Raw genomic sequence first — 56536 nt, forward strand, 5'->3', positions numbered from 1 at the left:
CCTGAACATGTCGCGCACCAGGAAATTGATCCCGTGGCTGTCGGAAATGAGCAGCGCCGCCTCGCCCACCCGGCGGATATCCTCGTCGACCTTGAGCACGAACGCCGTCTCGCCGCGGTCCGTCTTGACCGTCCAGGTGCACGGCGTGGCAAAGCTCGACACGCTGGCGATGTGCTCGATCTCGGGAATGAATTCGCGCCCCTCGAGTTCTTCGGTGACGAGCGCACGGACCTGCTCGGGCGCGCCGGCCAGATCGTCGATCCAGGCGACTTCCTTGCCGCCGTCGCGCACCAGCGAGATGCCGCGCGTCGGCGCCTGGATCGGGAAGGCGCGCACGGGGATGACGCCGGCGACATCGACGCCGTCCTCGCCCGTGAACACCAGTTTGCCAAAGCTGTCGCGGCGCAGTTGGAATGCGTAAGTCATGTCAATCGTCCTTGTCCTCGTCGTCCATGTCCTGGTCCACGTTGCGCGCCTGCGCTTCATAAAGGCGGTGGTAGGCGCCCTCGCGCGCCATCAAGTCGTCGTGGCTGCCCTCTTCGACCACCACGCCGCGGTCGAGCACGATCAGGCGGTCGGCGCGGTGCAAGGTCGACAGGCGGTGCGCGATCGCGATCGTGGTGCGGCCCTGCACCAGGTTGTCGAGCGCCTTCTGGATTTCCTTTTCGGTTTCCGAGTCGACCGAGGAGGTCGCCTCGTCCATGATCAGGATCGGCGGGTCGATCAGCAAGGCGCGCGCGATTGAGATGCGCTGGCGCTCGCCGCCGGACAGGCCCTGGCCGCGTTCGCCGACCATCGAGTCGTAGCCCTGCGGCAAGCGCAGGATGAATTCATGGGCGTGGGCGGCGCGGGCGGCGGCGATGATGTCCTCGCGCGTCGCATCCGGCTTGCCGTAGGCGATGTTCTCGGCGATCGTGCCGAAGAACAGGAAAGGCTCCTGCAGCACGAGGCCGATGTTGCGGCGGTAGTCGGCGACCGCGAACGAGCGGATGTCGACCCCGTCGAGCAGGATCGCGCCTTCGGCGACGTCGTAGAAGCGGCAGATCAGGTTGACCAGGGTGCTTTTGCCGGAGCCGCTGTGGCCGACCAGGCCGACCATCTCGCCGGCCTTGATGTTGAGCGAGATGCCGCGGTTGACGGCGCGGTTACCGTAGCGGAAACCGACTTCGCGCAGCTCGATGTTGCCCTCGACCCGGCCCACCTTCACCGGATTGACCGGGTCCGGCACGCTCGAGACGTGGTCCAGGATGTCGAAGATGCGCTTGGCCGCCGAGGCCGATTTTTGCGTGACCGAGACGATCCGGCTCATCGAATCGAGGCGCACGTAGAAGCGGCCGCTGTAGGCGATGAAGGCCGACAGCGTGCCGACCGTGATGTCGCCGCGCGCGACTTGCCAGATGCCGAAGCACCAGATCACTAGGAGGCCCAGTTCGGTCAGGAAGGACACGGTCGGCGAGAACAGCGACCAGACCTTGTTCAGCTTGTCGTTGACGGCCAGGTTGTGCCTGTTCGCCTCGCGAAAGCGCACCGCTTCGCGCTTTTCCTGGGCAAAGGCCTTCACGACGCGGATGCCGGGAATGGTATCGGCCAGCACGTTGGTGACCTCGCCCCAGACGCGGTCGATCTTCTCGAAGCCGGTACGCAGCTTGTCGCGCACGACGTGGATCATCCAGGCGATGAAGGGCAGCGGCACCAGCGTGATGAAGGCCAGCCACGGGTTGATCGTGAACAGGATCACGCCGGTCATGATGATCATCAGGACGTCGGACAGGAAGTCCAGCAGGTGCAGCGACAGGAACACGCAGATCCGGTCCGAGCCGCTGCCGATGCGGCTCATCAGGTCGCCCGTGCGCTTGCCGCCGAAAAATTCCAGCGACAGCTTGAGCAAGTGCTCGTAGGTCGTCGAGCGCAGGTCGGCGCCCATCCGTTCCGACACCAGCGCCAGCACATAGGTCTTGGCCCAGCCCAGCGCCCAGGCCAGCACGGCGGCGCCCAGCAAGCCGCCCATGTACAGGTAGACCAGGTCGTTGTCGATCTTCTGGCCGTTCTGGTACGGGATCAGGACATTGTCCATCAGCGGCATCGTCAGGTAGGGCGGGATCATGTGCGCCGCCGTACTGCCCAGCATCAGCAGGAAGCCCAGCAGCAGCTGGCCGCGGTAGGGCATGGCGAAGCGCCACAGGCGGAACAGGGTCCAGGTCGAAGGCGGCGTATGCAGCACCTTGGTGCAGATCGGGCACTCTTCCTGGTCCGGCTCCAGGGGCGCCTTGCAGCTCGGGCAAGTGTGCTGCTCCGGCACCCGGACGGGCAGGCCGGTCGCGACGCTTTTTACCTGCTCGGCAAAGGCGTCGGCAACGCGGATCGCATGCAGGTTCTGGCCCAGCGTGAAGCGCCAGGAAGCCAGCAAACCGTGCCGGTCCACCAGTTCCAGGTGGCCGACGCCGGCGTGGTCGTGGTGGCGCAGCGCCAGAGCGCTCTCGAAGGCCCAGTCGCGCCAGGCCGATTCGCCCGGTGCGCGCGAGAGCAGGCGGCGGTCGGTGACCACCAGGATGCCCTTCATGAAACGTAATTTCGCGTCGAGGTCAACCTCCACGCCGGTTAGAACGTTTTCCCCTGATGCAAGCTGTTTCCGGACGTCATTGTCCCACCCGTCAGGCAGGAAGCCGGCGGCGGCTGCCAGCGATGTCGGCGTAGCTAATTGTTGAGTTGTCATTGAGGTGCAGCCTGCGACAGGCATGTTCTGGATAGAGGGTAACGCGGTGACCGGCTCAGCGGTTTACTTAGAGCAGCGGAAATAGTTCGCTACGGGGCAAAACGGGTCGGCCGGGGATGCCGATTTGGCATAAGTCGGTACGGCAATGTAAGCTTCGGTAAAGCAAGTATACAACATGTGCGCTGCCGTACCCCGCATGGGTGCGGTAGCGCACAGGCAGGCAAACATAGGCAACGCCATCATGGTGAACGCGCGACACCGTGGGCAAGACATCATTACATGACAAAGAAGAATGACATCAAGTTTCTCCGAGTAGCTCACCTGCGCGGCCCGAATATCTGGACCTACCGTCCGGTCATCGAGGTCTGGCTCGACATTGGCGAGCTGGAGGACTTTCCTTCTGACAAACTCCCCGGCTTCAACGAACGCCTGACCGGCTGGCTGCCCGGCCTGATCGAGCACCGCTGCGGCGTGGGCGAGCGCGGCGGCTTCCTGGAGCGGCTGGAATGCGGCACCTGGGCCGGCCACATCCTCGAACATGTCGTGCTCGAGCTGCAAAACATGGCCGGCATGAAGACCGGCTTCGGCAAGACCCGCTCGACCGGCCAGCCCGGCGTCTACAAGATGGCCTTTCGCACGCGCGACGCCATCGTCGGCCGCGCCGCGCTCGACGCCGGGCACCGCCTCCTGATGGCCGCCGTCAACGACGCAGCCTTCGACATGCCCGCCACCGTCGCCGCCCTCGCCGAACTGGTCGACCGTTACTGCCTGGGGCCGTCGACGGCGCATATCGTCGACGCCGCCACCGAGCGCCGCATCCCGTCGATCCGCCTGACCGAAGGCAACCTGGTGCAGCTCGGTCACGGCGCCGCCCAGCGCCGCATCTGGACCGCCGAAACCGACCAGACCAGCGCCATCGGCGAAAGCATCGCCAGCGACAAGGACCTGACCAAGACCCTGCTTTCCTCCTGCGGCGTGCCGGTGCCCGAAGGCGCCCTCGTGCGCAGCGCCGACGCCGCCTGGGAAGAAGCCCGGGACATCGGCTTGCCGGTGGTCGTCAAGCCGGTCGACGGCAACCATGGCCGCGGCGTCACGCTCAACCTGATGAGCGAAGCCGAAGTGCGCACCGCGTACGCCATCGCTTGCGCGGCGGGCGGCAGCAGCGCCGTGCTGGTCGAGCGTTTCATTCCCGGCAACGAGCATCGCCTGCTCGTCGTCGGCAAGCAGGTCGTGGCCGTGGCGCGCGGCGAGTCGCTGTGGGTGACGGGCGACGGCCGCTCGAGCGTCGGTGCGCTGGTCGCCAGCCAGATCAATACCGACCCGCGCCGCGGCGAGACCGAAGAACACCCGCTCGGCCGCGTCAACGTGCAGGATGGCGAAATCCTGCTCGACCTGGAGCGCCAGGGTCTCATGCCTGGCTCGGTGCCGCAGGACGGCCAGAAAGTGCTGATCCAGCCGAACGGCAACGTCTCCGACGATGTCACCGACCTGATCCACCCGGAGGTGGCGCACGTGGCGGCCCTGGCCGCGCGCGTGGTCGGCCTCGACATCGCCGGCATCGACCTGGTGTGCGAAGACATCGCCAGGCCGCTGGCCGGACAGCGCGGCGCGATCATCGAAGTCAATTCGAGCCCTGGCCTGCTGGCCCACATCAAGCCGGCCAGCGGCACGCCGCGCAATGTCGGCGCCGCCATCATCGACCACCTGTTCGCGCCGGGCGACTCCGGCCGCATTCCGGTCGTCGGCGTCACCGGCACCCTCGGCACCAGCCTGATCGCGCGCCTGCTCGGCTGCCTGCTGAACGCCGCCGGCAAGCATGCCGGCGTGGCCAACGGCGAGGGCCTGTACCTCGACGGGCGCCAGGTGCACAAAGGCGACTGCACCGGCTTTGCCGCCGGCGAGCGCCTGCTCATCAACCGCAACGTCGAGGCGGCCGTCTTCGAATCGAACGCGCGCAGCATCCTCGCCGGCGGTCTGCCCTACGACCGCTGCTCGGTGGGCGTGGTGACCGACATGGGCCGTGTGGACGAGGTCGCCGAATACCATATCGCCGACGAGCAGGCGCTGGCCAACGTGGTGCGCAGCCAGGTCGACGTGATCCTGTCCGATGGCGCGGCCGTGCTCAACGCCGCCGATCCGGAAGTGGTGAAACTGGCCGGGCTGTCCGACGGCCGCGTGATCTTCTACGCGATGGACGAGCACAATCCGGTGCTGGTCCGGCACCGCGCCGGCGGCGAGCGCGTCGTCTTCGCGCGCGACAACCACATCGTGCTGGCCGATGGCGAACACGAAACCTCGCTGCTCGACCTCGGCAAGATCAAGCCGGCCACCGTCAAGCATCCGGCCAGCGTGCTCGCGGCCACCGCCGCCGCCTGGGCGCTGGGCCTGCAGCACGACCTGATCTGCGGCGGGCTGCGCGCCTTCGACGCGACCAGGAAAACGACTTATTGATTTCAAAGGCGCGGTTCGCCGCAGCCAGGGGACGCGCCGCTCGCGTGGCGGCGGCCCACACTAAAGGAATACAGGTTTATGGAAGTATCTCGCGTACGGGCCCTGCGCGGCCCTAACCTCTGGAGCCACCACACCTCGGTCGAGGCGATCGTCGCCTGCACCCCGGAGGAGGAATCGATCGCCACCTTGCCTGGCTTCGAGTCGCGCCTGCGTTCGCGCTTTCCCCAGCTGGGCCAGCTGCAGCCCTTCGGCCACGAAGAAGATGCGCTCGATCCGGTGCCGATGGCCGAAGTGCTGGAGATCGTGGCGCTGGCCTTGCAGGCCGAAGCCGGCTGCCCGGTCACCTTCAGCCGCACCACCGCCACCGTCGAGACCGGCATCTATCAGGTCGTGGTCGAGTACACGGAAGAAGACATCGGCCGCCTGGCGCTGGTGCTGGCCGAGCAGCTGATCGCCGCCGCGCGCGCCGATGCGCCCTTCGACCTCGGGGCCGCCCTCGTCCAGCTGCGCGAGCTCGACGAAGACGTGCGCCTGGGGCCTTCGACCGGTTCGATCGTGCAGGCCGCGATCGAGCGCAATATCCCGTTCCGGCGCCTGACCGAAGGCAGCCTCGTGATGTTCGGCTGGGGCAGCAGGCAGCGCCGCATCCAGGCCGCCGAGATCGACGCCACCGGGGCCATCGCGGAAACCATCGCCCAGGACAAGGAGCTCACCAAGCGCCTGCTCGACGCCGCCGGCGTGCCGGTGCCGCTCGGGCGCGTGGTGGCCGACCCGGACGACGCCTGGGCCGCCGCCCAGGAGATCGGCCTGCCGGTCGTGGTGAAACCGAAGGACGGCAACCAGGGCAAGGGCGTGACGGTCAACATCACGACCAAGGAACAGATCACGGCCGGCTTCCACTCGGCCGCCGAGTTCCGCGACGACGTCCTCGTCGAGCGCTACCTGCCGGGCCACGATTACCGCCTGCTCGTCATCGGCGACAGGCTCGTCGCCGCCGCGCGCCGCGATCCGCCGATCGTGGTCGGCGACGGCGTGCACACGGTGCGCCAGCTGGTCGACCAGGTCAACCTCGATCCGCGCCGTGGCAACGGACACGCCACGTCGCTGACCAAGATCCGCTTCGACGACATCGCGCTCGGCAGCCTGGCCAAGCAAAACCTGCGGGCCGACTCGGTCCCGGAAAAGGGCCGGCGCGTGGTCCTGCGCAACAACGCCAATCTGTCGACCGGCGGCTCGGCCACCGACGTCACCGACGACGTCCATCCGGAAGTCGCGGCGCGGGCCATTGCCGCCGCCCACATGGTCGGTCTCGACATCTGCGGCGTCGACCTGGTCTGCGACAGCGTCCTGAAACCGATCGAGGAACAGCACGGCGGCATCGTCGAAGTCAATGCCGCCCCGGGCCTGCGCATGCACCTTTCGCCTTCCTTCGGCAAGGGCCGCGACGTCGGCGCGGCGATCATCGAGACGCTGTTCAGGCAAGGCGACGACGGCCGTATTCCGGTCGTCGCCGTTACCGGCACCAACGGCAAGACCACGACCGTGCGCCTGATCGCGCACTTGCTGACAAGCTCCGGCCTGCGCACCGGCATGACCAATACCGACGGCGTCTACATCGAAGGCCGCCGCATCGACAGCGGCGACTGCAGCGGCCCGCGCAGCGCGCGCAACGTGCTGCTGCATCCGGACGTCGACGCGGCCGTGTTCGAAACCGCGCGCGGCGGCCTGCTGCGCGAAGGCCTGGCGTTCGACCGCTGCGAAGTGGCGGTCGTGACCAACATCGGCGCGGGCGACCACCTCGGCCTGAACTACATCACCACGCTGGAAGACCTCGCGGTCCTGAAGCGCGTGATCGTCCAGAACGTGAAGGTCGGCGGCATGGCGGTGCTGAACGCGGCCGACCCGGTCGTCGCCGCCATGGCCGAGAATACGAAAGGCGACGTCACCTTCTTCGCCCAGGATGGCGGCCACCCGCTGATGGCCATGCACCGCGCCCAGGGCCGGCGCGTGGTGTACGTCGACGCCGGCTCCCTGGTCTGCGCCCAGGGCAGGAACGAAACCAGGATCGCGCTGGGCGAAGTGCCGATCACCCGCGGCGGCGTGATCGGCTTCCAGGTCGAGAACGTGATGGCATCCGTCGCCGCGGCCTGGGCCGTGGGCCTGGACTGGGACAAGATCCGCCTCGGCCTCAAGACGTTCGTGGGCGAGAGCGACAACGCGCCAGGCCGCTTCAACGTCTTCGACTACAAGGGCGCGACCCTGATCGCCGACTACGGCCACAACCCGGATGCGATCGCGGCCCTGGTGTCGGCAGTGGAAAACATGCCGGCGAAACGCCGTTCGGTCGTGATCAGCGGCGCCGGCGACCGGCGCGACCAGGACATCACCCAGCAGACCGAGATCCTCGGCGCGGCGTTCGACGACGTGCTGCTGTACCAGGACCAGTGCCAGCGGGGCCGTCCCGACGGCGAAGTCGTCGCCCTGCTGCGCCAGGGCCTCGCCGGCGCCACGCGCACCAGCCATGTCGAGGAAATCAATGGCGAGTTCGTCGCGATCGACCGGGCGCTCGCGCGCCTGGAAGCGGGCGACCTGTGCCTGATCCTGATCGACCAGGTCGACGAGGCGCTGGCGCATATCGGCAGGCGGGTCGCGCAAGCGAAGTAAGCGTCCGGCACGCCTGCGGGACCCGGGGTGGCCGGCGTTGCCGCGCGCCCCGCGTCCTTTTTTCGCTGCATCGCCTCTCGGACCAGAACGACCATGCTCGCACCGGAACAATTTCTAGGTTTCCTGCTCGCCGCCCTCCTCCTCACCGCCTCCCCCGGCCCGGACAACCTGATGGTCCTGGGCCTGGGCATGTCCAGGGGCCGCAAGCAAGGCATGGTATTCGGCCTTGGCTGCGCGCTGGGCTGCCTGAGCCACACCTTGCTTGCCGTGATCGGCGTGAGCGCGGTCATCGCCGCCTCCCCGACCGCCTTCACGGCCTTGCGCATCGGCGGCGGCCTCTACCTGGTATGGCTGGGACTGGGCGCGCTACGCAGCACCGGCGGCCAGTCGGCGGCGGCCGGCGGCGCGCCGGCGCGGTCCCTGAAGCGCCTGTTCGCCGAGGGCTTGCTGGCGAACGCCATCAATCCGAAAGTGGTGCTGTTCTTCCTGTCGCTGCTGCCGCAGTTCGTGATCGCGGCCAACGGCAATGTGCCCGGCCAGATGCTGGCGCTGGGCCTGACCTTCACGCTGCAGGCGGCGATCCTGTTCGGGCTGCTCGGTTATTTCGCCGGGACCGTGGGGGCCTGGCTGGAACGCACGCCCGGGGCCGGCAAGTGGCTCGACCGGCTCGCCGGAACCGTCTTCATTGCGCTCGGCGTGAAACTGATCGTCTCACGCTAGCGGGCGCGACCAGGGCTCAGCGCCTGCGCGCCGCCCGCATCCCCATCAATCCCAGGCCCAGTCCCAGTATCGCCAGCGTACCCGGCTCCGGTATCGGCTCGTAGGCGATATTGAGCGAGGACGAGAAGTATTCGAGCGGATCCGATGTGGAGAAGTCGCGCAGGTAGAGCGTCCACCTGCCGTACGGGTTCATCTCGTCGAACAGCGCCAGCGATTCGGCCGGGCGGAAGCTGCCGGCGCGCACGCGCGGGCCGGCAGCGCGCAAGGCTTCGTCGTCGAAGGTGACGCTGACGCGCCCGGCGCCGCCGTTGCTGCCCGCGCGGTAGGTATTGAACGCCCTGACCAGCGTGACCGGCTGTCCGCCGGGCGCCGTCAGGACCAGGGTGAACTCGTTCTCGAAGGGCGAGCCGCGGCCGATGCAGGCGCTGCCGTTCGGCCCGATCGGCGGATTGTCGCATTTCGAGAACGCCACCGTGATGTTCACGTCGATAATCCGGCCGCGGCCGTCGACGCGCAAGGCGCGCGTTGCCTGACTGCCGTCGATGACGCCGTAGGTGGCGTCATTGCTCACGACCGTGGCGATGACCGTGGCCGAGGCGCTCGCGCAGGTGAAAGCGGTGACGATGGCGGCGGCAAGACGATGGATACGGCGCATGGATTCTCCCAGTATTGATGGACATTGCAGAGCAATTTCCGTTCCACGAATGGAAAGCTGCGCAATATCAATGACTTGGCATGAATTGGCCGGCGCCGGCCCAGGCGTTGGAAAACGCGATGTAAATTGTCTCGACATCCATGCACGGGGTCGCGGAGTGCGGCATGCGGCCGGGGCTGCAAGCGCCCCGGCCCATGCGCGCAAGCCCGGTTCAGCTGCCGAAGTAGCGCAGCTCGAAGTCGAGGGCCCACTGTACCCGCGAGCTCGACAGGGGCGCCTGGACGGTGGCGTCGCACTCCCCCATCCAGGCCTCGTTGGCTGCACCGGGACCGGGCGTGCGGATCCCTACCACGGCGCTTCCCGGGGCGACCGCGCGCAGTTCCTGCACGAAGCTGCGCTCGCTGCCGGGCGGGGCGGCGCCGACACTGGTGAGGATGACGTCGAAGCGAACCGTACCGAGCGCCTTGAGCGCGGCGCGCCGCCCGGCGGCAGTGACGGCGATATGGCCCATGGTCGCGAGCAGGCGGCGGATGTCGGCCTGGTCGCGGGGTGCCGGATGAATCACGAGAATCGTTTTGCGTTGGATAGCCATGCAATAGGGGTTATGCCGATTTCACCAAAATCAAGGCCGATTCGATAGTTTATTTTTATGCCATTCCTCATGGCACCTTCGTCCGCCGGCAACCGGCTGCCCGGCATCCGGATTTGCATGACAAGCGGAAACATTTTGCTGCCCCGGGCCGACATCGTGCATACTTGCCGTTTCCATCTGTCGAACGCGCCGCGCGGACGCGGAATTTGCTCCGGGAGTTGCCTTGTACCGTAAGAAGCATTTCAGTTGGCTGATGTCGACCGTGACCTCCCCTGGCATGGCGGGCGGGCGCGATTCCGGCCAGGACGACGCGCTCGCAGCAGGCGGCGCGGTGCGCAAGGTGCTGGTGGTCGACGACGAAGCCGATCTGGCCGACCTGGCCGAGGCCCTGCTTGCCAGCCGCGGCCTGGCCGTCGTGGTCGCCAATTCGGCCGTGCAGGCGCTGCGCATCCTCGGGCAGGACGAGGACATCGACGCGCTCTTTTCGGACGTCATGATGCCCGGCATGAATGGGCTGCAACTGGCGGACGCCGTCAGCGAATTCTTCCCGCGCGTAAAAATCATCCTCACCTCCGGCTATACGGCCCCGTCCATGTTCGACGGGCGCCAGCACCGCTATCTGTTTACGCCCAAGCCCTATACGCTCGAGACGATCATCACGCTGCTGCGCAGCTGAGCGATTGCGCCACGGCCGTCATCGGGGCAAGGATTCCCGCCTGCCGCTTCGGCCGCATGCTGCCCAGCCAATGCCTGTAAAATGGCGCTCCCGGCATGGCGGCCTGCCCTGCCCTCGCGAACACGATTGACATGACCACCGTTCCTACCGAAATCAACGCCGCCGCGGCACGCGCAACGTCGGAAAAAGTTACGCCGATGATGGCCCAGTACCTGGGCATCAAGGCCGATTACCCGACCATGCTGGTGTTCTACCGCATGGGCGACTTTTACGAGCTGTTCCACGACGACGCCGAAAAGGCGGCGCGCATCCTCGGCATCACGCTCACCGCGCGCGGCACCTCGAACGGCAATCCGATCAAGATGTGCGGCGTGCCCTTCCATTCGCTCGACGGCTACCTCGCCAAGCTGGTCAAGCTGGGCGAATCGTGCGCGATCTGCGAGCAGATCGGCGACCCGGCCACCAGCAAGGGACCGGTCGAACGCAAGGTGGTGCGCGTCGTCACGCCCGGCACCCTGACCGATTCCGACCTGCTGCCGGAGAAAGCGGAGCGTTCGCTGCTGGCGCTCTGCACCGTCGACGCGCGCAAGTCGTCGACCGTGGGCCTGGCCTGGCTGTCGCTGGCCAGCGGCGCGCTGCGCCTGATGGAATTCTCGGGCGACGAACGCGCGGTCGGCGCGCGCCTGGCGCAGGAACTGGAACGCATCGCGCCGGCCGAGATCCTGCGCGCCGACGATGGCGACATGGCCGAGGACAAGCCGTTCGCCCATACCCAGCGCGTGCCCGCGTGGCATTTCGACGTGGTCAAGGGCCACAAGGCGCTGGTCGAACAGCTCGGCGTGGCCACCCTCACCGGCTTCGGCGCCGATGGCCTGGGCGCCGCCTTCGGCGCGGCCGGCGCGCTCCTGCGCTATGCGCAATCGACCCAGGGCCGCGGCCTGCAGCACGTAAACAGCCTCGCCGTCGAAAGCGGGAACGAATTCATCGGCCTCGATGCCGCCACCCGCCGCAACCTGGAGCTGACGGAAACCATCCGCGGCCAGGAAGCGCCGACCCTGTTCTCGCTGCTCGACGGCTGCCGCACCGCGATGGGTTCGCGCCTGCTGCGCCACTGGCTGCACCACGCGCGGCGCGACCAGCGCGTGGCGCGTTCGCGCCATGAAGCGATCGCGGCGCTGGCCCAGGGCGAGGCGGCCGCCGGCCTGTCGGCCACGCTCAAGGAAGTGCCCGACATCGAGCGCATCACGACGCGCATCGCACTGCTGTCGGTGCGCCCGCGCGACCTGGCCAGCCTGCGCGACGGCCTTGGGCAGTTGCCCGCCTTGCGCCGGCAAGTCGCGGCCTGCTTCATTCCGGGCGACTCGTGCCTGCTGCGCGAACTGCACGAGGCCATCGACACGCCCCTGCCCTGCCTTGACCTGCTGGCCCGCGCCGTGGCCGAGGAGCCGAGCGCGATGGTGCGCGACGGCGGCGTCTTCGCGGCGGGCTTCGATGCCGAACTCGACGAACTGCGCGCGCTGTCGCAGAACGCCGGCCAGTTCCTGGTCGACCTGGAAACGCGCGAGCGCGCCCGCACCGGCATTGCCAACCTGCGCGTCGAGTACAACAAGGTGCACGGGTTCTATATCGAGGTCACCAACGGCCAGGCCGACAAGGTGCCCGACGATTACCGCCGCCGCCAGACCCTGAAGAACTGCGAGCGCTACATCACGCCGGAACTGAAGGCCTTCGAAGACAAGGCGCTGTCGGCCCAGGACAAGGCGCTGGTGCGCGAAAAGGCGCTCTACGACGAGCTGCTCGCTTGCCTGGCGCCGCACATCGGCGCGCTGCAGCGCGTTGCGCAGGGCCTGGCCCAGCTCGACACGCTGGTCGCCCTGGCGACCCACGCGCTGCGCCACAACTGGTGCGCGCCGCAACTGGTCGACGCGCCCTGCCTTGCCATCGCCGAAGGCCGCCATCCGGTGGTCGAGCGCCAGATCGAGCGCTTCATCGCCAACGACTGCCAGCTCTCCAACGAGCGGCGCCTGCTGCTCATCACCGGCCCGAACATGGGCGGCAAATCGACCTTCATGCGCCAGACCGCGCTGATCGTGCTGCTGGCCTATGTCGGCAGCTATGTGCCGGCGGCGAGCGCGACGATCGGTCCGATCGACCGCATCTTCACCCGCATCGGCGCCAACGACGACCTGGCCGGCGGGCGCTCGACCTTCATGGTCGAGATGACCGAATCGGCCGCGATCCTGAACGGCGCCACCGAACACTCGCTGGTGCTGATGGACGAGGTCGGGCGCGGCACCTCGACCTTCGACGGCCTGGCGCTGGCCTGGGCGATCGCGCGCCACCTGATCGACACCAGCCGCAGCTTCACCCTGTTCGCGACCCATTATTTCGAATTGACCCAGCTGCCCGAGACCCACCCGAGCGCGGCCAACGTGCACCTCTCGGCGGTCGAGCACAAGGATACGATCGTGTTCCTGCACGCGGTACAGGAGGGTCCGGCCTCGCAGAGCTACGGCCTGCAGGTGGCGCAGCTGGCGGGCGTGCCCCCGGGCGTGATCAAGGCCGCGCGCAAGCACCTGGCGCGGCTCGAATCGCAGGCCGTGGGCAGCACGCTGCAGCTCGACCTGTTCGCGCCGCCCGGCGAGCACGAGACCGAGGAAGCGGCGCCGCCGGCGGCGCCGGCCCTGCCCCCGGCCTTGCTCGACGCCCTCGACCGGCTCGACCCGGACGCAATGACGCCGCGCGAGGCGCTCGAGCGGCTGTACGAACTCAAGCGCCTGGCCGCCTGATGCCGCCCCTGCGCCGCCTTCGCCACGCCGCCGCGCTGCTGACGCTGCTGTCGGCGGCGGCGTTCGGCGCGGCGCGCGACGGCGGGCGCGAAGGGCGCGAGGAGCACCGCTTCGGCGTCATCGGCCACGGCTTCGACAAGCCCGGCGACGAGCATTTCAAGAAGGCACTGGCCGAAACGAGCGAGCAGTCGATCGCCTTCGTCGTCGTCACCGGCATCAAGGCCGCGGGCGAGCCCTGCAGCGACAAGCTCTACCAGGAACGGTATGAACTGATCGGCAAGGCCAGGCGCCCCGTGATCGTGCTGCCGGCCGGCAGCGACTGGACCGACTGCCGCAACTCGGCGGGCCGCACCAACGCCGTCGAGCGCCTGAACCGGATGCGCGAACTGTTCCATGGCGAGCCGCACTCGCTCGGCGTCAGGAAGCTGCCCTTGACGCGCCTGTCGATGAGCCCGCGCTTTCGCAGCTATGCCGAAAACGCCCACTGGACCGTGGACTCGGTGCTGTACGCCACCGTGAATCTGCCCGCCAACAACAACCATTACCTGGCCGCGGCCGGGCGCAACAGCGAATACGAAGACCGGGCGGTGGCGACGCGCTTCTGGCTCAATCGCCTGTTCACGCTGGCGCGGCGCGACAAGGTCGATGCGATCGTGCTGTTCTCCGAGGGCGACTTGAAACCGCTGGCCGCGCCGACCGGCCTGCGCGGCCTGCTGCGCCGCGCGCCCGTCACGCGCGACGGCTTCGCCGCGCCCCGCAACCAGGTCCAGCTGCTGGCGCAGAAATTCGAGGGCAAGGTGCTGCTGGTCGACAGCGCGGCGCTGCCGAAAAAGGCGCGGCCGGCGATTGAATGGCGCGCCAATGTCGGGCACGTATCGGTCGGGGGCGAGGCGGTCGAAGTGAAGGTGACGCCGGGGGAAAAGGCGCTGTTCAGCCTGAAGGATGCAAGCGAGTGACACAGCGGGGACGATGCGTCCCCGCCGGCGTCGTCAATGCAGCGGCTGGCTACGGAAGTGGTCGCCCTCTTCGCCTTCGCCGCCGTCGTCCTCGCCATGATGATGGCCGTGGGCGCCGTGCACGTGGCCGTGGGCGATCTCTTCGTCGGTGGCGGCGCGCACGTCGACGACCGACAGTTCGAAGCGCAGGGCCATGCCGGCCAGCGGATGGTTACCGTCCAACACGACCTTGTCGTCGGCGATTTCGGTGACGGTGAAGATCATCGGCTCGTCGTCCGGCGCGCCGTCGGCCATGCCTTCGAACTGCATGCCCACTTCGAGCGGCTCCGGCAGCAGCTTGCGGTCTTCGACCTTGACCAGCTCGGCATCGTAGTCGCCGAACGCGTCGTCCGGCTCGACCTGCAGGGTCGACGAATAGCCAACTTCCTTGCCGTCGAGTTCTTCTTCGATTTTCGGCAGGGTGTTTTCGTAACCGCCATGCAGGTAGACCATCGGCTGCACGCCTTCTTCGATCAGGTTGTTCTGTGCGTCCGACAGTTTGTAGTTCACCGTCACGACCGTATTCTTGGCAATCTTCATCGCGTTTCCTTTCGTTGTAAGGAGCGGATTATAACCTCCCTCCGCTTTCGCCCATGATAGGGCTGGTTATAATGACGCATGAAAAAATTACAGCTACTAGGGAACATCACTCCCGCCCAATTCCTGCGCGATTACTGGCACAAGAAGCCCCTGCTGATCCGTAACGCCATCCCCGGTTTCAAGCCCTTGCTGAAGTTCGAGAAGCTCGCCGAAGCCGCGGCCGCGAACCACGTCGAGTCGCGCCTGGTCACGGGCGTCGACGGCCAGTGGGACCTGCAGCATGGTCCGCTCGCTGCGCTGCCGCCGCGCACCCAGCCCGGATGGACCCTGCTGGTGCAGGGCGTCAACCTGATCGACGAACGTGCAGACGCACTCTTGCGCCAGTTCCGCTTCCTGCCCGACGCGCGCCTGGACGACCTGATGGTCAGCTACGCCACCGACGGCGGCGGCGTCGGTCCGCACTTCGATTCCTACGACGTCTTCCTGCTGCAGGCGCACGGCAGGCGGCGCTGGAAGATCAGCGCCCAGCGAGACCTGGCGCTGGTCGAAGGCATGCCGCTGAAGATCTTGTCGAACTTTACCCCGGAAGAGGAATTCGTGCTGGAACCGGGCGACATGCTGTACCTGCCCCCGCACTACGCGCACGACGGCGTGGCCGAAGGCGAATGCATGACCTATTCGATCGGGTTCCGCGCGCCCTCGTTCCAGGAACTGGGCGAAGCCTTCCTGCAGTTCATGGCCGACTCGATCGACCTGCCCGGCCGCTATGCCGACCCGGACCTGCAGCCGGCGAAAAACCCGGCCGAGATCCCGCGCGAGATGCTCGCCAGCGTCACCGAGGAACTCAACAAGGTGCGCTTCGACGAGGAAGACGTGACGATCTTCTTCGGCGAATACATGTCCGAGCCCAAGCACAACGTGTTCTTCACGCCGCCCGCAAAACCGCTGGTGGTCGGCCGCTTCATGGAGACGGCGGCCAGGCGCGGCCTGAAACTGTCGCCGAAGTCGCTGATGCTCTACCGCGGCAAGCACGTCTTCATCAACGGCGAATCGTTTGCGGTCAGCCGTGCGGACAAAATCGTCCTCGACGTGCTGGCCAACGAACGGCGCCTGTCCGGCGAGGCGCTGGCCCAGGCATCGGACGATGTGCTCGAAGCGCTCTACACCTGGTACCAGGACGGCTGGATCGAACTGGGGTAGGCGATGAGCGAACCGGCAATCGTGCGCTTCGATACGCGCCGCGCGCTGCAGGCGCACTGGCGCGCGCTGCTGGGCCGGGCGGTACGCCGGATCGACCTGTTCGATCCGGATTTCGCCATGCTGCCACTGGGCGCGCCGGACGTCGAGGCGACGCTGCGCGCCTTCCTGCGCGGCGGCGGCACGCTGCGCCTGGCGCTGCACGACGCGAATTTTATTGCGCGCGCGTGTCCACGCTTTCTGGGTCTGGCGCGTTACTACAGCCAGCGGATCGAATGCCGCCGGAGTCCGCGGTCGCTGCGGCACCTGTCCGATGCCTTTGCCCTGGCCGATGGCCTGCATGTCGTACGGCGCTTCCATTGCGATCACATGCGTGGCGAAGCGGCGTTCGATGCGCCGGCGGCGGTGGAACCGCCGGCTGTCCGCTTCGAGGCATTATGGGAAGAATCGGAGACGATCCTCTGCCCGACTGTTGTGGGACTGTAAATTATGCAGATATCAACACCTGAAGACGTTTCTTGACCTTTGTAGCATCTTGTAACAAAATGAATCTTATCAAGACACAAAATACTTCCATTTAGGCATGTGTTTTCTATTGCGATTCATGAAATTTGGCTATAATATCGGGTTAGGAAGGTTCCGTTGTTTATCAAGCACTGTTACCAGTATGAAAGCACACGAGAATTCCAACGCGCGATAATTACCGGTAATTATTCATCGCTACAACAAGTACTCACTTAATTAAGGAAAAACCATGAAAAAATCCCTGCTGATCGTTTCGCTGATGGCTGTTGCTCTGGCTGCTTGCTCGAAAAAAGAAGAGACCACCACCACCACCACCACCCCAGCTGCTGTTGAAGCACCTGCTGCAACGACCACCACCGACGCCGCTGCTCCAGCTGCAACCACCACCACCACCACCACCACCGACGCCGCTGCTACCCCAGCCGCTGACGCTGCTGCTGCTGCCGCAACCGCTTCGGCTGCTGCCGCCGACGCTGCTTCGGCTGCTTCGACCGCCGCTGACGTCGCTGCTGACGCTGCCAAGAAGTAATCAGGTATCCACTGATGAAAAAACCGGTCTGCGGACCGGTTTTTTTTCGCCCATCGGTTTGTTTTTGCATGTCGGCAGGCATGCGATCGGCAAAAACAGGGGCGTGAAAAAGCCGGCCACATGGACCGGCTATTCATTCATGCGTCAGCGATTACTTCAGCTCGTCATTGAGCAGCGAGAGAATCTTCTTGCCCGTCGCCGAGGTATCGGCCGCGCCCGCATTATCCTGCACGCTCACGCTGCTGGCATTGCCGTTCGGCTCGGCCTTGACCACCACGCGGTAACGCTGGGCTTCCTTGGCCTTGTCGGAATCGCCGAAGCTGAACAGGCGCTTGACGAAGCCTTCCTTGTTCGAGCCGTCCGGATCGACGTAGCGCACGAAATAGACGCCCTGCACGCGGTCGCGGTCTTCGACGGTGAAGCCGACGCGGTCGAGCGCCAGGCCGACGCGGCGCCAGGCGCGGTCGAAGCCTTCGTTGACCTCGACGCGGTCGCCCAGCAGCTTGGCCTGCTGCGGCGCCGGCGCCGCGTTTGCCACGGTCGCCTCCGCCGCCTTGACCTGGGCCGGCTCGGTGGCGCCGGTCAGGCGCGCGACGAGACGCGCCAGGAACTGCGATTCGAGGGCCGGATCGTTCGGACGCACGGTCCAGGCCGTCGTTTCCTTGGCCGGGCCGGTCAGCACTTCCTCGGCGCCGCGATGGCTGATGTAGATCTCGGTCGAGCCGTCCGGCAGGCGCTCGAGGCGGGTGCGGTACTTGTCGCGCTCGCCGGTCGAATAGGCGCGGTCGAACACGCGGCCGATCGTGCGGCGCACGATGTCCTGCGGGATCTTGGCACGGTTCTCGGCCCATTCGGTTTCCATGACGCCGGTCGTGCTCGACTCCAGCGCCAGCACGAAGCCGGCGTCCTGCCAGAACTGGCGCACCTGCGGCCATAGCTGCTCGGGCGTCTGCCTGACCACCAGCCAGCGCTGGTCGCCGGCACGCTCGACGCGCACCGCTTCGGTCGCGACCGGGCCCACGGCGCCGGCGCCGGGGGCCGCGAGCGCCACCGTGCCTGCCTGCGCCGCGGCGCCGGCCGGCTGCATGCCGGAAGCGGTGGCCACGCCGCGGCCATCCGGCACGGCGTAGCGGTTTTCCTTCGACAGCTGGGTCAGGTCGGGCGGCACGTCCAGCGGTGCGGCTTTCCTGGACGCCTTGTAGTCCACCTTGTCGGACTCGAACACGGTCGTGCATGCGGCCAGGGAAAGCGCCATGGCGCCCAGGGCCAGCACGCGCACGGGAGCGGAGGTCGTCTTATTGCTTTTAGTCATAGCGTTACATTGTCTGATCGGTAAACGGAGACCCTCATGGGAGGATCATCACTGCGGGGATTGGGGGACCAGGCCCGCGGCGCGCAGGGCTGCGCGGACGGTGTCGTGGAAGGGGCTCGACAAGGGCGCAAGCGGCAGGCGCAGGCCGGGCGGCATCTTGCCCATCTCGGCCAGTGCCCACTTGACCGGCACCGGATTCGGCTCGACGAAGAGCTTGGCATGCAGGTCGAGCACGCGGTTGTTGATCTCGACGGCACGCTTGACGTCGCCGGCCATCGCGGCAACGCACAGTTCGTGCATGGCGCGCGGGGCGACGTTGGCGGTGACCGAAATATTGCCGGCGCCGCCGCAGAACATCAGGGCCATCGCGGTCGGATCGTCGCCCGAGTACACGGCGAAGGACGGGTCGACCGTGCGCAGCAGTTCGATGCCGCGTCCGATATTGCCGGTCGCATCTTTCACCCCGACGATATTGGCAATCGACGCCAGGCGCGCGATGGTCTCGTTGCTCATGTCGGCGACGGTGCGGCCCGGCACGTTGTAGAGGATGATCGGCAGGTCGACCGCTTCGGCGATGGCCTTGAAGTGACGGTACATGCCTTCCTGGGTCGGACGGTTGTAGTACGGCACCACCTGCAGCGAGGCGTCGGCGCCGACTTCCTTCGCGCCGCGCGTCAGGGCGATGGCTTCGGCGGTCGAATTGCCGCCGCTGCCGGCGATGACGGGAATCCGGCCGGCCACGTGGTCCACGGTAAGCTTGATCAATTCGACGTGCTCGTCCGGCGTGACGGTGGCCGATTCGCCGGTCGTGCCGACGATGACGATACCGTCGGTGCCTTCTGCAACGTGCCAGTCGATCAATGTGCGCAGGCCGTCCTTGTCCAGACTGCCGTCTTCGAACATCGGCGTAACGATTGCTACAATGCTGCCCTTAATCATAGTCAGTGGTACGTGCGGTAGAGGAAAAATCTGATTGTAGCGGATCGTCCGCCAATATGGTTCATTCCCGACCAACTAAATGGTCGAGCCGGCCCTCGATGGGGAGGAAGCCGGGCCCGGCCGCGCAGATGCGCTGCACCCGGGCCGGCTTCGGCAGCGCCAGCACGCCGTCTTCGTAGGCGAGCACCGTGAGGCCGCCCCGCGCGGCCAGTTCCAGCAGTTCGCCCGGGTGCAGCAGGAAGGCCGGATTCGCGGGCTTGCCGAAGGCTTCGTTACCGAGCGCAAAGGTTTCATAGATCAGCACGCCATCCGGCGCCAGGCTGTTCACGATATCGTCCAGCACGGGCCGGTGCAGGTAGTTCGTCACCACGATGCCGGCGAAGCGCGCGGCGCCGAAAGGCCAGCGCGCGCCCTCCACTTCCAGGTCGATCCGCATGGTCGCGATGCCGGGACCGGCAGCCAGCGCCAGCGCCTGCGGGTCGCGGTCGACGGCCAGCACCGGATGGCCGAGCCCTGCGAACAGGCGCGCGTGGCGCCCGCCGCCGCAGGCCAGGTCGAGGACTTCGCCGGGCGGCACGGCGGCGCCGAAGCGGCGCACCCAGGGAGAAGCGTCCAGGCTAGGGGCGTGCATCATGTCAGGAAGAAGGTAAAGGGCGAAGCGATCAGTTTCACCGCCTGGGCGCCGAGCCACATGACCGGCTGCACCCAGAAGGCGAGCAGGTTGAAGTACAGGAGCGCGAGCAGGATGAAAAAGCCGTAGGGCTCGATCTTCGCGAACTTGAAGGCCAGGCGCTGCGGCAGCATGCTGGTGACGACGCGTCCGCCGTCGAGCGGCGGCAGCGGGAACAGGTTGAACGCGAAGATCAGCAGGTTCGTCACGATGCCGGCCTGCGCCACCTTGTGCGGGAAGTCCTCGCTCACGTCCAGGGCCGTCAGCACCACGGCCAGGACCAGCCACATCACCGCCATCACGAAGTTGGCCAGCGGACCGGCCAGGGCGACCCAGGCCATGTCGCGCTTCGGATTGCGCAGGTTGCCGAACTGGACCGGCACCGGCTTGGCATAGCCGAACACGAAGCCCGACATCAGGTACAGCGCGATCGGAATGACGATCGTGCCGAGCAGGTCGATGTGCGAGATCGGATTGAGGGTCATGCGCCCCTGCGCGTACGCCGTGTTGTCGCCGAAATAGCGGGCGGCGTAGGCATGGGCGGCTTCGTGCAGGGTAATCGCGAAAAGAACGGGCAGCGCGTAGACTGCGATGTTGCGAACGATTTCATCCATAGGGGAGCGATTCTAGCAGAGCCGGACACGGCGGTCCGGCAGGTAAGGGGCGGTCAGAGGCCGAATGCGGCGGGGTCGCCCCGGCCCGCGCGTACGAGCACCGGCTCGGCACCGGTCAGGTCGACGATCGTCGTCGCCTCCAGCATGCCGGCGCCGCCGTCGATCACCAGTTCGATCTGCCGTTCGAGGCGCGCACGCACCTCGTCCGGGTCCGACAGCATGTGCGCATCGCCCGGCAATTGCAAGGTCGTGCCGATCAGCGGCTCGCCCAGCTCTTCCAGCAGCGCCAGCGTGATCAGGTTTTCCGGCACGCGCAGGCCGATGGTCTTGCGCGACGGGTGGGACAGGCGGCGCGGCACGTCGCGCGTCGCTTCCAGGATGACGGTGTAGGGCCCAGGCATGGTGGCCTTGAGCATGCGGTACTGGGCATTGTCGACGCGCGCGTACTGGGCGATTTCCGACAGGTCGCGGCACAGCATGGTCAGGTGATGCTTGTCGTCGATGCCGCGCACGCGGCGCAGTTTTTCGACGGCGGCCTTGTCGTCGAGCTGGCACACGAGCGCATAGGCCGAGTCGGTCGGCAGCGCGACCACGCCGCCGGAACGGATGATCTGCGCTGCCTGCTTGACGAGACGTGCCTGCGGGTTTTCTGGATGGATCTGGAAAAACTGGCTCATCGCGCGCCCGCCTGCGCCGAAGACCTCAGCGCCTGCAGGGCTGCGATCCGCTCTTCCATCGGCGGGTGGGTCGAGAACAGCGCGCCCCAGCCGCCGCCGCCGCCGGAAATACCGGAAGCGCTCATCGACGACGGCAGCATGCCGGGCTGCAAGCCGCCCAGGCGCGCGAGCGCGTTCTGCATCGGCACCGCGCTGCCCAGCAGCTGGGCCGAGCCGGCGTCGGCGCGGAATTCGCGCTGGCGCGAAAACCAGGCGACGATGATCGAGGCAACCAGGCCGAACAGGAGCTCGCAGACGAACACCGACGCCATGTAGCCGATGCCGCGGCCGTCTTCGTTACGCAGCAAGAGCTTGTCGACGAAAAAGCCGACCACGCGCGACAGGAACACGACGAAGGTGTTGACCACACCCTGGATCAGGGTCAGCGTGACCATGTCGCCGTTGGCGATGTGCGCCACTTCATGGCCGAGCACGGCCTCGACTTCGTCGCGGGTCATGCCTTGCAGCAAGCCCGTCGACACGGCCACCAGGGCCGAGTTCTTGAAGGCGCCGGTGGCGAACGCGTTCGGCTCGCCATCGTAGACCGCCACCTCCGGCATGGCGATCCCGGCACGCTCGGCCAGCTGGCGCACGGTATCGACCAGCCACAGCTCGGTCGAGTTCTGCGGCTGCTCGATCACGCGCGCGCCGGTCGACCACTTGGCCATCGGCTTGCTCAACAGGAGCGAGATGATCGAGCCGGTGAAGCCCACCACCAGCGAAAACACGGCCAGCGCGCCGACATCGATCCCTTCCGCGCTCACCGCGCGTCCCACCCCGAGCAGGTTGAGGACGAGCGTCAGCACCAGCACAACCGCGAGGTTGGTAGCAAGGAATAACACAATGCGCTTCATGGCTTGCCTCCGAGGCAGGAATGACGTTAACAGGCTGCCAAGATAAGGGTGCCAAAGGGAAAATTCAAGGGCGGCGGCTTACGACGGGCTTAAACCGCCGTGCGCGCGCGCCGGATGGACGCTAAAACCAGTCGTGCCAGACAGGGGTGACGCCGGCAGGCAGCGGCGGCAAGGCATCGAACTCCACCCGCGCCTCCCCCGGCGCATGGAAGTCGGTCCCGCGCGAGGCCAGGAAACCATAGCGCCGCGCCACCTCGGCATAGGTCGCATACTGGTCCGGCGTATGGCTGCCGGTCACCACCTCGATCGCATTGCCGCCCAGCTGGCGGAATTCGTCGAACAGCGCATCCTCGGCCGTCTGCGACAACTTGTAGCGGCCCGGATGCGCGATCACGGGGATGCCGCCGGCGCCGCGGATCCAGGCCATCGCCTCGGACAGCGCGGCCCAGCGGTGCGGCACATACCCCGGCTTGCCTTCGGTCAGGAAGCGGCGAAACACGTCGGCGGTCGTGGCGCACTTGCCGCACTCGACCAGGTAGCGCGCGAAATGGGTGCGCGAGAGCAGGTCCGGGTTGCCGACGAAGTGGAGCGCGCCTTCGTAGGCGCCCGGAATGCCGGCCTCTTCCAGCTGGGCGGCGATCTCGCGGCCGCGCGCGTCGCGCCCCTGGCGGGTTTTCGCCAGGCCCGCCAGCAACGCCGGATCGTCCGCATCGATCTGCAGGCCGACCAGGTGCACGGTCTGGTTTGCCCAGGTGACGGAAATCTCGACGCCCGGCACGAAGCGCATGCCCTGCTCCCCGGCGGCCGCGCGGGCGGACGCGATGCCCCCCACTTCGTCGTGGTCGGTCAGGGCCCAGACCTCGACCCCACCCTTGCGCGCATAGGCGGCCAGCGGCGCCGGCGCGAGCACGCCGTCGGAGACATTGGAATGGCAGTGGAGATCGACTTTCAGCATGGTGCGCAGCGGTTTTCTGGACGAGCAAGCATTGTACGCCGCATTGGGCGACCCGGCGCGGCCGCTTCCGCCTGCCGGGCAGGCAATGCTGGCGTTGCTCATTCTGCGGAGAAAAAAGAGAATGAAGACCTGCCACGGCGGCTGCCACTGCGGCGCGGTGCGCTGCGAGGCCGACCCCCGGCGCCTGTCGCGCGCTTGCAAATATTATTTGCCGTTACAGGTATTCATGCAAATATCGTTTGCACCCGACCCCTGCGGGTCGCCGGCTATTTCGCCAGGAACTGCTCGATCAGGCGTGCCAGTACGGCCGGCTGATCGTGGTGTACCATGTGCCCCGCGTCGGCCACGATATGGGCTTCGACCTGGGCCATGTGGCCCAGGCGCCGGTCCACTTCGGCGCGCATCTCGTCCTGCGGGCCCATCCAGCGCCACATGTCCGTCTGCGCCGCCTCGATCCACAGGACCGGGGCGCTGATCCGTTTCCACATCGCGATCATCTCGTCGAGGTGGTACAGCAGCGGCCCCGGCATCTTGTGCGCCGGGTCCCCGAGAATCTCGTACTCGCCCGCTTCGTTGCGCGCCGACCAGTGCTCGGCCAGGAAGTGCGCGCGCTCGGCCGGCAGGCGGGGGTTGGTCTTGCGCAAGCGCCCCGCCACTTCCTCCAGGCTGGCATAGGCGCGCATGGCCGGCGGCATGCGCAATTCGTCGAGCCACTTGGCCATGCGTCCGGGCGCCTGCTCCGGTCTGGCGCCCATCAGCCCGATGCCTTCCAGGTTGATCAGCTTGCTGACGCGTTCCGGCCGCACGCCGGCAAACATGCTCACGACGTTGCCGCCCATGCTGTGGCCCAGCAGGTTCACCGCTTCCTCGGGCGCATAATGCGCCAGCAAGGCGTCCAGGTCGGCCACGTAGTCCGGGAACCAGTAGGTATCCGAATGGGCGCGCTCGGACAGCCCGAATCCGCGCCAGTCGTTGGCGATCACATGCCAGTCGCCCGCCAGGCTGTCGACGACGAACTGGAACGAGGCCGACATGTCCATCCAGCCGTGCGACATGAACAGTTTCGGGGCGCCTGCGCGGCCCCAGTGGCGCACATGGGTACGCAGGCCGCGGACGGTCAGGAATTCGGAACGGGAAGGTGTCATGGCTGGCTGAAAAAGTACGGTCGTTCGGATCGAATCCGCCGATTATACGCAAGGCGTTGAATTCCTGCCGGCCAGCCCCACCTGCCCACATTCGGGGATGTGCAACGACGACGGACGCGAGGGCGTAAAATAGCGGCATTACAACTCTTGCGCGAGCATATCCATGGCGATTTACCAGCTGGGCGAGCATGCGCCCGAGATCGATGCATCGGCGTTCGTCGCCGATTCGGCCAACCTGATCGGCAAGGTCACTCTCGAGGCCAATGCCTCGGTGTGGTTCGGCGTCACGATTCGCGGAGACAATGAACGCATCACGATCGGGGAAAACAGCAATGTCCAGGAAGGCACGGTGATGCACACCGACGTCGGCTACCCGCTCGTCATCGGCAAGGGCGTCACCGTCGGCCACCAGGCCATGCTGCACGGCTGCACGGTGGGCGACGGTTCGCTCATCGGCATCCAGGCCGTGATCCTGAACGGCGCCAGCATCGGCAAAGGCTGCCTGGTCGGCGCCGGCGCCCTGGTTACCGAAGGCAAAGCGTTCCCGGATAACTCACTGATATTGGGTTCGCCTGCGAAAGTGGTGCGGACGCTCACGGAAGAAGACCTGCAGCGCCTGCAAGCCAGCGCCGCCAGTTATGTGGTGCGTGGCCAGTTGTTCAAGGCGCAGCTCAAGTACATCGGATAGACAATGACGACAACGGACACCAAGGACACCCTTCAGAAATTCATCTTCGACAACGCCGCCGTGCGCGGCGAGCTGGTCGAGATTTCCGACACCTGGCGCGAGATCCAGGCCCGTCACGGCTACCCGAAGCCCGTGCGCGCCATACTGGGCGAGATGGTGGCGGCCTCGGCCCTGCTGTCGGCCAACCTGAAATTCAACGGCTCGATCGTGATGCAGATCCACGGCGACGGTCCCGTGCGCCTGCTCGTGGTCGAGTGCGACGCCGACCTGCGCATCCGCGCCACCGCCAAGCTGGCCCCGGGGGTGGATGTGGCGGACGACGCCACCCTGAGCCAGCTGCTCAACGTCAACCGCAAGGGCCGCTTCGTCATCACGCTCGACCCGCTCGAGAAGATGCCCGGCCAGCAGCCCTACCAGGGCATCGTCCCGCTCGACGGCGAGAGCGTGGCGACCGTCATCGAAAACTACATGATGCGTTCCGAGCAGCTCGACACGCGCCTGTGGCTCGCGGCCGACGACAAGGTCGCGCGCGGCCTGCTGCTGCAAAAGCTGCCGCGCCACGGCGGCAAGGATGACCAGACGGTGCAGGCGAGCGAAGAAGAAGACCTCGAGACCTGGAACCGCGCGGTCGTGCTCGGCAGCACCCTGAAGCAGGAAGAATTGCTCAGCACCGACATCGCAAGCCTGCTCAACCGCCTGTTCTGGGAAGAGACGATCCGCGTCTTCGATCCGCAGCATCCGCAATTCCACTGCAGCTGCACCCGCGAAAAAGTCGGCAACATGCTGAAAATGCTGGGCCGGCCGGAAGTCGAGGCGGCGCTGTCCGACCTCGGCGAACTGGGCATCAACTGCGACTTCTGCGGCAAGCACTACGCCTTCGACAAGGTCGATTGCGCCCAGCTGTTTGCAAGCGATGCGCCGGTCGAAAGCCTGATTCCACCGAGCGCGAGCATTAACTGAACCGGCCGGTGTCGATGTCCCGGATTTGAAACGGGGCATCGTACGACAGGGTTTTCCGGCCGGTGCTAAGCTGTTGCATTGTTAACAGTGTTGCTGTTTCGATCAACACTGTCACTTCACCAAGGGGAGAACCGCAATGCACATGGATACCGGAATCAGCAACGAAGACCGCGCCAAGATCGTCGAGTCGCTCTCGACCGTCCTGGCCGATGCCTACATGCTCTACCTGAAGACGCATAATTTCCACTGGAACGTGACCGGCCCGATGTTTTCGAGCCTGCACGTGATGTTCGAGGAGCAGTACACCGAACAGTGGACCGCGCTGGACGACATCGCCGAGCGCATCCGCGCCCTCGGCCATTTCGCGCCGGCCACCTACAAGCGCTACGCCGAGCTGTCGAACATCACGGAAGAGCCGGACGTGCTCTCGGCCAAGGACATGATCCGCCAACTGGTCGACGGCAATGAAATCCTGACCCGCACCCTGCGCGCGGGCGTGAAGGTCGCCGACGAACTCGACGACTTCCCGACCGCCGACATGCTCACGACCCGCATGGAAGTCCACGAGAAAAACGCGTGGATGCTGCGCTCCTTCCTCGAGCAGGGCGCCGGCGCGACCCAGGGCGACGCTTCGTCGGACTGAGCTTTTTGCAGGATTCGTCGACGATGCGCGATACGCCCCGCTCCGCCTTTCCCCATTTCCTGGCGCTGCCGACGCGCTGGATGGACAATGACAGCTACGGGCATGTCAACAACGTCAACTACTACAGCTTCTTCGACACCGCGGTCAATCAGTTCCTGATCGGCCGCGGCGTGCTCGATATCCACACGGATGAAGTCGTCGGCTTCGTGGTCGACACTTCCTGCTCCTACTTCAGTTCGATCTCGTTTCCCGACCTGGTCCACGTCGGCTTGCGCGTTGCCAAATTGGGTAATGCCAGCGTGCGCTACGAACTGGCCCTGTACCGCAACGACGAGGCGCTGCCCTCGGCGGCGGGACATTTCGTGCATGTGTACGTGGACCGGCGCAGCGCTACTTCGCGCCCGATTCCCGCGCCGGTGCGCGCTGCGCTGCAGGCGCTGGCCTGAGGACGAACATCGACGCCGGTGCACGGGCGCCGGCGCGCATCGCCTTCACCGTACGCGTCTCGTCCCCAGAGCTTCGAGCAGCTCTTCCATTGGGACCGGCTTGGCGAAATGCCGATCGAACCCTGCTTCCTCGGACAGCACGATATCCGACTGTTTTCCGTATCCCGACAGCGCGATGAAGACCGCCTTGGCCAGGCGCGGCATTGCCTTCATCTGGCGGCACAGGGCGCGCCCGTCCTGCTCGGGCAGTCCGATGTCCAGGACGACGACGTCGAGCGGCTCGGCGCGCGCGCATGCGAGGGCGTCGCGCGCGCTGTAGGCGACGAACAGCGTGTGCCCGTTGGCCTCGAGCAGCGATGCCGTCGCATCGGCGGCGTCACGGTTGTCGTCCACCACCAGGATCCGCCGCGGCGCGCCGGCCCCCGTATCGTACGCGGGGAGCGCAGCCGTCGGGGCCGGGCGCGGGGCCGCTGCCAGCCGCGGCAGGGTGATCACGAACCGGCTTCCCTGGCCGAGCCCGGCGCTGTCGGCCGATACCGTTCCCTCATGCAGTTCCGTGATCTTCTTGACCAGGGCCAGGCCGATGCCCAGGCCGCCCTGGGAGCGGTCGATCGAACGCTCGGCCTGGACGAACAAGTCGAAGATGCGCGGCAAGAAGGCGGGCGCGATCCCCTGCCCCTGGTCGCTCACGGCAACGTGGACATGCTGCTCCGTGGCGCTGATGGCGACGTCGATGCGGCTGCCTTCGGGGCTGTAGCGATTCGCGTTCGTCAACAGGTTGCTGATCACCTGGGTAAGGCGCGTGCGGTCGCCGCAGACGTGGACCGGCTCGTCGGGAACATCGATTTCCAGGACCTGCCGTTTCGACGCCACCGCCGCGCGTACCTGCTCGAGCGCACCGTGCAGCGCCGCCGTCAAGTCCACCGGCTTCTTTTCCACCGTCACGAGCCCGCGCGTCACGCGCGACACATCGAGGAGGTCGTCCACCAGTTTGCTCATGTGCCACACCTGGCGCGAAATCATTTCCCCGGTCTGGGCGATGCGCTGCTGGTCAGCGCGGATGAACTTCAGGAGTTCGGCCGCCGTGCTGATGCCTGCAAGCGGATTGCGCAGTTCGTGGGCCAGCATCGCGAGAAACACGTCCTTGCTCGCATTGGCGTGGGCCAGTTCGCGGTTGGCCGCTTCCAGATTGCTCGCTTGCTTCGCCAGGCGCGCCTGCAGGGTTTTCATCTGCTGGCCGAAATAGCTGATCGTGGTGCCGATTGCCAGGAAGAGCAACAGGATGACGCTGGCCTGGCTCGACAGCAGGGGGCTGTAAGGCGAGATGAACAGGTAGCTGCTGATCGCGGCGCTCACGAGCGTGCAGGCGATACCCGGCCCGAAGCCCCCATACAAGGCCGAGATCACCACCGGTACCGTGAAAATGACGACCGGGACCGCGCCCCCCAGGATCGGGCCGAGCTCGAAGCGCAAGGCCGCCGCGATCAAGGCGCCGGCGACGGCCAGCAGATAGGCGGAGCCGTGCCGCGCAAGCCAGTGGCGCATGCTCGCAAACGGTCGAAGTGTGGTGAAAAATGGCATGGGCACGGCTGGTCTGGCGAAGCCAGCACTATACCCGTATTTATGTCGGCTGACTCTGGCGGAAACGGCTGGCAAATCGTCGTTGGCCGCCAGGCAAGCCGGCGCCGCGCCCGGTGTGGCGCGTGCAGGCGCCCTCGTGCCGGGCGCGGGCCTGCCCATGCATCGGCGTGTTCACGCCGGAGCTCGTGTCCGAATGTCAGACCTGACCCCAGCCGTGCCAGCCGTGATTGGCGGGGCACCAGGCACCTGCCCGGTTAGCGCAGGTGTGCGATCTCGACCTCTCCCTTTTCGTCGAAAATCGGGCAGGTGTTGACCGCCTGGACGGCCGCGTCGAAATCGGCGGCGGCAATGATCGCATAGCCCGACAGGGCGCTGGTGCTCAGCTTCGGGCCCAGCAGCCGGCTCGGGATCTCGACGCTGCCGTAGCTGAATGCACCCCGGTCCAGCAACGCCGCACCGAGCTGACCGAACCAAGCGTCCCAGGCCGCCGGGTCGTGCTGCGGCCCTTCCGCCGCGCCAATGGTCGCGCCTCGAAATACAAGCAGAAATCTGTCCATGCCGGCTCCTCCGCCAATTGGGTGATCAGCGGCGCGGCGCCGCATCGTGCCGAAACGGTAACATAAGCGCCGGCGCGGCGACGCACGGAAACCGGACAGTACCGTCCGCGCACGGCAATGCGGTGGCCATGCGGTCCAGTCCGCGGGACAGGATCGGGTCGCGCCGCGATTGATTCGCCGATCCGGCGGCACGCGTGCCCGCAAATAGGCATAATGGCAAGCTGATATCTGCCCCCTCTTATACCGACCTATGAACCGACCCCAACAGGACGCGGCACCGGCCTTGCCACCCGGTCTCGACCTGCCCCTGCTGCTCGATCACACCTCCGATGCCATCATCTGCCTGGACATCGACTGGCGCTATACCTATGTGAATCGTGCCGCGGAGATGCTGCTGCGGCGTAAACGCGGCAGTTTGCTCGGCCGTATTCACTGGCAGGAGTATCCTGCCTTGCTCGGTACGCCGGCGGAACGGCACTTGCGTGCGGCGCGCCAATCGGGACGGCCCGTCTCCTTCGAACAATTCCTGCCTGGCTTGTACGCCTGGCATGCCGTCATGGCGATACCGAGCGCCGGCACGCTGATGCTGGTCAGTCGCGACATCGGCGACCGGATGCGCATGCTGCGCGACGAAGCCGTCCGGGAAAGCTTGCGCAGCGTGCTGGAAAACGTGTCCGTTGCCGTCACCATCACACGCGGGTCCGAGCACCGCATCGAACTCCAGAACGCGTGCAGCCGTGCCTTGCTCGACGGCCGCAACGTGGAAGGCAGCACCGTGCGCAGTGCGTTGCCCGAAGCGGAGCAACAAGGATTCATCGCGCTCCTGGACCGCGTTTTCTCGTCCGGCGAAATGTTCGCCGGCGAAGACCTGTCCCTGACCTACGACAGGGACGGTTCCGGGACGCCGTGCCAGGCCTATTTCGACGTCACCTACCAGCCGATCTTCGACACCGACGGCCAGGTGTCGGGCATCCTGCATATGGCAGTGGAGGTCACCAAGCGTTTGACTGAAAGACAATTGCTGTCACGTTACGCCGCCGAACGCGATGCCGCCTTGCGCCAACTGTCCGAAGGCGTGATCATGACCGACCCCCATGGACGCATCACCTTCGTCAACGAGCGCGCTGCCGCACTCCACGGCGTCTCCGTGCTGGACATCGGCGTCGATGCCTATGCCGACACCTATCAACTGCTGACCCTGGACGGCTTGCCGTATCCACCCGAGCAGCTTCCGCTCGCCCGTTCGGTCCTGCATGGCGAAACCGTCACCAATGCGCGCTGGTGCATCAGGCGCCCGGACGGTACGACGCTGGCGGTGGAAGGCAGCGCCAAGCCGGTCTTCGACGAACACGACAATAAAATCGCTTGCCTGCTGGTCATGCGGCCCTGTCCCGACACGCCGGGCGGCGATCTGGCCACGTCCGGCCCGGACACGCCGCCCCCGGCTGCGATGCGGCGGCGATAAGCGATGTTTACCTCTCCGGCAACAGGTAATCGAACTCGTAGAAGTGCTTGCGCTCCTCGATCCGGATGCGCATCGTGCCGGCGATTCCCGCCAGTTCGCCGGTCCCCGAATCGGGCACCACGCTGATCGACAGCGCCTGCGCGCCACGCGCCATCGTCCCGCTGTGCTGGACGACGAAGCTGCCGGTCCTGCCTTGCAGCGTGCCGGTCACGCGCTCGATGGCGACATAGCCGGCCGAGCCTTCGGTGGTCGTCATGGCCGACAGCATCTCGCCGACGCCGCTCCCTTCGAGGTCGCCGTGATAGCGCTTGTCGATCGCCATGCGTCCTGTCGTGACGCCGTCGAGCACGGCGGGCTGGTCTTGCGGGGTGACGGTGACGTCGAACGGTCCTGCGGCATGTTGCTGGCTCATGACGGTCTTCCTTTTCGTTGAAGAGACAGGGAACATTCTAGACCAACGCGGCGCCTTTGCGCAGACGCCATCGCACCGGGATCGCGCCGTTCATTGCGGTCCGGCTGCGCGACCAGGATGACCGCGTTTGCCCCGCGCCCGGCCTCAGTGCGTCGCGCCGGGCGTGTGCAGATCGATCACCTTCATGATGGCCAGCGTCGTCGCCATGCTCATCTCGCCCGTCGCGAAAGCATGGCGCAGTTCGGCCTGCGGCAAGCCGGCGGCGGCGGCCAGGTGGGCCGTGCCCTCGGCACGCGCGGCCTGGGCGAAAGCGTCCACCAGGGCGGCGGCGTCGCCGCTCTCGAAGGCGGCGGCGAGCCAGGCCGACAAGGCCTCGAGCGTCGTCAGTTGCGCCGCGTTGTCGCCGGTCGTCATGGGATTCAGTGGGTTGGCCCGGCGGCGGCGGGCTTGCCGTCCTTGCCCGGTTTCGGTGGCGGCGGCGGTGGCGGCACCGTCATCGATTCGGTCGGCTGTTCGTCCTTGCGCAGCACCTGCACGAAGATCTCGTTCTGCTTGATCATGCCGAGTTCCAGGCGCGCACGCTCCTCGACGGCGCCGGTGCCTTCGCGCAGGTCGCGCACTTCCGATTCGAGCTTGGCGTTGCGCGCCTTGAGTCCATCGGTGCGGACCTGCGCCAGCGTGACCTGGTCGCGCAGGTCGGAGACGGCCAGCATGCCTCCCTTGCCGAGCCACAAGGGGTACTGGATCAGGAGCAGCAAGGCGGCGAGAGCGAGCGTAATGAGGCGCATGGTGCGATGTAAATAGAGCGCGGGCCGCACCATGAAGGCCGGCCCGTGGGAGTACGACGAATTACTTCAGGTTGTAGAAAGCGTCACGGCCAGGATAGCTGGCGACATCGCCGAGGTCTTCCTCGATGCGCAGCAGCTGGTTGTACTTGGCCATGCGGTCCGAACGCGACATCGAACCGGTCTTGATCTGGAGGGCGTTCAGGCCCACCGCGATATCGGCAATCGTCGAGTCCTCGGTTTCGCCCGAACGGTGCGAAATGACCGCGGTGTAGCCGGCGCGCTTGGCCATCTCGATGGCAGCGAAGGTCTCGGTGAGGGTGCCGATCTGGTTGATCTTGATGAGGATCGAGTTGGCGATGCCCTTCTGGATGCCCTCTTTCAGGATCTTGGTGTTGGTGACGAACAGGTCGTCGCCGACCAGCTGCACGCGCTTGCCCAGGGCGGCGGTCAGCGTGGCCCAGCCGTCCCAGTCACCTTCGTGCATCGCATCTTCGATCGAGATGATCGGATACTTGTCGACCCAGGTCGAGAGCATGTTGGTGAAGTCGGTCGCGCTCAGGCTCAGGCCTTCGCCTTCGAGGTGGTATTTGCCGTCCTTGTAGAATTCGCTGGCGGCGCAGTCCAGGCCCAGGGCGATGTCCTTGCCCGCTTCGAAGCCCGCGTCCTCGATCGCCTGCATGATCAGCTTGATCGCTTCTTCGTGGTTCGCCACCGACGGGGCGAAGCCGCCTTCGTCGCCGACCGCGGTCGACAGGCCCTTGGCGTGCAGGATTTTCTTCAGGGTGTGGAACACCTCGGCGCCGTAGCGGATCGCTTCCTTGAACGAAGGCGCGCCGACCGGGATGATCATGAATTCCTGGATATCGAGGTTGTTGTCGGCGTGGGCGCCGCCGTTGATGACGTTCATCATCGGCACCGGCATCTGCATCGCGCCGGAACCGCCGAAGTAGCGGTACAGCGGCAGGCCCGCTTCCTCGGCGGCGGCCTTGGCCACCGCCATCGAGACGGCCAGCATGGCGTTGGCGCCCAGGCGGCTCTTGTTCTCGGTGCCGTCCAGGTCGATCAGGGTGCGGTCGAGGAAGGCCTGTTCATTGGCGTCCAGGCCCATGATGGCTTCGCTGATCTCGGTGTTGATGTTCTCGCAGGCCTGCAGCACGCCCTTGCCGAAATAACGCTTCGGATCGCCGTCGCGCAGCTCGATCGCTTCGCGCGAACCGGTCGACGCGCCCGACGGCACGGCCGCGCGGCCCATCACGCCCGATTCGAGCAGCACGTCGCATTCGACGGTCGGATTGCCGCGCGAGTCAATGATCTCGCGGCCGATAATATCAACGATAGCACTCATGGTTCAGTCTCCGGAAAGTAAAAAAATCGTCGCGCATGAAAGTCGAGGCGCCTGATGGGGCGCCTCGACTTTCGAGCAAAATAGTCAGGTCAGATCTTGAAGCTGTTCTCGAGGAAGCCCGCCCGCTTGACCACGCGGTCGATGTCGACCAGGGTGGTGAGCAGTTCCTTCATGCGCGCCAGGGGCACCGCGTTCGGGCCGTCCGACAGGGCGTTGGCCGGGTCCGGGTGGGTTTCCATGAACAGGCCGGCGATGCCGGCCGCCACCGCGGCGCGCGAGAGCACCGGGATGTGTTCGCGCTGTCCGCCCGAGGACGTGCCCTGCCCGCCCGGCAGCTGCACCGAGTGGGTCGCGTCGAACACCACGGGGCAGTTCGATTCGCGCATGATGGCGAGCGAGCGCATGTCCGACACCAGGTTGTTGTAGCCGAACGAGGCGCCGCGTTCGCACGCCATGAAATTGTCCTCGTCGAGGCCGGCGGCGCGCGCCGCGTTGCGCGCCTTGTCGATCACGTTCTTCATGTCGCCCGGGGCCAGGAACTGGCCCTTCTTGATGTTCACCGGCAGGCCCGAACGGGCGCAGGCGTTGATGAAATCGGTCTGGCGGCACAGGAAGGCCGGGGTCTGCAGGACGTCGACGATGCTTGCCACTTCCGGAATCTCTTCCTCGGTATGCACGTCGGTCAGCACCGGCACGCCGATCGTCTTCTTGACGTCGGCGAGGATCTCCAGGCCTTTCTCGCGGCCCGGGCCACGGAAGGAAGTGCCGGACGAGCGGTTCGCCTTGTCGAAGGAGGATTTATAGATGAACGGAATGCCGAGGCTCGCCGTGATTTCCTTCAGGGTACCGGCAACGTCCATCGCCATCTGGCGCGATTCGATCACGCAGGTGCCGGCGATCAGGAAGATCGGCCGGTCCTGGCCTACTTCAAAGCCGCAAAGTTTCATGCTGCGTCTCCTTGCAATGCCGGTGCATTGGCGGCAGCCGGCGTGTTTTCCGACTGGTGCTTGAGCGCGGCCTGGATGAACGACGTGAACAGCGGGTGGCCGCTGCGCGGGGTCGACTTGAATTCGGGGTGGAACTGCACGCCCATGTACCACGGGTGCGCGTTCGGACCGGTGCGCGGGAGTTCCATGATTTCGCACAGGTCTTCGTTGGGGGTGCGCGCGGCGACGACGAGGCCGGCCGCTTCCACCTTCGGCAGATAGTGGTTGTTGGCTTCGTAGCGGTGACGGTGACGTTCGGTGACGACGCTGCCGTAGATCTCGGCGGCCAGCGTGCCCGGGCTCACCGCGCAGGTCTGGGCGCCCAGGCGCATGGTGCCGCCCAGGTCCGAGTTCTCGTCGCGCTGCTCGACCTTGCCGTCGTGGTTCTGCCACTCGTTGATCAGGGCCACGACCGGCTGGTCGGTCTCCAGGTCGAATTCGGTGGAGTTCGCGTTCGGCAGGCCCGCCATGTGGCGCGCATATTCGATCAGCGCGACCTGCATGCCAAGGCAGATGCCGAGGTAGGGGATCTTGTTTTCGCGGGCGTAGCGCGCGGCCATGATCTTGCCTTCCACGCCGCGCTTGCCGAAGCCGCCCGGCACCAGGATGGCGTCGTACTTGCCCAGCTGCTCGCAGCCGGCCGTCTCGATCTCTTCCGAGTCGAGGTATTCGATGTTGACGCGGCTCTCGGTATGGATGCCGGCATGGCGCAGCGCTTCGGTCAGCGACTTGTACGATTCGGTCAGGTCGACATATTTGCCGACCATGCCGATAGTGACTTCATGCTTCGGATTTTCCAGCGTGTGGATCAGCTTTGTCCACATCGACAGGTCGGCCGGCGGCGCTTCGATGCCGAGCGCTTCGAGGATGATGTCGTCCAGGCCCTGGTCGTGCAGCACTTGCGGCACTTTGTAGATGGTGTCGACGTCCCAGACCGAGATGACGGCCTGCTCCTCGACGTTGGCGAACAGCGAAATCTTGGCGCGCTCGTCGTCCGGAATGCGGCGGTCGGCGCGGCACAGCAAGGCGTTCGGCGAAATGCCGATCTCGCGCAGCTTCTGCACGCTGTGCTGGGTCGGCTTGGTCTTGAGTTCGCCGGCCGATGCGATATAGGGCACCAGGGTCAGGTGAACGAAGGCGGTCGACTTGCGGCCGGCGCGCAGCGACAGCTGGCGTGCCGCTTCGAGGAAGGGCAGCGACTCGATGTCGCCCACGGTGCCGCCGATTTCGACCAGCGCCACGTCGACGCCTTCGGCGCCGCGGCGGATGTAATCCTGGATCTCGTTGGTGATGTGCGGGATCACCTGCACGGTCTTGCCGAGGTATTCGCCGCGGCGCTCCTTGCGGATCACCGATTCGTAGATCTGGCCGGTGGTGAAGTTGTTCACCTTCTTCATGCGGGTGCTGATGAAGCGCTCGTAGTGGCCCAGATCGAGGTCGGTCTCGGCGCCGTCGTCGGTGACGAAGACTTCGCCATGCTGCATCGGACTCATCGTGCCGGGATCCACGTTGATGTAGGGATCGAGCTTGAGCATGGTGACTTTGAGACCGCGCGATTCGAGGATCGCAGCGAGGGAAGCGGCCGCGATTCCCTTGCCCAGGGAAGAGACGACGCCGCCAGTGACGAAAACAAATTTGGTCATTGTGCTGAAGGTGCCGAATGGCACGCGCGGGAAATGGAAATTATACCTTAAACGGACGAAACCATCTCCACCAACCGCCGCCGGCGGGGCTGGCACGGTCATTTATTCCGCATGAACTGTTACGCACAGACAACATCTCTTCTTTTTATACGCGTTCACCATTCGGATACTACTTAGAGGCAATTGCAATTGCCTTGGCGCACGTTTAAAGTCGGTTTCCCTTTTTCTTGATTAGGCATGCCTGATGGTCTTTTTCAGCAATCTCAATATCGGCAAGCGCCTCGCGACCGGCTTCGCGCTGACCCTCTCCATGGCGGTCCTGATCGCCGCGGTCGGCATCGCGCGCGTCAACAGCGGCGCCGCCGATACCGCCCGGGTTCTGGCCGAACCGCTGGCCAAGGAACGCATGATCAGCGAGTGGTACATGCAGATTTTCGCCGCCGTGCGCCGCACGGCCGCCATCGTCAAGAGCAGCGACGCGGCACTCGGACCCTACTTCAAGGAAGACGCGGCGCAGACCGGCAAGCGTTCCAGCGAATTGATGAAGCAGATCGAGCCCCTGATCGAAGCGGGCGAGGAAAAAGCCGTGTTCGAGCGCATCGGCGAACAGCGCAAGGTGTACGCCGATGCGCGCGACGAAGCCGTCAAGGCCAAGGCCGGCGGCGACCAGGAACTGGCCATGCGCATCCTCGACGAGCGCTTCACCCCGGCGGCCAAGGCTTACCAGGAATCGATGCAGCAGCTGGTCGCCATGCAGGCGACCCGGATCAGCGCCACCGCGCGTACCATCGACGAGCGTGCCGAGAGCAGCGAAACCCTGATCGGCGCGCTCGCGCTGTTCTCGGTGCTGCTCGGCGCCCTCTCATCCTGGCTGCTCACGCGCGGCATCGTGCGTCCGATCCGCGAAGCCGTCGTCCTGGCCGAAACGGTCGCCAGCGGCGACCTGACACGCAGCATCGATGCGACCGCGCGCGACGAAACCGGCGCGCTCCTGCGCGCGCTGCGCCACATGAACGACAGCCTGGTGCGCATCGTCAGCGAAGTACGCGGCGGCACCGACACCATCAGCGGCGCGTCGAGCGAAATTGCCGCCGGCAACATGGACCTGTCGAACCGCACCGAGCAGCAGGCCGCCTCGCTGGAAGAGACGGCCGCCTCGATGGAGCAGCTGACCGGCACCGTGCGCCAGAACGCCGACAATGCGCGCCAGGCGAACCAGCTGGCGATCACGGCCTCGAACGTCGCCATCGAAGGCGGTTCGGTCGTCGGCCAGGTGATCACCACCATGGGTTCGATCAACGCATCCTCGCGCAAGATCGTCGACATCATCGGCGTCATCGACGGCATCGCCTTCCAGACCAACATCCTGGCCTTGAACGCGGCCGTGGAAGCGGCGCGTGCCGGCGAACAGGGCCGCGGCTTTGCCGTCGTCGCCTCCGAAGTGCGCAACCTGGCGCAGCGATCGGCCGCGGCGGCGAAGGAAATCAAGGTCCTGATCGGCGACTCGGTCGACAAGGTCGACCTCGGGGCGAAGCTGGTCGACCAGGCCGGCGCGACGATGGAGCAGGTCGTCGAATCGATCCGCCGCGTGACCGACATCATGGCCGAGATCACGCATGCGACTGGCGAGCAGAGCGGCGGCATCGAACAGGTGAACCGGTCGATCAGCCTGATGGACGAAGCGACCCAGCAGAACGCGGCCCTGGTCGAGGAATCGGCGGCGGCGGCGGCCTCGATGCAGGAACAGGCGGCCAAGCTGGCGCAGGTGGTGGGCGTATTCAAGCTCGATGCGCGTGCAGTCCCGGCAGCGGCGCCGGTGAAGGCGGCGGCGCCACCGGTGCGCGCGATCGCGGCAGGTTCGAGGCCGGCCGCGCGCGCGCCGAAGGCGCCGGTGCCCACGTCCGTCGAGCCGGCACCGCGCGCCACGGCGGGTGCCGAGGAGTGGGAAGCGTTTTGATCGCGGCCGTTGCGCGCGATCGGAGCCATCGCGCCGGCGCTCGCATTCCCGCTTGGGGACCCGGCTACTTCTGACCCGGCTTGAGCAGGTCGAGCAGGATCGCCGTCTCGGCCGCGATGAACGAACGGACGGTCGGCTTGAAGTCCGGCGCCCACTGCGGCGAGTGCGTGCCCGGAGGGTACTTGCCAGCCTTGCGCGCGTCTGCCAGCTTCTTCGGCTCGACCGCGCCCACGTGCAGCAGGACGGCTTTCACGCCGGCCTGGCCATAGTTCGCGAAGTCTTCCGAAGTCATCTTGGCCGGCATCTCGACGACGTTCTGGTTGCCCAGCGCGCCCTGTATCGCCGCCACCGCGCGTGCGGTCAGCTCGGGATCGTTGTAGACCGAATCGGCGCCCGGCACGATGTCGACCTGCGGCTTCTTCGGCATGCCGGCGGCCATGGCTTCGCCTTCGACTTCGCGCACGATGCTGGCCAGGACGCGCTGGCGCACTTCCGGCTTGAAGGTGCGCACCGTCAGCATCAGCTTGACCTGGTCCGGCACGATGTTGGCCTGGGTGCCGCCATGGATGCTGCCGACGGTGATGACGACCGGGTCGGCCGGATTGTTCTCGCGCGAGATCAGGGTCTGCAGCGCCATCACGACGCGCGCCGACATGACGATCGGGTCGCGCGTTTCCTGCGGCGTGGCGCCATGGCCGCCCTGGCCATGGATGGTGATGGCGACGGTGTCGGCCGAGGCGCGGAAATGGCCGGCGCGCCAACCCACCTGGCCGGCCGGCAGCGTGCCTTCGTCATGCATCGAGATCGCGTAGTCAGGCTTCGGGAAACGCTTGAACAGGCCATCCTTGAGCATCGCGGCCGAGCCGAGCAGCGACTCCTCGGCCGGCTGGCCGACCAGCATCAGCGTGCCGCTCCAGGCCTTGCGGTTTTCCGCCATCAGCTTGGCGGTGGCATACCAGGCCGACATGTGGAGGTCGTGGCCGCAGGCGTGCATGGCCGGGACAGTCTCGCCCGCCGCGTTCTTGGCCGTCGCCGTGCTGGCAAAGGCCAGGCCGGTCTTTTCCTGCACCGGCAGCGCATCGAGTTCGGTACGCAGCATGGCGACCGGACCCGGGCCGTTCTTCAGGATCGCGACGATGCCGGTGCCGCCGACGCCGGTGGTCACGTCGAAGCCCAGCGCCTTGACGCGCTCGGCGAGCTTCTTCGCGGTCTGGTGTTCGTTGAAGGCCAGTTCGGGATGGCGGTGCAGGTCCTGGTAAAGGGCTTCGATGGCGGGATAGTCCTTGTCCATCTGCGCCGTGAATTCCGGCGGCAGGGGCGCGGCGTGGGCGGTGCCGGCGGCGACGCCGGCCAGCAGGAGAAGTTCAGCAAGATAAGCGAGGCGGTTCGATGGTGTCATGGTCTTGTTTGGATGGGCGCCGGCACGACGCGGGACGACATGGAGTCTCGGATAGAACCCACTGGCCCGCAAGCCTAGCAAATTAAATGTTGCGTTGCAATATTTAACATTCACGGCGGCAGAGCTGGGTCGTGCCCGGCCGCCATTCCCGGTGCGCCGCCGCGGCCAGTTCCGGCAACACTCCTGCTCGGCTCAGGGCGCTTTGAAGCCAGGCAGCGACATCGCTGCCCGCCGCCGCGCACTTTTCTTGACGCCTTCTCCCGCGTGGGGCAAAGTTGCGTCGTAGCACTACCGTAACCGTCGTGCATCCCTCCTCCAGCCTCCGTTTTATGCCCATCGACTACCAGCTCCCCCCGGCCGCCGCCGAACAGACCACCGCCGCCAGCCCGGCTTCCTTCGACCAGCAGTACGAGAAGGCGCGCGCCCTCGCCAACGGCGGCCAGCCGGCGCTGGCCCTGGCCGCCTACAATGCGCTGCTGGCCCGGTCGCCCGCCAACGCCGACGTGCTGCTCGGGCGCGGCATTGTCTACACGCGCATGGAACGCTGGGCCGAGGCCCGGGCCGACCTGGAAGCGGCGGCCAGGGCTGCGCCCGATTACGCCGATGTCTGGCGCGCGCTGGGCGACCTGCACCTGTGGCAGGGCCAGGCGGCGCAAGCCGTCGCCGCCTACAGCCGCTTGAGCGCCCTGCGTCCGGACGACGCCGGCGCCTGGCAGGCGCGCGCGCGCGCCAACCGCGCCGCCGGCCGCATCGACGAAGCCCGTCTCGATCTCGACAGGGCGCGCGCCCTCGGCGCGAATGGCGGCGAAATCGACGCCGCCCTGGCCGCGCTGCAGCCGCGCCCCGCGCTCGCGGCGCCGGTGCCGGTGCCGGCGCGCGCCGGCAACCCGGAAGCGGCGCTGGCCGACAAGTATGCCTGGGCGGCCAGCCTCGCGGGCGGCTGGACCGATGCGGGCAGCGGTCCACGCTGGAACGACCAGAGCGCGAGCGTGCGCCACTACCTGAAAGGCGGCTCGATCGGCTTCGAGACCCTGCGCGCGCACCGTTTCGGCCAAACCGGCCATGCCTGGGCGCTCGACGCCTACGCCGCCCTCTGGACCGGCGCCTATGCCAATTTCCGCTACCAGCGCGCCCCGGCCGCGCGCCTGTTCCCGGCCAACGCCGGCCGCGTCGAGCTCTACCAGTCGCTCGGCGGCGGCTGGGAAGCTTCGCTCGCCGGCGACGTGCTCGGTTTCGATTCGCGCGTCAACATCTATGGCGTCGCGCTCGCCAAATACGTGGGCAACTGGTATGTGCAGCTGCGCCACCAGGCCATCGTCTCGGCAGGCTCGCACAGCGACGGCCAGCGCCTGCTGGCGCGCTACTACCATGCCGGCGACGCCGACAGCTACCTGGAAGCGGCCGCCAGCAGCGGCCGCAGCGACGATCCCCTGTCGCTCTCGGGCGGACGCGCGCGTTCGGGCGGCGGCGCAGTGACCTGGGTGCGCTATTGGTCGGACAATTGGGGCACCAGGCTCGGGGCCGGCTTCTCGCGCGGCGCCAACGGCGCGCGCGAGCGCGGCGCCTCGGTCGGGCTGTACCGCCGCTGGTGATGCCCGCCCGCCCGCGCGGCATGGGCGACCTCCTGGCGCACGCCTTCGCCTTGCCGTTCGAGGCGCCGCCGGGACTCCACTGAAACGGCCGCTTTCGTCCGGCCGCCGGGCTTCAGCCGCCCCGGCTCCACGGTCCGCTGCGCGCGAACCAGCGGTGCAGGATGGTGCGCGGGGCCGGTTCGCGCAGCAGCTTCCACCAGGTGGCATCGGCGATGCCCTGTCCCGATGCCAGCTGCAGCACATCGACGTCGCCGCCCGAATTGACCTCGATGGTTTGCGGACCTTCTTCCGTGAAGGCGATGTCCCACGACTGGTATCTGATACCGGGGAACAGGGGCGCGGCCCGGATGCACATCTGCTTGGCCTTTTCCCATTCCGGCAAGACGCAGCCGACGATCTGCTGGCCCGTATCCGGGTGCGCCGCGACGGGCTCGAGCCGGTTGCTGGCCAGGTTCAAACCGATCGCCTTCGAGACCACGCCGCTGCCGATCTCGACGGCGCCCAGCAAATTGCCGGATGCGCCGTGCCGGAAGTTGTCGATCATGTTCGCGCCCGCGGGAATGCGCAGCACGGCCCGATGCACGATCGGCCCGTTTTCCGTCATCAGCACGACCACCCGCGCCGTGGCCAGCCGCGGGCCGCAGCGGCGCGCGATCTCCGGATGGGGACGCGCCACCGCCTGCAGCAGGATCCCTTCGCGGCACAGCCAGCGTTCGATATACGCGTCCACGGGAAGGGTCGTGCCGTTGCGAAGCCGGAGCAGGCCATCGGCATAAGCGTCGACCCAGACCGAACCGGCGCCGGCGTTGCCGGCAATCGGTTTCATGAACAGCGGGAACACGGCCCGAGTCTCGAGATAGGCCGCCACTTCGGTCACCGTCCTGAGCGAAACGGCGCCGGGAAAGCCGCGCGCCGGATGGATGACCGCCTTGATATCCGGGAATGGAAAACCATGGAGGCGCAGGATACCGTAGGTGATCAGCTTGTCCTTGGCGAGCGCTTGCGACTGTGGATCGTTGTTCGAGCTGACTGCCGTCATCGCGTTGGCGCCCAGGAACCGGGACTTTTCTTCCCAGCTCAGGTCGGCCAGCTTGTACAGGTCGTATTCTGCGGCTGTCAGGCGGTTCGGCGGCCGCCGAAGTTGCGCCATTTCGTAGTTGCGTTTCATGTTCGTGTAGTCCTGGGTGTCGCCGCCCCGCGGGCGCGCCATTCCAGTCCTGAGGACCGAACCTGGCCGATCGCCCGATGATGCCGGATGTAAAATTGAAACAGCTACCCGGTGTCGATACGGGGGGGTATGGCAAACGGGATGGCAGGCGGCAGGCCGCGGCAATGCACGGCCCACATGCAGGAGCGCCTGCAATCGGGCATGGAGCAAGGCCCGCACGTGCCCGGGGCCCGGCCCGGCCGGGCCCCGGACCGGCGCGCCGGTCAGTCGGCGACCACGTGCCAGACGTCCTTGACCTTGTCCCCCTTGCGCTCGCCCGGCTTGGCATCGTTGGCGAACAGGTAGAGCGGCTTGCCCTTGTAGGCCAGCTGTTTCGTGCCGTCGTCGCGCGTCACGGCCGAATACGGCGCGGCGACGCGCTCCTCGGTCACGGGCACCGGCGGCCACATCTTGGCGCAGCCTTCGTTGCAGGCGCTCTTGCCGGAACCGGCCGTGTCCTTGTCGAAGGTGTAGACCGTCATCCCGTTGGCGTCGGTGAGCACGCCGCCGGCTTTCTTGAAGCCCGTCTGCGCCAGCGCGCCGGCGCTGGAAAAGACGAGTGCAGTGGTCAATGCTGCAAGTACAGGGTGAATCGCTTTCATGGCAACCTCCTGGATGACGGGTGAATCGCCAGTATAGGCCGCGCCGGGACGCTTGGTGGCAGCGGCGCGCCGAACGGGGCCGATCGGGCGCCGGATATGCAATTTTGCAACAGCGAGCTCAGCAAAAATCCCGGCTTCCCGTCGCCAGCCGCCCCAGCAGATGCGACATGTCCACCAGCCGCTTGGCCACCAGGTGTTTCACCAACCCCTGGCTCTGCCATACGCCGTAGACCCCCAGCAGGTTCGCGCCCAGCACTTCGCGGCGCTGGTGCTCGACCAGGTCGGGCCAGACGATCACGTTGACGTTGCCGGTCTCGTCTTCCAGCGTCAGGAACAGCACGCCCTTGGCCGTGCCGGGACGCTGGCGCACGGTGACCAGGCCGCAGCCGCGCGCGAGCTGGCCGTCGGCGTATTCGTGGAGGACGGAGGCCGGCATGAAGCGCTGCGCCAGCAACTGCCTGCGCAGCAGCGCCACCGGATGCCGCCCCAGGGTGAGGCCTTGCGCGCGGTAGTCGCCGACGATCTCGTCGCCCTCGGACGGCGCGGCCAGGGCCGGCATCTCTTCGACTTGCGTCGTCGGGCGCAGCAAGTCCTTGTCGGGCACCGCGCCGACCGCCTGCCACAAGGCTTCGCGGCGATGACCGGCCAGCGAGCGCAAGGCATTGGCGCCGGCCAGCACTTGCAGGTCGCCGCGATCGAGCCCGGCTCTCCTGGCCAGGTCGGTCACGTTCTCGAAGGGGCGGATCGCGCGCGCATCCTCGATGCGCGCGGCGGCTTCGCGGCTCATGCCGCGCTGGAGCGACAGTCCCAGACGCACCGCCGGCTGGCGCGTGCTGTCGTGGAGTTCCTCCAAGGTCGATTCCCAGCCGCTGATCGCAATGTCGACCGGCCGCACTTCGATGCCGTGGCGCTGGGCGTCCTGCACCAGCTGCGAGGGACTGTAGAAACCCATCGGCTGGCTATTCAACAGAGCGCACAGGAACGCGGCCGGTTCGTGGCATTTCAGCCAGGAGCTGGCGTAGGCCAGCAACGCGAAGCTGGCCGCGTGCGACTCGGGAAAGCCGTACTCGCCGAAGCCCTGGATCTGGCTGAAGATCGCTTCCGCGAATTCGAGTTCGTAGCCGCGTTCCAGCATGCCGCGCACGATGCGGTCGTAGTAATGTTCGAGGCCGCCCTTCCTCTTCCAGGCCGCCATCGCGCGCCGCAACTGGTCCGCTTCGCCGGGCGTGAAGCCGGCGCCCAGGATCGCCACCTGCATCACCTGTTCCTGGAAGATCGGCACGCCCAGCGTGCGCCCGAGCGCGGTCTGCATCTCCTGGCTCGGGTAGCGCACCGGTTCCAGGCCCTGGCGCCGGCGCAGATACGGATGGACCATGCCGCCCTGGATCGGCCCCGGACGCACCACCGCCACCTCGATCACGAGGTCGTAGAAGACGCGCGGCTTCATCCGCGGCAGCATGCTCATTTGCGCGCGCGACTCGATCTGGAAGACGCCCACCGTGTCGGCCGCGCAGATCATGTCGTAGGTCGGCTTGTCGTCGGGCGGGATGTCCTGCATCTCGAACAGGCTGCCGTGGCGCAGGCTCACCAGTTCCAGGGCGCGCCGCAGCATCGACAGCATGCCCAGCGCCAGCACGTCGACCTTCATGAGGCCGAGTTCCTCGAGGTCGTTCTTGTCCCACTGGATGACGCTGCGTTCCGCCATGGCCGCGTTCTCGATCGGTACCAGGCGCGAGAGTTTTCCCTGGGCGATGACGAAGCCGCCCGGGTGCTGCGACAGGTGGCGCGGGAAGTTCAGCAGCTGCGTGGCCAGGGTCGCCCACTGGCGCGACAGGGGCGCCTCCGGATCGAGGCCCGATTCGGCCAGGCGGCCCAGCAGGTCCGCCTTGTTGTCGAACCAGCGGTGGCTCTTGCACACTTTCTCGATGATGCCGAGGTCGACGCCGAGCGCGCGGCCGCTGTCGCGCAGCGCGCTTTTCGGACGATAGCTGATCACGACCGCGGCAAGGGCCGCGCGGGTGCGGCCGTACTTGTTGTAGATGTACTGGATGACCTCCTCGCGGCGCTGGTGCTCGAAGTCGACGTCGATGTCGGGCGGCTCGTTGCGCTCTTTCGAGATGAAGCGTTCGAACAGCAGGTTGGCGCGCGCCGGATCGACCTCGGTGATGCCGAGGCAATAGCAGACGGCCGAATTGGCGGCCGACCCGCGTCCCTGGCACAGGATGTTGTTCGAGCGCGCGAAGTGGACGATGTCGTACACCGTGAGGAAGTAGTGCTCGTATTTCATCTCGGCGATCAGCCCCAGCTCGTGCTCGATCTGGGCCTGGACCTTGGCCGGAATGCCCTCGCGAAAACGCCGGTGCGCGCCGATATAGGTTTCCGCCCGCAGAAAGCTCGACGCCGTCTGCCCCGTCGGCACCACTTCGTTCGGGTATTCGTAGCGCAGTTCGTCGAGCGAGAAGGTGCACAGCGACGCGATCCGCAGCGTCTCGTCGAGCGCTTCGCGCGAATAGATGTTCGCCAGGCGCAGGCGCGCGCGCAGGTGCTGCTCGGCGTTCTGGGCCAGGCCATAGCCGCATTCGGCCACGGGTTTGTTCAGGCGCGTGGCGGTGAGCGTGTCCTGCAGGGGTTTGCGCGAGCGCACGTGCATGACGACGTGGCCGAGCGCGACCACCGGCAGCCGGTGCCCGATCGCGACCTCCTCCACCGTGGCCCGGTGCGCATCGTCGAAGGCGCGGTGCAGCATCACCAGGCCGAGCCAGGCGCGTCCCGGAAACTGCGCCGCCATCCACCTGGCCTGCGCGTGCAGGCGGTCGACGTCCCGCGGCTCGTGGCCCGGATAGTGCGGCAGCAGGATCGCCAGGCAGTCGGGCATGCCCTTCAGGTGCGCCAATGCGCCCTGCGGATCGGCGATGTCGTCCGGGGTGAGGAAATAGGTCCCCTTCTCGCTGCGCGTACGCCCCAGCGTGATGAATTCGGACAGGTTGCCGTAGCCGTTGCGGTTGCGTGCCAGCAGGATCAGGGACAGCGCCGGATCGCCTCCCGGATGCTTCAGGTGGAAATGGGCGCCGACGATGAAGGGCAGCGCCGCTTCCTTGGCCTCGGCGTGGGCCCGCACCACGCCGGCCAGCGAACACTCGTCGGTCAGCGCCAGCGCCGAATAGCCCAGCCGCACCGCGCGCGCCACCAGTTCCTCGGCGTGCGAGGCGCCTTGCAGGAAGGAAAAGTTCGACAGGCAGAACAGCTCGGCGTAATCCGGCAACTGCGCGGTCACATGTGCAGTCGAATGCGCGGGCGGCCCCCCGGGTGGCGGTAACGAAGACGGCATTGCTTGTTCATGGGTTGAAAATACTGTATGAACATACAGTATAACCGACGAGGTCGGTTTGACAACCATTTCCGCGTTGAAATAAAAGATCGCATGAACGTTTCCATGAGGGCAGCAATCATTCCTTGTCGAAATAATTTACAGTCGTCCAGACACCCATCCACCGTGCCGGACATAAGTTTATGATTATAAATATTTATTTCTATATGGCATGCAATTTGCTATATGAGCAATGTCGTACCAAAAACATAAACTACTAGGGATACAGAATGAAACTGAACATGAAAACGCTGGCCGTCGCCTTCGCCTTTGCCGCAAACAGCGCGTTCGCCGCACCGATCACGAACGGTAAATTCACGAACGGCCTCGAGGGCTGGACCGTGGACGGCTCGGTGACCTTGGGCAGCGACACGGCCGGCATCCATGCAAGCCTGTCGGGCAACCGCGGCCCTGGCGTCTACACGACCCTGTCGCAAGTGCTGCGCCTGCGTGCCGGCGACGTCTTCGGTGGCCAGGCGCAGTTCATCGCCGGCGACTACCTGCCCTACAACGACGATGCCTTCCTCTCGATCGATGGGCTGAACCTGTTCGCCTCGAACGTCGCTGCCGTGGGTAACTATGGCCGCACCGCCTTGACCGGCTTTACCTGGACCGCGGCCAGCACCGGCGACTACGTCCTGATGATGGGGGTTGCCAACCGTGTCGACGGTGCCGCGCCGAGCAGCTTGCTGGTACGCAATTTTGCCGTGACCTCGGACGTACCCGAGCCGGGCAGCTGCGCCCTGATCGGCCTGGGCCTGCTGGGCGCCGGCGTCGCGCGCCGCATGGCGGCCAGGAACAAGACTGCCTGAAGCGCATCCGCGCCGGCCGCAGCCCGCCTTGCGCGGGCTTTTTTCATGAGAAAAACTTCACCACCACGAACAGCACCGCCTGCAGCGTGGCGAACAGCACCCCGGACACCAGCACCGCCGAGGCTGCCGCCGTCACCAGCCCGGCGATGATCCAGTAGCCATCGCGCTCGAGGATGCCGAGCGCCAGGATGCTGATCGCCAGGGCCGGCAGCATGTTCCCCAGCGGGATCGGCAGCAGCACGACGATTGCCAGGAGCAGGCAGACCAGGCCCACCAGGTACTCCATGGGCGGCAGCGCCAGCGCGCCGGCGCGCGGGCGCAGCATGCGCTCGGCGCGCTGCAGCCAGGGGCGGATGCGCGCGATCATCGCCTGGAAGTCGCCGCGCGCCATCGAACGCTTCGAGATGAAGCCGGGCAGCCAGGGCCGCTGGTTGAAGGCCAGCTGCGCCGCCAGCAGCACCAGCGGCGCGCCCAGGATCACCGAGGTGCCGGGCAGGGCCGGCAGCGCGTTCGGACAGGCGAACACGAACAGCAAGGCGCCGAGCGCCCGGTCGGCCAGGGCCGTGAGCAGGTCGCCGACCGAGATGCGCTCGCGCTCGCCGTCATCGGCAAGCTGCTGCAAGACCTCCGACAAGGCCGGTCCACCCGACAGTACTTTCATCCTTCTTCCTCCGTGTTGGCATGCGTGCTGCCTTCTTCGGCAGCGCTCTTCGCGATCCGGCGGATCGCCACCCTGGCGATGCGCCGCGCTTCGACCGCCAAAATTTCATAATGCAGGCCATCGACCTCGATGCTTTGTCCGACAGCCGGAAAGCCTTCGAAACGCGCCAGCAGAAAGCCGGCCAGCGAAGTGTAGTCGGCATCCGTGCCCACCAGGCTGTCGGTGCCCAGCACCTGTTCGAGCTGACGCAGGTCGGCCGTGCCGATGACTTCCCATTCGCCGGGCGCGCGCGCCTGGATCGCCAGCTGCTCGTCCTCGTCCGGAAACTCGCCGGCGATCGCCTCGAGAATGTCGACCGGGGTGAGCAGGCCTTGCACGATGCCGTATTCGTCGGTCACCAGGATCAGCTGTCCATGCGCGCGCTTGAGCGTGTCCATGGCGCGCAGCACGCCGGCCGTGTCGGGCAGGATGATCGGTGCGCGCATCTGGCTGCCCACGCCGCATTCGCTGATTCGCCGGCGCAGCAGCAGGTCGGCGATCAGGTCCTTGGTGCGGCCGATCCCCACGACATGGTCGATCTCGCCGCGGCATACCGGCACCAGGCCGTGCGGCGTTTCCTGCAACTGGCGCAGGATAACATCGGGCGCGTCATCGAGGTCGATCCATGACATTTCCGAGCGCGGCGTCATCACCGAGCGAATCGAGCGGTCGGCCAGCATCAACACACCGCTGACCATGTTGCGTTCCTCGACGGCGAAAGCCGTTTCCTCGGCGGCCTGGGGGTCGCGTGCCTCGCCGGCCGCGTCCCGGCTTGCGCGGCTGCCCATGAGGCGCAGTACGCGTTCGGCGGTGCGCTCGCGCAGCGGCACGCGCGCCTCGTGCGTGAGAAGGTTACGGCGCGCGAACTGGTTCAGCGCCTCAATCAGGATCGAAAAACCGATGGCCGCATACAGATAACCCTTCGGGATATGGAAGCCCAGGCCCTCCGCCACCAGCGACAGGCCGATCATCAGCAGGAAACTCAGGCACAGCACCACCACCGTCGGATGCGCGTTGACGAAGCGGGTGAGCGCCTTCGATGCCAGCAGCATGACACCGATCGAGATGACGACGGCCGCCATCATCACGCCCAGCTCGTCGACCATGCCCACCGCGGTGATGACGGCGTCAAGCGAGAACACGGCGTCGAGCACGACGATCTGGGCCACGACCACGCCGAAGGCGGCATAGGTTTTCGATCCGGCCTGCGCGTGCGTCGTGCCTTCCAGCCGTTCGTGCAGTTCGGTGGTGGCCTTGAAGAGCAGGAACAAGCCGCCGCCGAGCAGGATCAGGTCGCGTCCGGAAAAGCTCAACGATCCGATCGAAAACAGCGGCGCCGTGAGCGTCACCAGCCAGGAGACGATCGTCAGGAGGCCAAGGCGCATGAGCATCGCCAGTGACAGGCCGATCAGGCGCGCCTTGTCGCGCTGGTGCGGCGGCAGCTTGTCGGCCAGGATGGCGATGAAAATCAGGTTGTCGATGCCCAGGACGATTTCAAGGACGACAAGGGTGAGCAGACCCGCCCAGATTGCGGGGTCGAATAGCCATTCCATAGTTAAAACCTCGTGATGTGAGAACAATACCGTTCCCGCAGGCGTGCGCCAGCGCGAATCGAAGGACGGAGGGCGATCCCCGCCGGATGCAGGGCGGGACCGTGTTCAATGCACGGGAGGCGGTTTTATCGGGGGAACGGGCGCGAGACCGCGCCGGGATGGCGGAGGCGGAGGCCTGGGACCGCCGCGCAGCATGGCGCGCCGCGAGCGCCCTTCTTCGTTGACCGAATCGTGGGAATCGGCGCCCGCGGGCGGTTCGTCGGCATCGACGTCGCCCAGCGTCATGTCCCCCACAGTGCCGGCCGTGTCGGCGGCAGGCGCGAACCCCGGCGCGTGGCCGATGGCGCCGGTCTGCCGCTCGGCTGCGACAGACAGGGACAGCGCCAGCACATTCAGGGGAAATAGCAGGATCAGGAAGATGACGAATGCTCGTCGCATAGGGAGGTCGGTGGAAGGTACGCCCCGAGTATATCAGCTATCCCCGCGCGCAAAACGCACGCGAATCCTGGCCGATCGCCATCGGCATGCCCGCAGGCGGCGATCCGGCCCGATCAGAGCAGCCTGATTCCCGGCAGCGCCAGCAGGGACGTCTCGCGCATCACCTGCACGAAGTCGCCCAGGTAAGCCTTGCCCGCCAGCCGCCTCGGCACCACCGCGTACAGGCGCGCCATCAGGCCTTCGGGGCCGATGCGCTGGCGCGCCACGTAGCCGCGCTCGAGGTAGCCGTTCACGGCCCACAGCGGCAGCGCCGCGAAGCCGCGCCCGCTGGCCACCAGCTGCAGCATGCCCACCGTCAGTTCGGTGGTCCTGCGCGGGGGCTCGACGCCGGCCGGGCGCAGCACCTGGCGCACCAGGTCGAGCATGTCGTCCGGGACCGGATAGGTGATCAGCGCCTGGCCGGCGAAATCCTGCGCCACCAGGTGCGGCCTGGCCAGATACGGGTGACCCAGCGGCAGGATCGCCACCATCTCGAATTCGAACAACGGATGAAACACCATGTCCGTCTCCGTCTCGTCGAGTTCGGAGACGATCGCCAGTTCCGCGCGGTCCTGGTGCAGCAGGCCCACCGGATCGGCCTGGAAGCCCGAAACGATATCCTGCTCCACTTCCGGCCAGCGCGCGCGCAGCGCATCCATCGACGGCATCAGCCAGTCGAAGCAGGTATGGCATTCAACCGCGATGCGCAGCTTGCCGGCGCCGTCGCTGGCCATGCGCGCCAGGTCGCGTTCGGCCGCGCCGACCTGCGGCAGTACCTGCCGGGCCAGCGCGAGCAGGCGCTGGCCGGCCGCCGTAAACGCCACCGGCGCCGACTTGCGCTCGAACAGCACCGCCTCGTACTGGCGTTCGAGCGCCAGCACCTGGTGCGACAGCGCCGATTGCGTCACGTTCAGCAGTTGCGCGGCGCGCGAGATGGTGCCGGCCTCGTTCAAGGCCAGCAGGGTGCGCAGGTGGCGCAATTCGAGAATCGAGGTGCCCATTAGTTTTTTTCACGTGATCAGAAAAATTTGTCGTTTGAATTATGCACCAGCTCTGCCGATAATCGATACCATTCTTCATACAAAGATTGAAAATCATGATTAAAACTCATACGCTGGGATATCCCCGCATCGGCCTGCAACGCGAATTGAAGTTCGCCCTGGAGCGTCACTGGCGCGGCGAGATCGATGCCGGCGCGCTGGAAACGGTTGGCGCCGGCCTGCGCGCCCGCCACTGGGCCGAGCAGGCGGACGCCGGACTCGACTTCGTCACCGTCGGCGACTTCGCCTTCTACGACCATGTCGCGAATCACATCCAGCTGTTCGGCTGCGAGCCGGCGCGCTTCGGCTTCGGCGACGGCGACACGGCGCTGGCGCGCTATTTCACCCTCGCGCGCGGCGTGGCGCACGAGCATGCGCACGGCGTGTGCTGCGGCGCGGCCGCGGGCGGCGCGGCGGCGCTCGAGATGACCAAGTGGTTCGACACGAATTACCACTACCTGGTGCCGGAATTCGACGCGTCCACCCGTTTTACGCTGGCATCGAGCCGCCTGCTGGGCGAAGTGGCGCAGGCGCGAAGTCTCGGCCACCGGGTCAAGGTGGCCCTGATCGGACCGTTGAGCTTCCTCTGGCTGGGCAAGGAAAAGAGCGCCGACATCGACCGCCTCGACCTGCTCGAAGACTTGCTCACGCCTTACTGCGCGCTGCTGGCGCAATTGAAGCAAGCCGGCGCCGACTGGGTGCAGCTGGACGAACCGATCCTCGGCCTGGATTTGCCGGGCGCCTGGATCCTCGCCTTCGAGCGGGCCTATCGCACGCTCGGCACGGCGCCGCTGCCGCTGCTGCTGGCCACCTATTTTTCGCCGCTCGAGGAAAACCTGAGCATGGCCTGCAAGCTGCCGGTCGCCGGCCTGCATGTCGACGCGGTGCGCGCCGGACACGAGCTGCAATCGATCGCCGACTGGCTGCCCGGGACGAAGGTGCTCTCGGTCGGCATCGTCGACGGCCGCAACATCTGGCGCGCCGACCTCGACGCGGCGCTGGCGCGCCTGCAGCCGCTGGCCGCGCGCCGCCGCGGCGAACTCTGGCTGGCACCCTCCTGCTCGCTGCTGCACGTACCCCTGCGCCTGCGCGAGGACGCCGCCATCGATCCTGAACTGCGCGGCTGGCTGGCCGGCGCGCGCGAAAAGCTGGACGAACTGAAGGTGCTGCGCCGCGCGCTGGCCGACGGCGAAGGCAGCGTGTCCCTGGAACTGCGCGAAGCGCGCGCCGCGCTCGACGCGCGCCGTTCGAGCGAACGCGTACGGCGCCCGGCCGTGGCCGCGCGCGTGGCCGCGCTCGGTCCCGGCGCCGACCGCCGCGCCAGCCCGTATCCGGTGCGCGCAGCCGCGCAGCAGGCCCGCTTCAAGCTGCCGCCCTACCCGACCACGACCATCGGCTCGTTCCCGCAGACGGCGCAGATCCGCGCCGCGCGCGCCGCCTTCAAGCGTGGCGAACTGGCCGCAGCCGACTATGAAGCGGCGATGCGGCGCGAGATCGCGGCGGCGGTGCGCGAGCAGGAAGCGCTGGGCCTGGACGTGCTGGTGCACGGCGAGGCCGAGCGCAACGACATGGTCGAATACTTCGGCGAGCAGCTCGATGGCTTCGCCTTCAGCGCCGACGGTTGGGTGCAATCCTACGGCTCGCGCTGCGTCAAGCCGCCCGTGCTGTTCGGCGACGTGGCCCGTCCCGCCGCCATGACCGTGGCCTGGAGCACCCACGCCCAGAGCCTCACCGCACGGCCGATGAAGGGCATGCTGACCGGGCCGGTGACGATCCTGCAATGGTCCTTCGTGCGCGACGACCAGCCCCGCTCCACGACCGCCCTGCAGATCGCGCTGGCGATCCGCGACGAAGCAGTCGACCTGGAAGCGGCCGGCATCGGCATCATCCAGGTCGACGAGCCGGCGCTGCGCGAAGGCCTGCCCTTGCGACGCGCGGCCTGGCCGGCCTACCTCGATTGGGCCACCCGCGCCTTCCGGGTCGCCGCCAGCGGGGTGCGCGACGACACCCAGCTCCACACCCACATGTGCTATGCCGAGTTCAACGACATCCTGCCGCAGATCGCCGCGCTCGACGCCGACGTCATCACCATCGAGACCAGCCGCTCGGACATGGAACTGCTGCGCGGCTTCGGCGCCTATGCCTATCCGAACGCGATCGGGCCGGGCGTCTACGACATCCATTCGCCGCGCGTGCCATCGGCGCGCGACATCCTGCGGCTGATGCACAAGGCGGCGGACGTGATTCCGGCCCGGCAGCTGTGGGTGAATCCGGATTGCGGACTCAAGACGCGAGGGTGGGCGGAGACGCGCGTGGCGCTGGCGAATATGGTGGAGGCGGCGCGCCTGTTGCGCGCAGCGGCCTAGCCGGGCGCCGCCTGCCTCCACTCAGCCGCGTCCCGCCATTTCTCGGTGCAACTGTTGTGTTTGAGACACATTTACTGGTTGAGCTTGCCAAGATTGATTAGCATGCAATTTTAACCTTGGAGATGTTGCGTGTTCAAACAGAATCAATTGCGCCGTGCCGTGCTGCTGGCCTTGTACGGCAGCGCCGCCCTGGCCCTCGCCCCGTCGGCTTCGGCCCAGACCGCAAGCCCCGAGGCGGCGCAGGCCGGCGCGGTGCAGAGCGTGCACGTGGTCGGCACCCGCCGCACCGGCGCCGCCTCCTCCACCGACACCGCCGTCCCGGTCGACATCATCCCGATGACGCGCCTGGCCGAACAGGGCAGCCAGTTCGACCTGGCCCAGACCCTCACCAACATCTCGCCCTCGTTCAACTCGACGCGCCAGACCGGCGCCGACGGCGCCGACCTGATCGACTCGGCCGCCCTGCGCGGCCTCGGTTCGGACCAGACCCTGGTGCTGGTCAACGGCAAGCGCCGCCACACGACGGCCCTGGTCAACCTGTTCGGCGCGCGCAACCGCGGCAATACCGGCACCGACATGAATGCGATCCCGTTGCTGGCGATCCGCAACGTGCAGGTGCTGCGCGACGGCGCCGCCGCCCAGTACGGCTCGGACGCGATCGCCGGCGTGATGAACATCGAACTCAAGAAAAGCCTGGGCTGCGAAGCGGTCACCGGCTATGGCCAGTACAAGGAAGGCGACGGCGAGAACTACCTGGCCTCGGCCTACTGCGGCATCGCCGTGGCCGGCGGCACCTTCGGCGTGACCGGCGAATACCTGTTCCGCGACCGCTCGAACCGCGCCGAGGAAGGCAACCCGCGCATCATCGGCGACAGCCGCTCGGAAAACCAGACCGTGTATATCAATGGCGAGATCCCGCTCGCTACCGGCCGCCTGTACACGACGCTGGGCGTGCAGCGCCGCGACGCCTCGTCGGCGGCATTCGCGCGCGGCGGCCTCGGTTCCGACGACATCCCGTCGCGCAATTCGGCCGCGATGTACCCGGCCGGCTTCGTGCCCTTCATCGGCGCCGACGTCGACGACCGCTACGGCACCCTGGGCTACCGCCTGCCATTGGGCGAGTGGAACGCGGACTTCTCGCAGACCTACGGCTACAACCGCCTCGACTACCTGATCGCCAACACCCTGAACGCCTCGATCGCCAACCGCGACCTCGAGCGCGGCGGGCGCGGCATCAGCCCGACGTCCTTCGGCGCGGGCGGCTTCTCCTTCCGCCAGCTCACTTCCAACGCCGATTTCAGCCGCTTCTACGGCGGCGTGTTCCAGGGCCTGAACGCGGCCTTCGGCCTGGAATACCGCAAGGAGGACTACAAGATCTTCGCCGGCGAACCGGGCTCGTACATCGACGCCGACGGCGTGGGCGTGGGCGGCAATGCCGGCAGCCAGGGCTTCCCGGGCTTCCAGCCGGGCGACGCCACCAGCCGCGGGCGCCACAGCACGGCCGGCTACATCGACCTCGAAGCGGACATCACCGACCGCCTGAAGGTGCAGGGCGCGCTGCGCCACGAGCGCTTCTCGGACTTCGGCTCGACCACCGACGGCAAGCTCGCCGCCGCCTTCAGGCTCGACGGCGGCGTGCTGGTACGCGGTTCGGTCAGCACCGGCTTCCGCGCGCCGTCGCTGCAGCAGGTCTACTTCTCCTCGACCTTCACCGACTTCGTCAACGGCGAGCCGCTCGACGTGGTGCTGGCGCCGAACGGCGGCGCGGTAGCCAACGCCGCCGGCATCCCGGCGCTGAAGGAAGAAAAATCGAAGAGCGCCACCGTCGGCGCCACCTGGTCGCCGGCGCCGTCGACCTCGTTCACGGCCGACCTGTACCGCATCGACATCGACGACCGCATCGTCCTGTCGGGCCGCTTCGACGCCGAGAACTACCCCGCGCTGGGCGCGACGCTGCAGACGCTGGGCGTGGGACAGGCGCAGTTCTTCGTCAACTCGGTCGACACCCGGACCAAGGGCCTGGACATCACCGCCTCGCACCGCATGCCGCTGGCGGCCGGCCGCCTGAATACCTTCCTCGCGCTGAACTTCAGCAAGACCGAAGTGGCCGGCGTCCATGCGCCGGCGGCCCTGCGCGGCTTCGAGGACGTGCTGCTGTCCGAGCGCGAGCGCCTGTTCATCGAACAGGGCGGCCCGCGCCGCAAGGCCACGCTCGGCTTCGAGTACAGCCAGGGCAAGTTCGGCAGCGACTTGCGCATCATCCACTTCGGCCCGCAAACGCTCGGCACCTTCTCCGGTCCGCCGGTCCCGAACGCGCGCTACGAGCCGAAGACCTCGGCCGACCTGTCGTTCAGCTGGTCCTTCAGCGAACGCACCCGCCTGACCGTGGGCGGCACCAACATCTTCGACGTCACGCCGACGCCGCAGGATCCGAACGAGACCGACAACGGCTTCAAGTACGAGAGCGTGCAGTTCGGCCTGAACGGCGCGGCCTATTTCGCGCGCCTGTGGCACAAGTTCTGATGCCAGGCGCCGCAAGGCGCCCGACGAACATGGGTCGATAAACACGAAGGGGCACGCAAGTGCCCCTTTCCCTTTGTTCGTCGCACGCCGCTTATCGTCGTTCCCGACTGCGCAGGACCGTCCGCGCGAACCAGCGCGCATCGCCCTTGTTCATCCCGACCAGCGATTGCTCGCCATCCTGCGCGCGAAGGCGGATCACCGACTCCATGGCGGCAATCACGCAGGTATAGAGGCCACGCAAGGATTCGACGTCGTTCCGGCTCATGAATCCCATCAGGAACTGCTTCTGAATCGTCCTTGTGATCTTCCCCGGCTTGCCCACGAGGCAGTTGTAGCGGCTGACGAGCCGGACTCGCCGCGCGGCTTCATCCGGATCGTCTAACGCCGCCATGGCTGGCAGCGTTGCATGGTGCTCGAGGGGCGTGGTCATTGTTTTTCCGGGTTAGGCCAGCAACGGCTGGGGCGACAAGTCGGGCGCTGCGGTGCCTGTGGCGAACGCGCATGGCCCTTCAGATCTGAAGTTGCCTAAGATTAACTCCTATCGAGGGCCGACGGCTGCCTGAACGCGCGAAATACCTGGTCTTGTAGTAGGACAGGCAAGAAACAGTGGGCCGTTTGCAACGGTGGCGCCGTTTACCCGACCACTTTCTCGGCCTTGCCCGATGCCGTGCGGCGGTCCTCGATCACGCGCCGTTCCCAGTAATCGGCATTCTTGATGCCCAGCGCCACCGGATCGAATTGCGGATCCTTGCCCAGCGCCTTCTGCGCCTCGTAGTCGCGCAGGCATGTGAAGGCCACGTTGCGCAGCAGGAGGATGGCGACCAGGTTCAGCCAGGCCATCAGGCCCACGCCGATGTCGCCCAGCGCCCAGGCCAGGTCGGCCGTCTTGACGGTGCCGTACACGGTGGCGGCGATGATCGCGGCCTTGAGCAGGAGCTTGAGCCATGGATACCTGGCATGGCGATCGATGTAGGAGATATTGGTCTCGGCGATGTAGTAGTAGGCCACGATGGTCGTGAAGGCGAAGAACAGCAGGGCGACGGCGACGAAGATCGCGCCGAAGCCCGGCATCACGTTTTCGAGCGCCGTCTGCACGTAGCCGGGGCCGCTGGCCACGCCCTGCACGCCGGTAAACATGGCCTTGCCGTCCGGTCCCTCGACGTTGTACTGCCCGGT

At 66.6% G+C, this 56536-nt stretch carries 50 protein-coding genes (2 of these 50 cut by a window edge); 19 read left to right on the forward strand and 31 right to left on the reverse strand.

Annotated features, from left to right (window positions below; all coding sequences use genetic code 11):
- Positions 1 to 426 carry the 5' portion of a cyanophycin metabolism-associated DUF1854 family protein gene (locus tag ACFPOU_RS22205; RefSeq protein ID WP_379726716.1) on the reverse strand. It extends 42 nt beyond the left edge of the window, so the window shows 426 of its 468 coding nt (coding positions 1-426); its start codon is at positions 424 to 426; the stop codon falls past the left edge of the window.
- A 1-nt stretch (position 427) separates the two neighbouring features.
- Entirely contained in the window at positions 428 to 2713 is a 2286-nt protein-coding gene (locus tag ACFPOU_RS22210) for a cyanophycin metabolism-associated ABC transporter (protein WP_465263296.1), read from the reverse strand.
- 279 nt (positions 2714 to 2992) lie between these two features.
- Between ACFPOU_RS22210 and ACFPOU_RS22215 the strand changes: the two genes are divergently transcribed.
- The 3 genes from ACFPOU_RS22215 to ACFPOU_RS22225 all read left to right on the forward strand — a co-directional run bounded on the left by ACFPOU_RS22215 (position 2993) and on the right by ACFPOU_RS22225 (position 8548).
- The gene (locus tag ACFPOU_RS22215; protein ID WP_379726719.1) at positions 2993 to 5164 is read left to right on the forward strand and encodes a cyanophycin synthetase; all 2172 of its coding nucleotides are present in this window, start codon (positions 2993 to 2995) and stop codon (positions 5162 to 5164) included.
- Positions 5165 to 5242: 78 nt separating this feature from the next.
- Entirely contained in the window at positions 5243 to 7828 is a 2586-nt protein-coding gene (gene cphA, locus ACFPOU_RS22220; RefSeq protein WP_379726722.1) for a cyanophycin synthetase, read from the forward strand.
- A 93-nt stretch (positions 7829 to 7921) separates the two neighbouring features.
- Positions 7922 to 8548, forward strand: coding sequence for a LysE family translocator (locus tag ACFPOU_RS22225; protein WP_379726725.1), 627 nt, complete (start codon positions 7922 to 7924; stop codon positions 8546 to 8548).
- A gap of 16 nt (positions 8549 to 8564) precedes the next feature.
- On the opposite strand, the gene ACFPOU_RS22230 is transcribed toward ACFPOU_RS22225, so the two are convergent.
- Together ACFPOU_RS22230 and ACFPOU_RS22235 are read right to left on the reverse strand one after the other, a co-directional pair.
- Positions 8565 to 9203 carry a PEP-CTERM sorting domain-containing protein gene (locus ACFPOU_RS22230; protein ID WP_379726728.1) on the reverse strand — a complete coding sequence of 213 codons (639 nt, stop codon included), beginning with the start codon at positions 9201 to 9203 and terminating at the stop codon, positions 8565 to 8567.
- A gap of 211 nt (positions 9204 to 9414) precedes the next feature.
- Positions 9415 to 9795 (reverse strand): hypothetical protein, encoded by a 381-nt coding sequence (locus ACFPOU_RS22235; protein WP_379726731.1) that lies wholly within the window; start codon positions 9793 to 9795, stop codon positions 9415 to 9417.
- Between the two features lie 223 nt (positions 9796 to 10018).
- Here ACFPOU_RS22235 and ACFPOU_RS22240 point away from each other — a divergent pair, with 223 nt between their 5' ends.
- From ACFPOU_RS22240 to ACFPOU_RS22250, 3 genes are all read left to right on the forward strand, one after another.
- The gene (locus ACFPOU_RS22240) at positions 10019 to 10471 is read left to right on the forward strand and encodes a response regulator (RefSeq protein ID WP_379726734.1); all 453 of its coding nucleotides are present in this window, start codon (positions 10019 to 10021) and stop codon (positions 10469 to 10471) included.
- Between the two features lie 131 nt (positions 10472 to 10602).
- Complete coding sequence (mutS, locus tag ACFPOU_RS22245) at positions 10603 to 13260, forward strand: DNA mismatch repair protein MutS (RefSeq protein WP_379726737.1); 2658 nt, start codon at positions 10603 to 10605, stop codon at positions 13258 to 13260.
- Entirely contained in the window at positions 13260 to 14216 is a 957-nt protein-coding gene (locus tag ACFPOU_RS22250) for a hypothetical protein (RefSeq protein WP_379726740.1), read from the forward strand. Before mutS ends, ACFPOU_RS22250 begins: the two co-directional genes overlap by 1 nt.
- Before the next feature lie 33 nt (positions 14217 to 14249).
- Here the strand turns inward: ACFPOU_RS22250 and ACFPOU_RS22255 are convergent, their stop codons facing one another.
- Positions 14250 to 14795 carry an FKBP-type peptidyl-prolyl cis-trans isomerase gene (locus ACFPOU_RS22255; RefSeq protein ID WP_379726743.1) on the reverse strand — a complete coding sequence of 182 codons (546 nt, stop codon included), beginning with the start codon at positions 14793 to 14795 and terminating at the stop codon, positions 14250 to 14252.
- Positions 14796 to 14873: 78 nt separating this feature from the next.
- Between ACFPOU_RS22255 and ACFPOU_RS22260 the strand changes: the two genes are divergently transcribed.
- The 3 genes from ACFPOU_RS22260 to ACFPOU_RS22270 all read left to right on the forward strand — a co-directional run bounded on the left by ACFPOU_RS22260 (position 14874) and on the right by ACFPOU_RS22270 (position 17046).
- The gene (locus ACFPOU_RS22260) at positions 14874 to 15995 is read left to right on the forward strand and encodes a ribosomal protein uL16 3-hydroxylase (protein WP_379726747.1); all 1122 of its coding nucleotides are present in this window, start codon (positions 14874 to 14876) and stop codon (positions 15993 to 15995) included.
- 3 nt (positions 15996 to 15998) lie between these two features.
- A complete protein-coding gene (locus ACFPOU_RS22265) occupies positions 15999 to 16478 on the forward strand; it encodes a DUF7931 domain-containing protein (protein ID WP_379726750.1) in 480 nt (159 codons plus the stop codon).
- A 268-nt stretch (positions 16479 to 16746) separates the two neighbouring features.
- Positions 16747 to 17046, forward strand: a complete 300-nt coding sequence (locus ACFPOU_RS22270; protein WP_379726753.1) for a hypothetical protein — start codon at positions 16747 to 16749, stop codon at positions 17044 to 17046.
- A gap of 151 nt (positions 17047 to 17197) precedes the next feature.
- Here the strand turns inward: ACFPOU_RS22270 and bamC are convergent, their stop codons facing one another.
- The 8 genes from bamC to ACFPOU_RS22310 all read right to left on the reverse strand — a co-directional run bounded on the left by bamC (position 17198) and on the right by ACFPOU_RS22310 (position 24251).
- The gene (bamC, locus tag ACFPOU_RS22275) at positions 17198 to 18358 is read right to left on the reverse strand and encodes an outer membrane protein assembly factor BamC (RefSeq protein ID WP_379726756.1); all 1161 of its coding nucleotides are present in this window, start codon (positions 18356 to 18358) and stop codon (positions 17198 to 17200) included.
- A 48-nt stretch (positions 18359 to 18406) separates the two neighbouring features.
- Positions 18407 to 19297: a 4-hydroxy-tetrahydrodipicolinate synthase gene (gene dapA, locus ACFPOU_RS22280; RefSeq protein WP_379726759.1), complete on the reverse strand. Its 891-nt coding sequence runs from the start codon at positions 19295 to 19297 to the stop codon at positions 18407 to 18409.
- 61 nt (positions 19298 to 19358) lie between these two features.
- Positions 19359 to 19931 (reverse strand): class I SAM-dependent methyltransferase, encoded by a 573-nt coding sequence (locus ACFPOU_RS22285; protein WP_379726762.1) that lies wholly within the window; start codon positions 19929 to 19931, stop codon positions 19359 to 19361.
- A complete protein-coding gene (locus tag ACFPOU_RS22290; RefSeq protein ID WP_379726765.1) occupies positions 19928 to 20581 on the reverse strand; it encodes a site-2 protease family protein in 654 nt (217 codons plus the stop codon). The genes ACFPOU_RS22285 and ACFPOU_RS22290 overlap by 4 nt, the downstream gene beginning before the upstream one ends.
- Positions 20582 to 20634: 53 nt before the next feature.
- The gene (locus ACFPOU_RS22295; RefSeq protein ID WP_379726767.1) at positions 20635 to 21258 is read right to left on the reverse strand and encodes an L-threonylcarbamoyladenylate synthase; all 624 of its coding nucleotides are present in this window, start codon (positions 21256 to 21258) and stop codon (positions 20635 to 20637) included.
- Positions 21255 to 22151, reverse strand: coding sequence for a protease HtpX (gene htpX / locus ACFPOU_RS22300; protein WP_379726770.1), 897 nt, complete (start codon positions 22149 to 22151; stop codon positions 21255 to 21257). Before htpX ends, ACFPOU_RS22295 begins: the two co-directional genes overlap by 4 nt.
- A gap of 121 nt (positions 22152 to 22272) precedes the next feature.
- Positions 22273 to 23106 carry a 3',5'-nucleoside bisphosphate phosphatase gene (locus ACFPOU_RS22305; RefSeq protein ID WP_379726773.1) on the reverse strand — a complete coding sequence of 278 codons (834 nt, stop codon included), beginning with the start codon at positions 23104 to 23106 and terminating at the stop codon, positions 22273 to 22275.
- Positions 23107 to 23372: 266 nt separating this feature from the next.
- Positions 23373 to 24251 (reverse strand): alpha/beta fold hydrolase, encoded by an 879-nt coding sequence (locus tag ACFPOU_RS22310; RefSeq protein ID WP_379726776.1) that lies wholly within the window; start codon positions 24249 to 24251, stop codon positions 23373 to 23375.
- Between the two features lie 163 nt (positions 24252 to 24414).
- Here ACFPOU_RS22310 and ACFPOU_RS22315 point away from each other — a divergent pair, with 163 nt between their 5' ends.
- The 4 genes from ACFPOU_RS22315 (at position 24415) to ACFPOU_RS22330 (ending at position 26988) form a co-directional block, all read left to right on the forward strand.
- On the forward strand, positions 24415 to 24939 hold the full coding sequence (locus ACFPOU_RS22315) for a gamma carbonic anhydrase family protein (RefSeq protein ID WP_379726779.1): 525 nt from the start codon (positions 24415 to 24417) through the stop codon (positions 24937 to 24939).
- Between the two features lie 3 nt (positions 24940 to 24942).
- Complete coding sequence (hslO, locus tag ACFPOU_RS22320; RefSeq protein ID WP_379726782.1) at positions 24943 to 25899, forward strand: Hsp33 family molecular chaperone HslO; 957 nt, start codon at positions 24943 to 24945, stop codon at positions 25897 to 25899.
- A 136-nt stretch (positions 25900 to 26035) separates the two neighbouring features.
- Positions 26036 to 26542, forward strand: a complete 507-nt coding sequence (locus ACFPOU_RS22325) for a Dps family protein (RefSeq protein ID WP_379726785.1) — start codon at positions 26036 to 26038, stop codon at positions 26540 to 26542.
- 23 nt (positions 26543 to 26565) lie between these two features.
- The gene (locus ACFPOU_RS22330; RefSeq protein WP_379726788.1) at positions 26566 to 26988 is read left to right on the forward strand and encodes an acyl-CoA thioesterase; all 423 of its coding nucleotides are present in this window, start codon (positions 26566 to 26568) and stop codon (positions 26986 to 26988) included.
- 45 nt (positions 26989 to 27033) lie between these two features.
- On the opposite strand, the gene ACFPOU_RS22335 is transcribed toward ACFPOU_RS22330, so the two are convergent.
- Positions 27034 to 28533, reverse strand: a complete 1500-nt coding sequence (locus tag ACFPOU_RS22335) for an ATP-binding response regulator (RefSeq protein WP_379726791.1) — start codon at positions 28531 to 28533, stop codon at positions 27034 to 27036.
- Between the two features lie 290 nt (positions 28534 to 28823).
- Positions 28824 to 29126, reverse strand: coding sequence for a hypothetical protein (locus tag ACFPOU_RS22340; protein ID WP_379726794.1), 303 nt, complete (start codon positions 29124 to 29126; stop codon positions 28824 to 28826).
- 250 nt (positions 29127 to 29376) lie between these two features.
- Between ACFPOU_RS22340 and ACFPOU_RS22345 the strand changes: the two genes are divergently transcribed.
- Positions 29377 to 30591, forward strand: a complete 1215-nt coding sequence (locus tag ACFPOU_RS22345; protein WP_379726796.1) for a PAS domain-containing protein — start codon at positions 29377 to 29379, stop codon at positions 30589 to 30591.
- A gap of 7 nt (positions 30592 to 30598) precedes the next feature.
- On the opposite strand, the gene ACFPOU_RS22350 is transcribed toward ACFPOU_RS22345, so the two are convergent.
- The 6 genes from ACFPOU_RS22350 to ACFPOU_RS22375 form a co-directional block, all read right to left on the reverse strand.
- Positions 30599 to 31003, reverse strand: coding sequence for a DUF3224 domain-containing protein (locus tag ACFPOU_RS22350; protein ID WP_379726799.1), 405 nt, complete (start codon positions 31001 to 31003; stop codon positions 30599 to 30601).
- A gap of 144 nt (positions 31004 to 31147) precedes the next feature.
- Entirely contained in the window at positions 31148 to 31417 is a 270-nt protein-coding gene (locus ACFPOU_RS22355) for a helix-turn-helix domain-containing transcriptional regulator (RefSeq protein WP_379726802.1), read from the reverse strand.
- 5 nt (positions 31418 to 31422) lie between these two features.
- On the reverse strand, positions 31423 to 31791 hold the full coding sequence (gene ftsB, locus ACFPOU_RS22360; protein WP_379726805.1) for a cell division protein FtsB: 369 nt from the start codon (positions 31789 to 31791) through the stop codon (positions 31423 to 31425).
- A gap of 61 nt (positions 31792 to 31852) precedes the next feature.
- Complete coding sequence (gene eno, locus ACFPOU_RS22365) at positions 31853 to 33136, reverse strand: phosphopyruvate hydratase (RefSeq protein ID WP_379726808.1); 1284 nt, start codon at positions 33134 to 33136, stop codon at positions 31853 to 31855.
- An 89-nt stretch (positions 33137 to 33225) separates the two neighbouring features.
- On the reverse strand, positions 33226 to 34083 hold the full coding sequence (gene kdsA / locus ACFPOU_RS22370; protein WP_379726811.1) for a 3-deoxy-8-phosphooctulonate synthase: 858 nt from the start codon (positions 34081 to 34083) through the stop codon (positions 33226 to 33228).
- Positions 34080 to 35765, reverse strand: coding sequence for a CTP synthase (locus tag ACFPOU_RS22375; protein ID WP_379726814.1), 1686 nt, complete (start codon positions 35763 to 35765; stop codon positions 34080 to 34082). Before ACFPOU_RS22375 ends, kdsA begins: the two co-directional genes overlap by 4 nt.
- Positions 35766 to 36009: 244 nt before the next feature.
- Here ACFPOU_RS22375 and ACFPOU_RS22380 point away from each other — a divergent pair, with 244 nt between their 5' ends.
- Entirely contained in the window at positions 36010 to 37722 is a 1713-nt protein-coding gene (locus ACFPOU_RS22380; RefSeq protein ID WP_379726817.1) for a methyl-accepting chemotaxis protein, read from the forward strand.
- Between the two features lie 64 nt (positions 37723 to 37786).
- Here the strand turns inward: ACFPOU_RS22380 and ACFPOU_RS22385 are convergent, their stop codons facing one another.
- Positions 37787 to 39121 carry an amidohydrolase gene (locus ACFPOU_RS22385; RefSeq protein ID WP_379726820.1) on the reverse strand — a complete coding sequence of 445 codons (1335 nt, stop codon included), beginning with the start codon at positions 39119 to 39121 and terminating at the stop codon, positions 37787 to 37789.
- 329 nt (positions 39122 to 39450) lie between these two features.
- Here ACFPOU_RS22385 and ACFPOU_RS22390 point away from each other — a divergent pair, with 329 nt between their 5' ends.
- The gene (locus tag ACFPOU_RS22390) at positions 39451 to 40713 is read left to right on the forward strand and encodes a YaiO family outer membrane beta-barrel protein (RefSeq protein ID WP_379726823.1); all 1263 of its coding nucleotides are present in this window, start codon (positions 39451 to 39453) and stop codon (positions 40711 to 40713) included.
- Between the two features lie 112 nt (positions 40714 to 40825).
- Here the strand turns inward: ACFPOU_RS22390 and ACFPOU_RS22395 are convergent, their stop codons facing one another.
- From ACFPOU_RS22395 to ACFPOU_RS22405, 3 genes are all read right to left on the reverse strand, one after another.
- Positions 40826 to 41923, reverse strand: a complete 1098-nt coding sequence (locus ACFPOU_RS22395; RefSeq protein WP_379726826.1) for a sugar-transfer associated ATP-grasp domain-containing protein — start codon at positions 41921 to 41923, stop codon at positions 40826 to 40828.
- Positions 41924 to 42144: 221 nt separating this feature from the next.
- On the reverse strand, positions 42145 to 42522 hold the full coding sequence (locus tag ACFPOU_RS22400) for a COG4315 family predicted lipoprotein (protein WP_379726829.1): 378 nt from the start codon (positions 42520 to 42522) through the stop codon (positions 42145 to 42147).
- 118 nt (positions 42523 to 42640) lie between these two features.
- Positions 42641 to 45796 (reverse strand): error-prone DNA polymerase, encoded by a 3156-nt coding sequence (locus ACFPOU_RS22405; RefSeq protein WP_379726832.1) that lies wholly within the window; start codon positions 45794 to 45796, stop codon positions 42641 to 42643.
- Positions 45797 to 46119: 323 nt separating this feature from the next.
- On the opposite strand from ACFPOU_RS22405, the gene ACFPOU_RS22410 reads away from it, so the two are divergent.
- Positions 46120 to 46701, forward strand: a complete 582-nt coding sequence (locus tag ACFPOU_RS22410) for a PEP-CTERM sorting domain-containing protein (RefSeq protein WP_379726835.1) — start codon at positions 46120 to 46122, stop codon at positions 46699 to 46701.
- A gap of 43 nt (positions 46702 to 46744) precedes the next feature.
- On the opposite strand, the gene ACFPOU_RS22415 is transcribed toward ACFPOU_RS22410, so the two are convergent.
- The 4 genes from ACFPOU_RS22415 to ACFPOU_RS22430 form a co-directional block, all read right to left on the reverse strand.
- Complete coding sequence (locus ACFPOU_RS22415; RefSeq protein WP_379726838.1) at positions 46745 to 47362, reverse strand: exopolysaccharide biosynthesis protein; 618 nt, start codon at positions 47360 to 47362, stop codon at positions 46745 to 46747.
- Positions 47359 to 48954, reverse strand: a complete 1596-nt coding sequence (locus ACFPOU_RS22420; protein WP_379726841.1) for a TerC family protein — start codon at positions 48952 to 48954, stop codon at positions 47359 to 47361. Before ACFPOU_RS22420 ends, ACFPOU_RS22415 begins: the two co-directional genes overlap by 4 nt.
- Positions 48955 to 49059: 105 nt before the next feature.
- The gene (locus ACFPOU_RS22425; protein ID WP_379726844.1) at positions 49060 to 49392 is read right to left on the reverse strand and encodes a hypothetical protein; all 333 of its coding nucleotides are present in this window, start codon (positions 49390 to 49392) and stop codon (positions 49060 to 49062) included.
- 113 nt (positions 49393 to 49505) lie between these two features.
- Positions 49506 to 50432: a LysR family transcriptional regulator gene (locus ACFPOU_RS22430; protein ID WP_379726847.1), complete on the reverse strand. Its 927-nt coding sequence runs from the start codon at positions 50430 to 50432 to the stop codon at positions 49506 to 49508.
- Between the two features lie 95 nt (positions 50433 to 50527).
- Here ACFPOU_RS22430 and metE point away from each other — a divergent pair, with 95 nt between their 5' ends.
- Positions 50528 to 52837, forward strand: coding sequence for a 5-methyltetrahydropteroyltriglutamate--homocysteine S-methyltransferase (gene metE / locus ACFPOU_RS22435; RefSeq protein WP_379726850.1), 2310 nt, complete (start codon positions 50528 to 50530; stop codon positions 52835 to 52837).
- 129 nt (positions 52838 to 52966) lie between these two features.
- Positions 52967 to 55360, forward strand: a complete 2394-nt coding sequence (locus ACFPOU_RS22440) for a TonB-dependent receptor plug domain-containing protein (protein ID WP_379726853.1) — start codon at positions 52967 to 52969, stop codon at positions 55358 to 55360.
- A 91-nt stretch (positions 55361 to 55451) separates the two neighbouring features.
- Here the strand turns inward: ACFPOU_RS22440 and ACFPOU_RS22445 are convergent, their stop codons facing one another.
- Positions 55452 to 55790: a hypothetical protein gene (locus tag ACFPOU_RS22445; protein WP_379726856.1), complete on the reverse strand. Its 339-nt coding sequence runs from the start codon at positions 55788 to 55790 to the stop codon at positions 55452 to 55454.
- Between the two features lie 203 nt (positions 55791 to 55993).
- Positions 55994 to 56536: the 3' portion of an alanine/glycine:cation symporter family protein gene (locus ACFPOU_RS22450; RefSeq protein WP_379726859.1), read on the reverse strand. It continues 936 nt past the right edge of the window; the window shows 543 of its 1479 coding nt (coding positions 937-1479); its start codon lies beyond the right edge, outside the window — the gene reads right to left on this strand; its stop codon occupies positions 55994 to 55996.

The sequence above is a fragment of the Massilia jejuensis genome (assembly GCF_042656795.1).
Lineage (GTDB): Bacteria > Pseudomonadota > Gammaproteobacteria > Burkholderiales > Burkholderiaceae_D > Telluria > Telluria jejuensis.

Coding starts and splice junctions, on each gene's coding strand:
- ACFPOU_RS22210 (WP_465263296.1), bottom strand. CDS start 2,713: ATGACAACTCAACAATTAGCTACGCCGACATCGCTGGCAGCCGCCGCC.
- ACFPOU_RS22215 (WP_379726719.1), top strand. CDS start 2,993: ATGACAAAGAAGAATGACATCAAGTTTCTCCGAGTAGCTCACCTGCGC.
- cphA (WP_379726722.1), top strand. CDS start 5,243: ATGGAAGTATCTCGCGTACGGGCCCTGCGCGGCCCTAACCTCTGGAGC.
- ACFPOU_RS22225 (WP_379726725.1), top strand. CDS start 7,922: ATGCTCGCACCGGAACAATTTCTAGGTTTCCTGCTCGCCGCCCTCCTC.
- ACFPOU_RS22230 (WP_379726728.1), bottom strand. CDS start 9,203: ATGCGCCGTATCCATCGTCTTGCCGCCGCCATCGTCACCGCTTTCACC.
- ACFPOU_RS22235 (WP_379726731.1), bottom strand. CDS start 9,795: ATGGCTATCCAACGCAAAACGATTCTCGTGATTCATCCGGCACCCCGC.
- mutS (WP_379726737.1), top strand. CDS start 10,603: ATGACCACCGTTCCTACCGAAATCAACGCCGCCGCGGCACGCGCAACG.
- ACFPOU_RS22250 (WP_379726740.1), top strand. CDS start 13,260: ATGCCGCCCCTGCGCCGCCTTCGCCACGCCGCCGCGCTGCTGACGCTG.
- ACFPOU_RS22255 (WP_379726743.1), bottom strand. CDS start 14,795: ATGAAGATTGCCAAGAATACGGTCGTGACGGTGAACTACAAACTGTCG.
- ACFPOU_RS22260 (WP_379726747.1), top strand. CDS start 14,874: ATGAAAAAATTACAGCTACTAGGGAACATCACTCCCGCCCAATTCCTG.
- ACFPOU_RS22265 (WP_379726750.1), top strand. CDS start 15,999: ATGAGCGAACCGGCAATCGTGCGCTTCGATACGCGCCGCGCGCTGCAG.
- ACFPOU_RS22270 (WP_379726753.1), top strand. CDS start 16,747: ATGAAAAAATCCCTGCTGATCGTTTCGCTGATGGCTGTTGCTCTGGCT.
- bamC (WP_379726756.1), bottom strand. CDS start 18,358: ATGACTAAAAGCAATAAGACGACCTCCGCTCCCGTGCGCGTGCTGGCC.
- dapA (WP_379726759.1), bottom strand. CDS start 19,297: ATGATTAAGGGCAGCATTGTAGCAATCGTTACGCCGATGTTCGAAGAC.
- ACFPOU_RS22285 (WP_379726762.1), bottom strand. CDS start 19,931: ATGATGCACGCCCCTAGCCTGGACGCTTCTCCCTGGGTGCGCCGCTTC.
- ACFPOU_RS22290 (WP_379726765.1), bottom strand. CDS start 20,581: ATGGATGAAATCGTTCGCAACATCGCAGTCTACGCGCTGCCCGTTCTT.
- ACFPOU_RS22295 (WP_379726767.1), bottom strand. CDS start 21,258: ATGAGCCAGTTTTTCCAGATCCATCCAGAAAACCCGCAGGCACGTCTC.
- htpX (WP_379726770.1), bottom strand. CDS start 22,151: ATGAAGCGCATTGTGTTATTCCTTGCTACCAACCTCGCGGTTGTGCTG.
- ACFPOU_RS22305 (WP_379726773.1), bottom strand. CDS start 23,106: ATGCTGAAAGTCGATCTCCACTGCCATTCCAATGTCTCCGACGGCGTG.
- ACFPOU_RS22310 (WP_379726776.1), bottom strand. CDS start 24,251: ATGACACCTTCCCGTTCCGAATTCCTGACCGTCCGCGGCCTGCGTACC.
- ACFPOU_RS22315 (WP_379726779.1), top strand. CDS start 24,415: ATGGCGATTTACCAGCTGGGCGAGCATGCGCCCGAGATCGATGCATCG.
- hslO (WP_379726782.1), top strand. CDS start 24,943: ATGACGACAACGGACACCAAGGACACCCTTCAGAAATTCATCTTCGAC.
- ACFPOU_RS22325 (WP_379726785.1), top strand. CDS start 26,036: ATGCACATGGATACCGGAATCAGCAACGAAGACCGCGCCAAGATCGTC.
- ACFPOU_RS22330 (WP_379726788.1), top strand. CDS start 26,566: ATGCGCGATACGCCCCGCTCCGCCTTTCCCCATTTCCTGGCGCTGCCG.
- ACFPOU_RS22335 (WP_379726791.1), bottom strand. CDS start 28,533: ATGCGCCACTGGCTTGCGCGGCACGGCTCCGCCTATCTGCTGGCCGTC.
- ACFPOU_RS22340 (WP_379726794.1), bottom strand. CDS start 29,126: ATGGACAGATTTCTGCTTGTATTTCGAGGCGCGACCATTGGCGCGGCG.
- ACFPOU_RS22345 (WP_379726796.1), top strand. CDS start 29,377: ATGAACCGACCCCAACAGGACGCGGCACCGGCCTTGCCACCCGGTCTC.
- ACFPOU_RS22350 (WP_379726799.1), bottom strand. CDS start 31,003: ATGAGCCAGCAACATGCCGCAGGACCGTTCGACGTCACCGTCACCCCG.
- ACFPOU_RS22355 (WP_379726802.1), bottom strand. CDS start 31,417: ATGACGACCGGCGACAACGCGGCGCAACTGACGACGCTCGAGGCCTTG.
- ftsB (WP_379726805.1), bottom strand. CDS start 31,791: ATGCGCCTCATTACGCTCGCTCTCGCCGCCTTGCTGCTCCTGATCCAG.
- eno (WP_379726808.1), bottom strand. CDS start 33,136: ATGAGTGCTATCGTTGATATTATCGGCCGCGAGATCATTGACTCGCGC.
- kdsA (WP_379726811.1), bottom strand. CDS start 34,083: ATGAAACTTTGCGGCTTTGAAGTAGGCCAGGACCGGCCGATCTTCCTG.
- ACFPOU_RS22375 (WP_379726814.1), bottom strand. CDS start 35,765: ATGACCAAATTTGTTTTCGTCACTGGCGGCGTCGTCTCTTCCCTGGGC.
- ACFPOU_RS22380 (WP_379726817.1), top strand. CDS start 36,010: ATGGTCTTTTTCAGCAATCTCAATATCGGCAAGCGCCTCGCGACCGGC.
- ACFPOU_RS22385 (WP_379726820.1), bottom strand. CDS start 39,121: ATGACACCATCGAACCGCCTCGCTTATCTTGCTGAACTTCTCCTGCTG.
- ACFPOU_RS22390 (WP_379726823.1), top strand. CDS start 39,451: ATGCCCATCGACTACCAGCTCCCCCCGGCCGCCGCCGAACAGACCACC.
- ACFPOU_RS22395 (WP_379726826.1), bottom strand. CDS start 41,923: ATGGCGCGCCCGCGGGGCGGCGACACCCAGGACTACACGAACATGAAA.
- ACFPOU_RS22400 (WP_379726829.1), bottom strand. CDS start 42,522: ATGAAAGCGATTCACCCTGTACTTGCAGCATTGACCACTGCACTCGTC.
- ACFPOU_RS22410 (WP_379726835.1), top strand. CDS start 46,120: ATGAAACTGAACATGAAAACGCTGGCCGTCGCCTTCGCCTTTGCCGCA.
- ACFPOU_RS22415 (WP_379726838.1), bottom strand. CDS start 47,362: ATGAAAGTACTGTCGGGTGGACCGGCCTTGTCGGAGGTCTTGCAGCAG.
- ACFPOU_RS22420 (WP_379726841.1), bottom strand. CDS start 48,954: ATGGAATGGCTATTCGACCCCGCAATCTGGGCGGGTCTGCTCACCCTT.
- ACFPOU_RS22425 (WP_379726844.1), bottom strand. CDS start 49,392: ATGCGACGAGCATTCGTCATCTTCCTGATCCTGCTATTTCCCCTGAAT.
- ACFPOU_RS22430 (WP_379726847.1), bottom strand. CDS start 50,432: ATGGGCACCTCGATTCTCGAATTGCGCCACCTGCGCACCCTGCTGGCC.
- metE (WP_379726850.1), top strand. CDS start 50,528: ATGATTAAAACTCATACGCTGGGATATCCCCGCATCGGCCTGCAACGC.
- ACFPOU_RS22445 (WP_379726856.1), bottom strand. CDS start 55,790: ATGACCACGCCCCTCGAGCACCATGCAACGCTGCCAGCCATGGCGGCG.